Source organism: Stappia sp. BW2 (genome assembly GCF_008107695.1).
Classification (GTDB): domain Bacteria; phylum Pseudomonadota; class Alphaproteobacteria; order Rhizobiales; family Stappiaceae; genus Roseibium.
Genome location: NZ_VIRG01000049.1, coordinates 1 through 57,671 on the forward strand (window position 1 = coordinate 1; position 57,671 = coordinate 57,671).

Annotated in this window: 51 protein-coding genes and 1 pseudogene (1 of these 52 running past the window's edge); 21 read left to right on the plus strand and 31 right to left on the minus strand. The window is 57.9% G+C overall.

What is annotated here, in order from left to right; all coding sequences use genetic code 11:
* Positions 1-110 precede the first annotated feature (110 nt).
* From FMN63_RS03315 to FMN63_RS03325, 3 genes and pseudogenes are all read left to right on the plus strand, one after another.
* Positions 111-518: a recombinase family protein gene (locus tag FMN63_RS03315; RefSeq protein ID WP_286192538.1), complete on the plus strand. Its 408-nt coding sequence runs from the start codon at positions 111-113 to the stop codon at positions 516-518.
* A complete protein-coding gene (locus FMN63_RS03320) occupies positions 515-1,510 on the plus strand; it encodes a GNAT family N-acetyltransferase (RefSeq protein ID WP_148582535.1) in 996 nt (331 codons plus the stop codon). The genes FMN63_RS03315 and FMN63_RS03320 overlap by 4 nt, the downstream gene beginning before the upstream one ends.
* A gap of 33 nt (positions 1,511-1,543) precedes the next feature.
* Positions 1,544-1,798, plus strand: a pseudogene (locus FMN63_RS03325) (DDE-type integrase/transposase/recombinase); the annotation flags it as partial.
* Here the strand turns inward: FMN63_RS03325 and FMN63_RS03330 are convergent.
* Entirely contained in the window at positions 1,731-2,228 is a 498-nt protein-coding gene (locus tag FMN63_RS03330; RefSeq protein ID WP_148582536.1) for a transposase, read from the minus strand. The pseudogene FMN63_RS03325 and the gene FMN63_RS03330 sit on opposite strands and share 68 nt — an antisense overlap.
* A 434-nt stretch (positions 2,229-2,662) precedes the next feature.
* Here FMN63_RS03330 and dhaL (FMN63_RS03335) point away from each other — a divergent pair, with 434 nt between their 5' ends.
* The 8 genes from dhaL (FMN63_RS03335) (at position 2,663) to FMN63_RS03370 (ending at position 13,029) form a co-directional block, all read left to right on the plus strand.
* Positions 2,663-4,399 (plus strand): dihydroxyacetone kinase subunit DhaL, encoded by a 1,737-nt coding sequence (gene dhaL / locus FMN63_RS03335; protein WP_148582537.1) that lies wholly within the window; start codon positions 2,663-2,665, stop codon positions 4,397-4,399.
* A 19-nt stretch (positions 4,400-4,418) separates the two neighbouring features.
* Positions 4,419-5,081, plus strand: coding sequence for a dihydroxyacetone kinase subunit DhaL (gene dhaL, locus FMN63_RS03340; RefSeq protein ID WP_148582538.1), 663 nt, complete (start codon positions 4,419-4,421; stop codon positions 5,079-5,081).
* Complete coding sequence (locus tag FMN63_RS03345; RefSeq protein ID WP_148582539.1) at positions 5,081-7,168, plus strand: bifunctional sugar-binding transcriptional regulator/dihydroxyacetone kinase subunit DhaK; 2,088 nt, start codon at positions 5,081-5,083, stop codon at positions 7,166-7,168. Before dhaL (FMN63_RS03340) ends, FMN63_RS03345 begins: the two co-directional genes overlap by 1 nt.
* A gap of 131 nt (positions 7,169-7,299) precedes the next feature.
* Complete coding sequence (locus tag FMN63_RS03350) at positions 7,300-8,280, plus strand: ABC transporter permease (protein WP_162529973.1); 981 nt, start codon at positions 7,300-7,302, stop codon at positions 8,278-8,280.
* 80 nt (positions 8,281-8,360) lie between these two features.
* Positions 8,361-9,362: a substrate-binding domain-containing protein gene (locus FMN63_RS03355; RefSeq protein WP_023001443.1), complete on the plus strand. Its 1,002-nt coding sequence runs from the start codon at positions 8,361-8,363 to the stop codon at positions 9,360-9,362.
* Positions 9,363-9,440: 78 nt separating this feature from the next.
* The gene (locus tag FMN63_RS03360; protein ID WP_148582541.1) at positions 9,441-11,045 is read left to right on the plus strand and encodes a sugar ABC transporter ATP-binding protein; all 1,605 of its coding nucleotides are present in this window, start codon (positions 9,441-9,443) and stop codon (positions 11,043-11,045) included.
* A 5-nt stretch (positions 11,046-11,050) separates the two neighbouring features.
* A complete protein-coding gene (locus tag FMN63_RS03365; RefSeq protein WP_148582586.1) occupies positions 11,051-12,061 on the plus strand; it encodes an ABC transporter permease in 1,011 nt (336 codons plus the stop codon).
* Between the two features lie 23 nt (positions 12,062-12,084).
* A complete protein-coding gene (locus FMN63_RS03370; RefSeq protein ID WP_148582542.1) occupies positions 12,085-13,029 on the plus strand; it encodes a carbohydrate kinase family protein in 945 nt (314 codons plus the stop codon).
* A 19-nt stretch (positions 13,030-13,048) separates the two neighbouring features.
* On the opposite strand, the gene FMN63_RS03375 is transcribed toward FMN63_RS03370, so the two are convergent.
* From FMN63_RS03375 to FMN63_RS03400, 6 genes are all read right to left on the minus strand, one after another.
* Entirely contained in the window at positions 13,049-14,029 is a 981-nt protein-coding gene (locus FMN63_RS03375; RefSeq protein ID WP_148582543.1) for a sugar-binding transcriptional regulator, read from the minus strand.
* 173 nt (positions 14,030-14,202) lie between these two features.
* Positions 14,203-15,060, minus strand: coding sequence for a DeoR/GlpR family DNA-binding transcription regulator (locus FMN63_RS03380; RefSeq protein ID WP_148582544.1), 858 nt, complete (start codon positions 15,058-15,060; stop codon positions 14,203-14,205).
* A 100-nt stretch (positions 15,061-15,160) separates the two neighbouring features.
* Positions 15,161-16,108, minus strand: a complete 948-nt coding sequence (locus FMN63_RS03385) for a D-ribose ABC transporter substrate-binding protein (RefSeq protein ID WP_023001437.1) — start codon at positions 16,106-16,108, stop codon at positions 15,161-15,163.
* A 98-nt stretch (positions 16,109-16,206) separates the two neighbouring features.
* The gene (locus FMN63_RS03390; RefSeq protein ID WP_075281775.1) at positions 16,207-17,256 is read right to left on the minus strand and encodes an ABC transporter permease; all 1,050 of its coding nucleotides are present in this window, start codon (positions 17,254-17,256) and stop codon (positions 16,207-16,209) included.
* Between the two features lie 13 nt (positions 17,257-17,269).
* Positions 17,270-18,811 carry a sugar ABC transporter ATP-binding protein gene (locus FMN63_RS03395; RefSeq protein WP_148582545.1) on the minus strand — a complete coding sequence of 514 codons (1,542 nt, stop codon included), beginning with the start codon at positions 18,809-18,811 and terminating at the stop codon, positions 17,270-17,272.
* Positions 18,808-19,467 (minus strand): DUF2291 family protein, encoded by a 660-nt coding sequence (locus FMN63_RS03400; RefSeq protein ID WP_148582546.1) that lies wholly within the window; start codon positions 19,465-19,467, stop codon positions 18,808-18,810. The genes FMN63_RS03395 and FMN63_RS03400 overlap by 4 nt, the downstream gene beginning before the upstream one ends.
* 543 nt (positions 19,468-20,010) lie before the next feature.
* On the opposite strand from FMN63_RS03400, the gene FMN63_RS03405 reads away from it, so the two are divergent.
* The 4 genes from FMN63_RS03405 to FMN63_RS03420 all read left to right on the plus strand — a co-directional run bounded on the left by FMN63_RS03405 (position 20,011) and on the right by FMN63_RS03420 (position 25,194).
* The gene (locus FMN63_RS03405; RefSeq protein ID WP_162529977.1) at positions 20,011-21,615 is read left to right on the plus strand and encodes an FGGY-family carbohydrate kinase; all 1,605 of its coding nucleotides are present in this window, start codon (positions 20,011-20,013) and stop codon (positions 21,613-21,615) included.
* 1 nt (position 21,616) lies between these two features.
* Positions 21,617-23,134, plus strand: a complete 1,518-nt coding sequence (locus tag FMN63_RS03410; protein WP_148582548.1) for a glycerol-3-phosphate dehydrogenase — start codon at positions 21,617-21,619, stop codon at positions 23,132-23,134.
* A 45-nt stretch (positions 23,135-23,179) separates the two neighbouring features.
* On the plus strand, positions 23,180-24,112 hold the full coding sequence (locus FMN63_RS03415; RefSeq protein ID WP_148582549.1) for a TIM barrel protein: 933 nt from the start codon (positions 23,180-23,182) through the stop codon (positions 24,110-24,112).
* A 146-nt stretch (positions 24,113-24,258) separates the two neighbouring features.
* Complete coding sequence (locus FMN63_RS03420) at positions 24,259-25,194, plus strand: sugar-binding transcriptional regulator (protein ID WP_148582587.1); 936 nt, start codon at positions 24,259-24,261, stop codon at positions 25,192-25,194.
* A gap of 26 nt (positions 25,195-25,220) precedes the next feature.
* Here the strand turns inward: FMN63_RS03420 and tkt are convergent, their stop codons facing one another.
* A complete protein-coding gene (tkt, locus tag FMN63_RS03425; RefSeq protein WP_148582550.1) occupies positions 25,221-27,236 on the minus strand; it encodes a transketolase in 2,016 nt (671 codons plus the stop codon).
* A gap of 143 nt (positions 27,237-27,379) precedes the next feature.
* Here tkt and FMN63_RS03430 point away from each other — a divergent pair, with 143 nt between their 5' ends.
* The 5 genes from FMN63_RS03430 to fba are packed head-to-tail and all read left to right on the plus strand — an operon-like array spanning position 27,380 to position 31,452.
* Positions 27,380-28,144, plus strand: coding sequence for a DeoR/GlpR family DNA-binding transcription regulator (locus FMN63_RS03430; protein ID WP_148582551.1), 765 nt, complete (start codon positions 27,380-27,382; stop codon positions 28,142-28,144).
* Positions 28,145-28,148: 4 nt separating this feature from the next.
* Complete coding sequence (locus tag FMN63_RS03435) at positions 28,149-28,928, plus strand: triose-phosphate isomerase (protein ID WP_148582552.1); 780 nt, start codon at positions 28,149-28,151, stop codon at positions 28,926-28,928.
* Between the two features lies 1 nt (position 28,929).
* Positions 28,930-29,385 (plus strand): D-erythrulose-4-phosphate isomerase, encoded by a 456-nt coding sequence (gene derI / locus FMN63_RS03440; RefSeq protein WP_148582553.1) that lies wholly within the window; start codon positions 28,930-28,932, stop codon positions 29,383-29,385.
* Positions 29,386-29,417: 32 nt separating this feature from the next.
* Entirely contained in the window at positions 29,418-30,404 is a 987-nt protein-coding gene (locus FMN63_RS03445; protein WP_148582554.1) for a class 1 fructose-bisphosphatase, read from the plus strand.
* Positions 30,405-30,414: 10 nt separating this feature from the next.
* Positions 30,415-31,452 carry a class II fructose-bisphosphate aldolase gene (gene fba / locus FMN63_RS03450; protein WP_148582555.1) on the plus strand — a complete coding sequence of 346 codons (1,038 nt, stop codon included), beginning with the start codon at positions 30,415-30,417 and terminating at the stop codon, positions 31,450-31,452.
* A 121-nt stretch (positions 31,453-31,573) separates the two neighbouring features.
* Here fba and traI read toward each other — a convergent pair whose 3' ends face one another.
* The 22 genes from traI to FMN63_RS03555 form a co-directional block, all read right to left on the minus strand.
* Complete coding sequence (gene traI, locus FMN63_RS03455) at positions 31,574-32,641, minus strand: TraI/MobA(P) family conjugative relaxase (RefSeq protein WP_148582556.1); 1,068 nt, start codon at positions 32,639-32,641, stop codon at positions 31,574-31,576.
* A complete protein-coding gene (locus tag FMN63_RS03460; RefSeq protein ID WP_148582557.1) occupies positions 32,638-32,970 on the minus strand; it encodes a hypothetical protein in 333 nt (110 codons plus the stop codon). Before FMN63_RS03460 ends, traI begins: the two co-directional genes overlap by 4 nt.
* Positions 32,967-34,178, minus strand: coding sequence for a DUF5710 domain-containing protein (locus FMN63_RS03465; protein ID WP_148582558.1), 1,212 nt, complete (start codon positions 34,176-34,178; stop codon positions 32,967-32,969). Before FMN63_RS03465 ends, FMN63_RS03460 begins: the two co-directional genes overlap by 4 nt.
* A 53-nt stretch (positions 34,179-34,231) precedes the next feature.
* The gene (locus FMN63_RS03470) at positions 34,232-34,432 is read right to left on the minus strand and encodes a hypothetical protein (RefSeq protein WP_148582559.1); all 201 of its coding nucleotides are present in this window, start codon (positions 34,430-34,432) and stop codon (positions 34,232-34,234) included.
* Positions 34,429-36,282 (minus strand): type IV secretory system conjugative DNA transfer family protein, encoded by a 1,854-nt coding sequence (locus FMN63_RS03475; RefSeq protein ID WP_148582560.1) that lies wholly within the window; start codon positions 36,280-36,282, stop codon positions 34,429-34,431. The genes FMN63_RS03470 and FMN63_RS03475 overlap by 4 nt, the downstream gene beginning before the upstream one ends.
* Before the next feature lie 6 nt (positions 36,283-36,288).
* Positions 36,289-37,245: a CpaF/VirB11 family protein gene (locus FMN63_RS03480; RefSeq protein WP_148582561.1), complete on the minus strand. Its 957-nt coding sequence runs from the start codon at positions 37,243-37,245 to the stop codon at positions 36,289-36,291.
* A 111-nt stretch (positions 37,246-37,356) separates the two neighbouring features.
* On the minus strand, positions 37,357-39,825 hold the full coding sequence (locus FMN63_RS03485; protein ID WP_148582562.1) for a hypothetical protein: 2,469 nt from the start codon (positions 39,823-39,825) through the stop codon (positions 37,357-37,359).
* A 10-nt stretch (positions 39,826-39,835) separates the two neighbouring features.
* Complete coding sequence (locus FMN63_RS03490) at positions 39,836-40,936, minus strand: TraB/TrbI/VirB10 family type IV secretion system protein (protein WP_148582563.1); 1,101 nt, start codon at positions 40,934-40,936, stop codon at positions 39,836-39,838.
* Positions 40,937-40,938: 2 nt separating this feature from the next.
* Positions 40,939-41,922, minus strand: a complete 984-nt coding sequence (locus FMN63_RS03495) for a TrbG/VirB9 family P-type conjugative transfer protein (protein WP_148582564.1) — start codon at positions 41,920-41,922, stop codon at positions 40,939-40,941.
* A complete protein-coding gene (locus FMN63_RS03500; protein WP_162529974.1) occupies positions 41,919-42,638 on the minus strand; it encodes a VirB8/TrbF family protein in 720 nt (239 codons plus the stop codon). The genes FMN63_RS03495 and FMN63_RS03500 overlap by 4 nt, the downstream gene beginning before the upstream one ends.
* Positions 42,638-42,805 carry a hypothetical protein gene (locus FMN63_RS29360; protein ID WP_153297092.1) on the minus strand — a complete coding sequence of 56 codons (168 nt, stop codon included), beginning with the start codon at positions 42,803-42,805 and terminating at the stop codon, positions 42,638-42,640. The genes FMN63_RS03500 and FMN63_RS29360 overlap by 1 nt, the downstream gene beginning before the upstream one ends.
* A 44-nt stretch (positions 42,806-42,849) precedes the next feature.
* The gene (locus FMN63_RS03505) at positions 42,850-43,866 is read right to left on the minus strand and encodes a type IV secretion system protein (protein ID WP_148582566.1); all 1,017 of its coding nucleotides are present in this window, start codon (positions 43,864-43,866) and stop codon (positions 42,850-42,852) included.
* 3 nt (positions 43,867-43,869) lie between these two features.
* A complete protein-coding gene (locus tag FMN63_RS03510) occupies positions 43,870-44,691 on the minus strand; it encodes a TrbJ/VirB5 family protein (protein WP_148582567.1) in 822 nt (273 codons plus the stop codon).
* Complete coding sequence (locus FMN63_RS03515) at positions 44,673-47,024, minus strand: VirB4 family type IV secretion system protein (protein WP_148582568.1); 2,352 nt, start codon at positions 47,022-47,024, stop codon at positions 44,673-44,675. The genes FMN63_RS03510 and FMN63_RS03515 overlap by 19 nt, the downstream gene beginning before the upstream one ends.
* Positions 47,024-47,347: a hypothetical protein gene (locus FMN63_RS03520; RefSeq protein ID WP_148582569.1), complete on the minus strand. Its 324-nt coding sequence runs from the start codon at positions 47,345-47,347 to the stop codon at positions 47,024-47,026. Before FMN63_RS03520 ends, FMN63_RS03515 begins: the two co-directional genes overlap by 1 nt.
* A gap of 12 nt (positions 47,348-47,359) precedes the next feature.
* Positions 47,360-47,698: a TrbC/VirB2 family protein gene (locus FMN63_RS03525; RefSeq protein ID WP_148582570.1), complete on the minus strand. Its 339-nt coding sequence runs from the start codon at positions 47,696-47,698 to the stop codon at positions 47,360-47,362.
* A gap of 12 nt (positions 47,699-47,710) precedes the next feature.
* On the minus strand, positions 47,711-48,172 hold the full coding sequence (locus tag FMN63_RS03530; protein ID WP_148582571.1) for a hypothetical protein: 462 nt from the start codon (positions 48,170-48,172) through the stop codon (positions 47,711-47,713).
* Positions 48,169-48,927, minus strand: a complete 759-nt coding sequence (locus FMN63_RS03535; RefSeq protein WP_148582572.1) for a nucleotide-binding protein — start codon at positions 48,925-48,927, stop codon at positions 48,169-48,171. The genes FMN63_RS03530 and FMN63_RS03535 overlap by 4 nt, the downstream gene beginning before the upstream one ends.
* Positions 48,921-49,166 (minus strand): hypothetical protein, encoded by a 246-nt coding sequence (locus tag FMN63_RS03540; RefSeq protein WP_148582573.1) that lies wholly within the window; start codon positions 49,164-49,166, stop codon positions 48,921-48,923. The genes FMN63_RS03535 and FMN63_RS03540 overlap by 7 nt, the downstream gene beginning before the upstream one ends.
* Positions 49,167-50,829: 1,663 nt before the next feature.
* Positions 50,830-54,168, minus strand: coding sequence for a DEAD/DEAH box helicase (locus FMN63_RS03545; RefSeq protein ID WP_162529976.1), 3,339 nt, complete (start codon positions 54,166-54,168; stop codon positions 50,830-50,832).
* On the minus strand, positions 54,161-54,973 hold the full coding sequence (locus FMN63_RS03550) for a hypothetical protein (RefSeq protein WP_148582575.1): 813 nt from the start codon (positions 54,971-54,973) through the stop codon (positions 54,161-54,163). Before FMN63_RS03550 ends, FMN63_RS03545 begins: the two co-directional genes overlap by 8 nt.
* A gap of 391 nt (positions 54,974-55,364) precedes the next feature.
* Positions 55,365-55,865, minus strand: a complete 501-nt coding sequence (locus FMN63_RS03555; RefSeq protein ID WP_148582576.1) for a hypothetical protein — start codon at positions 55,863-55,865, stop codon at positions 55,365-55,367.
* A gap of 98 nt (positions 55,866-55,963) precedes the next feature.
* Between FMN63_RS03555 and FMN63_RS03560 the strand changes: the two genes are divergently transcribed.
* On the plus strand, positions 55,964-56,830 hold the full coding sequence (locus FMN63_RS03560; RefSeq protein ID WP_148582577.1) for a hypothetical protein: 867 nt from the start codon (positions 55,964-55,966) through the stop codon (positions 56,828-56,830).
* A 157-nt stretch (positions 56,831-56,987) separates the two neighbouring features.
* Here the strand turns inward: FMN63_RS03560 and FMN63_RS03565 are convergent, their stop codons facing one another.
* Positions 56,988-57,671, minus strand: the 3' end of a protein-coding gene (locus tag FMN63_RS03565) for a DUF6880 family protein (RefSeq protein ID WP_148582578.1). Its footprint extends 777 nt past the window's final position; the window shows 684 of its 1,461 coding nt (coding positions 778-1,461); its start codon lies beyond the right edge, outside the window; it ends in the stop codon at positions 56,988-56,990.

Consider the following 57,671-nt stretch of genomic DNA (forward strand, 5'->3'; position numbering starts at 1 on the left):
CTTCATCTTGCCGATGTGATGTCGGCGGGCACCGTTATATTTGTGCGGCATGCTGAACCAATAATGCTATTTTCGATCCCCGCCGCATAGATGCAAAACGTTGAAATCATATCCGTGCACCAACGCCTTCCAGGTGGGGACGATCGACGACAGACCTTCTGAATACGTTGCGTGAATTGGAAGGCTGGAAGGTCTCGGTCATTGCAATGAATGGCATGACCTTCGATTTGTCCTCGCCCCACGGCCGCATGCTCGCAACTTTCCTGTCCGGTATTGCAGAATTCGAAAGCGACCTAATCAGCGAACGGGTCAAGTCCGGGCTCGCCGCTGCGAAAGCGCGTGGAAAGAAACTTGGTCGGCAACCCGGTGAACGCCCCAAATCAGACCGGCTCGCTCCAAAAATTCTAGCGCTCGTTGCCGAAGGAAGGAGCTACCGCTGGATCGCTCGTGACCTTGGCATCAGCAAGAATACTGTCGCCGACGTTGTGCAACGGTCTCGACAACAGAGGGCCGTATGACCCGAGATCCGAAACAACCCGGATACAAAGCGATCCAGGTGCTAGACTACGATCCGGCTTGGCCAAATGAGTTTGATGAGGCCGCAGCCAAACTAGACCGTTTGCTAGATGGTCTGGTTGCGGACATCGAACATATCGGCAGCACTTCTATTCCTGGTATGTGTGCAAAGCCCAAAATCGATGTCGATATCGTCCTAAAATCGGAAGAGTTAATCCCACAAGGGATCGAGAGATTAAAGCAAGTTGGCTACACCTATCATGGCAACAAATATGATGACGGTATGTGGGCGTTCACGACAGGCCGAGGGTCGTTTGGAGAACGTGTCTATCTGTGTGCCCCGGGTACACCTACGCATCAGAAACGCCTGTTTTTCCGGAATCACTTGAGAGCGCACCCCGAAGACGCCACTTCATACGCCCTCTTGAAGCAGCAGCTGGCTTCTGAAACTGACAACGACTGGGACTACTACACCGGAAGGAAAGGGCCTTTCATTGCCTCAATCGTAAAAAAGGCTGCCAAAGATCAAATTCGAGCCGTGACCAAACACAAAGGGCAAATCGTTCAAGAGATCCTGAGCGATTTGCCGGAATGGTTCGGTATTCCAGCAGCCATTGCCGCTTACGTGCGTCGGGCAGAGGCTCTGCCCATGTTCGCTTGCCTCGCGCCCGATGGAACCGCTGTAGGGTTTTTGTCCCTTAATGTCACTTCTGAGTTTGCGGTCGAAGTTCACGTGATGGGCGTCAAAGGTGGTTGGCACCGGATGGGACTAGGCCGGGCCCTGATAAAAGCTGCAAAAGATCATGCGGTTAGCAAAAATGCTCGTTTCTTGACAACAAAGACGATTGCAGCAACGAAGTCCGATAAGAATTACGCTGCTACTCGCGCCTTCTACGAGACCGTCGGATTTCTACCTGTTGAGGTGTTCCCGACACATTGGGGCGACGGGAATCCCTGCCTCTTCATGATCCACCCACTCGGTCGTCGTGCTTAGGGTGTCATTTCGCCCTCAACCGGAACCGACCCCATTCCGGCAGTCGAGCATCGATCACATAAAGGCCTCAACAATCGCGCTGAGAACTCGCATTTGCCTTTGCGAAAACGAGAACGGGTGATGCAGGGATTTCGCTCGCCGGGCGGGTTGCAACGTTTCCTGCCCGTCTTCTCGGCGGTTCGGAATCTCTTCGTTCCACCTCGCTCGAAATCCTCAGCCCTCACCATCCATCTGCATCGGATCGGCGCCATCGCACATTGGAAAGCCGTTGCAGACGTGGCCGCTTGATCAACGAGTGCCTGCCCAATATCACCCCAACGGATTTAACCTGACAACACCAACCTGGCGCTTCGGATCTTGCGCGGGGCAAAGGCTCAAGCCCGCCATCTCGGCGCGAGAGCGTGGAAAAGTCGGGAATGACCAGTTCCATCCCCAACAGCTGGAATACTGAGCGAAGAAACCCTTGGGTTTGCCACAGGGCGAAATGGAAAACGGTCCAGACCTGCAAGCACACCGTGATGGCAAGATCAGAGTACCGGCCCGGCTGGCCCCGCTTGCCGGTGCGCGCCATGCCCCACCGATGCACCACGCTTTCGTCAATCCAAACCGTGATATCCGCCCGCCGGCGCAGGCTTTCGGAGTACTCGGACCAGTTCGTCACACGATGCTTGGACTTCGCAAACTTATGGCGACGGGAAGCGTGGTGTTTGAACGGCATTCACAAAACTTCATAAGCGACTGAACGCAGATCAGGTAAGCACGGAAAAGATTTAATGCAACAAGGCCTCTCTGATCTCCTTGTTCTCGAAGACCAGCAGACAACAAATCGTAGCTTACGTCGGTGTCCGAATTTCGGGAGGTAGCTCAAGTCGCTCGACGCCCGGTAGCGTCACTCGCAAGCAAAGCTCCAAAGCTTGGAGTGTCATTTTTGATATTATTCGACTCCTGCTTGACAAATGACAAAATACGGATGAAGCATAGAGCCCATCAAGATCGGACCTGCACGTTCAGGGCGGCTTAGGGAGGAGCTAATCAGCGTCACTCTTGTCTCGGAAACTTCGATTCGCCGAGCGCGGGCCTTTGTTCAAAGGCATCTCGCGCATGGCTTCCGGGGCTGAGCCCTTCTGTGACGTTTTTTCAAGCGGAAAGAGAATGCAGAGATTTATCAACGACCCAGACAACCTCGTGGACGAGACCGTTGCCGGCTTCGTGAGGGCGCATAGCGACCTTGTTCGGCTGGATCCGGAAAACGACCGTGTTGTCGTGTCCACCACAGCGCCGCGGCCAGGTCGTGTGGGTATCGTCACTGGCGGTGGATCGGGTCACGAGCCGGCCTTTATCGGTTACACCGGCCGGAACCTCGTCGACGCCACCGCTATTGGCGAGCTGTTCTCCTCACCGACCGCCAAGAGCTTTGCCGACGCGATCCGCGCCGCCGATGGCGGCAAGGGTGTCGCCGTCCTCTACGGCAATTATGCCGGAGACAACATGAACGTGAAATTGGCCAAGGAAATGGTGGCTCCCGACGGCATCGAGGTCGTTACGGTGGTTGCCAACGACGACGTCTGCTCTGCACCACTTGCCGAGCGGGAAAAGCGCCGGGGTGTCGCCGGAGAAATCTTCATGTGGAAGATCGGCGGAGCGAAGGCTGCGCTCGGCGGATCATTGACGGAAGTGCAGGTGGCCGCGCAAAAGGCAATCGATGCCTGCCGGTCCGTTGGTGTGGGTCTCGGGCCCTGCACCTTGCCCGCTGTGGGTCGTCCCAATTTTTCGATCGAAGCCGGTACGATGGAAGTCGGCATAGGTCACCACGGCGAACCCGGAGTTCGTGTCGAAAAGCTCGCTTCTGCCGATGCCGTGGCCGACGACATGCTGAAGATCGTTCTCGATGATCACGGACTTGAGGACGGTGCCGAAGTCGCCGTGCTTGTTTCGGGTCTCGGTGCCACGCCCGTGAACGAGCTTTATGTCCTCTACAACCGCATCGAGACACGTCTCCAGGCGCAGGGCATTCGTGTGCACAAGGCGTTTGTCGGCAACTACTTCACCTCGCTCGAAATGATCGGTGCGACCTTGACGGTTATGGCGCTCGACAGTGAGCTGAAGGAGCTGCTGGACATGGCCGCCGAGGCACCTGGCATGTCGACCGGGAAGGTCGAAGCGCCGGAAGTTGTCGAAGGCGCTCTGACCCAGAGGTCACGGGGAAGCCGAAAAGAAGCGCGGTCCACCGTCGCAAAGGATGTCACCATCGAGGGACCTTCTGTGCCTGTTGCAGGATCTCAGGAGATCGTGGCCGAAGTTGCCGAGGTGATCGTCGCGAACAAGGCCTATCTTTCCGAAATCGACGGTTTGATCGGGGACGGTGATCACGGGATCAACATGGCCAAGGGGTTTGGTCGTGCCGCGGAGCGTATTTCCGGCAAGTCCCTTTCACTCGATGAGGCGATGAGCGTTCTGTCCGATGTCCTGATGAGCGAGATCGGCGGATCCATGGGGCCATTGTACGGCTTCATGTTCCTGGAAATGGCGACGACCGTTCAGGGGCGCCCTGCCATCGATGCCGACGGGTTCTCGGCCGTTCTCAATGCCGCGCTTGAAGGCGTCCGCCGGACCGGTTCGGCAAAGGTCGGCGACAAGACGCTGATCGACACGCTTGTTCCGGCGGTCGAAGCCTTTGATGGTGCGAAATCGCAAGGGTTCGTTGCTGCCCTTGCTGCCATGCGCAAGGCCGCAGAACAGGGACGTGACAGCACGATCGATCTGATCGCGAAGATCGGACGTGCCAGCCGTCTGGGCGAACGATCGCGCGGTGTGCTGGACGCAGGCGCGACATCCTGCTGCCTTATCCTGTTGGCACTGGCCGACTCACTTGAAAAGAGGCTGGGCTAAACGGAGCAGCAGACGAACCATGACAAACCTCAACGCAACGCAAATGACCGAATTGCTCCGCATCATCTCGATGCGGATCGACGAAGCAAGTGCCGAACTTGGTGCCCTGGATGGCGCCATCGGTGACGCCGACCATGGGAACACCATGGCTCGCGGATTTGCTGCGGTCGTTACCGCATGCGTTGAGGCCGCAAACCAGGACATGAAGGCCGGTGCCCTGTTGCCGATTGCAGGACGCTCGTTCCTGAATGCCGTTGGTGCAACGACCGGCCCGCTCTATGCCAGTGCCTTTCTTCGGGCTGGTCAGGCCTTTGATGCGCAGGAGGATATTCCGGTCGATCGTCTCCCGGAGATGGTCGTCTGCTTCTGCGACGGAATAGCACAACGGGGCAAGGCTACCCCGGGCGACAAGACCATGCTGGATGCCTGGGGACCGGCCGCGCGTGCCGTAACAGAAGCACAGCAGAATGGAGCAGGTCCGGTTGCTTGCCTCGATGCCGCGCTGGAGGCGGCGAGCGAAGGGCGAGAAGCCACGCGCGCCATGGTCGCCTCCGTCGGCCGGGCCGCAAGACTGGGTGAAAGATCGCTCGGGCATGTCGACCCGGGAGCCGCTTCCGCAGTCATCATCATTGCCGCATTGCGCGAGGGTCTCGCGAACCTCCTGCAAGGGGAGGCAAGCTGATGGTGAAGCGTTCCGGCGGGAATTCCGACAAGGCCGTCCTGAGTGAAATGCCGATGCGGTTCGGTGACGATCCGCTGCTGTGGGCTGCCTGGCTTTATTACGAAGACGGCATGACCCAGGCGGACATCGCCAACCTCATGGGGCTTTCCCGGGCGTCGGTAAATACCTATCTGGCCGATGCGCGCACGCGTGGGCTGGTCAATATCGAGATCGAACCGGATCGTTTCCGTTCGGTCATGATCGCAAAGGCCATGAAGGACCACTTCAACCTGCAGGATTGCCTGGTCATCCCCAGCGAAGGGGGTGATCGCTCGCTGTTCGAACGGCTTGGCGCTGCGGGTGCGCAGGTGCTCAAGAGGTTGGTGCGTGCCGGCGACACGATTGCAGTGGCTTGGGGCCGGTCTGTTCTGTCTCTTGCCGAGGAATTGCACCATCCGGGCCTTGCCGACATTCGCGTCGTTCAGGCATCCGGCAGCACGACGGCCCGTATACGCTGGACTCCGGAGGCCTGCGCCGCTCGCCTTGCCGAAGCGCTGGGGGCTCGTTGGGTGCCCCTGTCGGCACCTGCCATCGTATCCTCGCCGGAAATGCGCGAACGACTGCTGGCCGAAACCGTCTTGTCCGAGCAGATGGTCGTTCTTTCGGAAGCCAATCGCATCGTGATGGGTATTTCGTCGATGCGCCCGGAAAGCACAATTCACTCAAGCGGCTTTCTCGACGGGGTCGACCAGCAAGCGCACTATCAGGACGCGGTCGGCAGCGTCAGCGGGCGCTTCATCTCGGCACGCGGGGAACCGGTCATCGGTCCGGTCAACGATCGGACGATCGGCCTTGATCTTGCAGCGTTGCGGGCAATCCCGCAGCGCATTGCCGTTGCCGGCGGCATTGAAAAGGTTTCGGCGATCCTTGCTGCGCTGCGCGGCGGATACGTCAATGTGCTGATCACCGATGCGGCCAGTGCAAGAGGTGTGCTCACGGCGGATGGCTGGCAGGAGCCGAAGCGGCGTTCGCAAGTCCCGCCCCCTGTTGTCGACGGGGCTGCACCGCGCGTCCATCACGGCGGCGACAAGAAACTGATCAACGAAGCACGGGACATTGTCGACGAGAGTATCGACGGTCTCTTGCTGGCGCATGAACCCTTGCTTGCCAAGGTGCCGGGGACCCATCGTGCCGTGATGGCGCGGAACGGGCCAAGGTCCGGCAAGGTCGGCATCGTCATTGGGGGCGGTTCGGGCCATGACCCCGGGTTCTGGGGTTATGTCGGCCAGGGCTGCGCTGATGCTGCCGTCATGGGCAACATCTTTGCCGCGCCGCCGCCTGACCCGATTCTGGCTGCGAGCCGTGCAGTTCATGGCGATGCTGGACTTCTTTATATCTACGGAAACTTCTCCGGTGACGTCATGAACTTCGACATGGCGGCCGAAATGGCAGCGGCGGAGGGAATTCGTGTTCGGCAGGTGGTGACGACAGACGACATCGCCTCGTCACCACCGGATGCCCGCGGGTCGCGCCGGGGTGTTGCCGGCAACGTCTTCGTTTTCAAGATCGCGGGGGCTGCGGCAGATCTCAATGCCTCGCTCGAGGCCTGCGAAATCGTTGCGCGGCGCGCGGCCGACTGTACCTACACGATGGGCCTGGCCCTGGAGCCGGTAAGGCTGCCCGATACCCGTCAGCCGAGCTACGAGGTCGGTCCTGACGAGATGGAGATCGGGGTCGGCATCCACGGTGAGCCCGGTGTGATGCGGCAGAAGATCGTCAAGGCGGATGATGCCGCGGATCTGCTTCTGGACCGCATTCTGAGCGAAATGGCACCGGTGCGCGGCGATCGCGTGGCGCTGCTCATCAACTCGCTCGGGGGCACCCAGACGATGGAACTCTACATTCTGGCACGCCGTGTCCGCCAGCGTCTGAAGGCGCATGGCATCGGCGTTCACCGCACCTTCGTCGGTCCGTATTTCACCTCGCTCGACATGAAGGGAGTGTCGCTCTCGATGATGAAGCTGGACGACGAGCTTATCACCCTTCTCGACCATCCCTGCCACACTCCTGCACTGACGGAACTCGGTGATCAGAAGGGTGTAAAATGACGAAAAAACAATGAGTTAAAGGTGAGTTGTCAAACCTTGAGTCAGAGTGATTGACATTTGTCAGATACCCTTGTCTAAATACAATTAACGATCCGGAGTGCAAACGCTCCGGCCCCTGGGAGGAAAGATTGTTGCCTAGAGCTGACCGACAGACGGTGTTTTTGGCGCTGATCAATGTGATCGTGCTGGTCACCGGTGCCCTGCTTGCAGGTGCCAATTTTATCGACAGCTATAACCTGCAGATCATGGCTGCCCAGGTACCAGAACTCGGCCTGTTGGCACTTGGCGTGACCCTGGCCATGATATCCGGGAACGGCGGCATCGATCTTTCCGGAATCGCCCTGGCCAATCTCTCCGGCATCGTTTCGTTTCTGGTCGTTCGTGCGCTTGTCGTGCCGGGTGACGATCCGCTGCTGTTCTCCTGGACGTTCGCCGGCGTTGCAATTGCGGTCGGCCTCGTTGGTGGACTTCTGAATGGAATAGTCATCGCCTTTGCCGGTCTGACGCCGCTGATCGCGACACTCGGCACCCAGCTGCTGTTCACCGGTGTCGCCGTCTGGCTGACCAACGGATCGGCACTCAGCCTCGGATATATTCCGCCGCTCGACAGCTTCGGAAACCTGCCCGTTCTCGGCGTTCCCCTGTGCTTCACGCTGTTTGTCGTGGTGGCCGCGCTGATTGCCTATATCCTCCGCTACACGCCCTTCGGCGTGAAGCTGATGCTGCTCGGATCGAATGCGAAGGCCGCTCACTATGGCGGTATTCCGGCCCGCCGCATGATCGTGATCACCTATACGATCTGCGGAATTCTGGCCTCTATCGCGGGTGTCGTCATCGCTTCACGCAATCTGTCCGTCAAATGGGATTACGGCAGCTCGTATGTCCTCATCGCGATCCTGATTGCAGTTTTGGGTGGCGTGAAGCCGGAAGGCGGATACGGCAAGGTGCTGTGTGTTCTTCTTGCGGCAACGGCGCTGCAGATCCTGTCGAGCCTGTTCAACTTTCTCGGAATCTCGAACTTCTTCCGCGACCTTGCCTGGGGTGTCCTTCTGCTCGCCCTGCTGGCCTCGGCTCGCGTAAACTTCAGCATCTGGTTGCCATCAAGGCAATGAACGGATGCGCCGCGGGCCTGAGGGCACCCCGGGCGGCGCAAGAATGAACAGCCCTTTTAATAAACCGTGGAGGAAAGACTATGAAATCAGTCAAGAAACTGGCTGGAAGCGCGCTCGTCTTGAGCACAATACTTGCCGGCCCGGCTTTGGCTGCAGACGAGCAGACCATCACGACGGTCGTGAAGGTTACTGGCGAAAACTGGTTCATTCGCATGAACGAAGGCGTCGATGCCTTCAATGCGGACAAGGAGGCTATCGACGCCACCCAGATCGGCCCGGCACAGGCCGATGCCGCCCAGCAGGCACGCATCATCGAGGATCTGGTTGCCAAGGGCGTATCCGCGATCGCCGTGGTTCCGATGGATCCGTCCGCACTGGAAGGCGTGCTGCGCCGTGCACAGGGCCGTGGCATCAAGGTCATCGCCCATGAAGGTGACAGCATCGTCAACGCGGATGCCGACATCGAAGCTTTCGACAACGCGGCGTTCGGCACCAAGATCAACGAAGGACTGGCTGAATGCATGGGCGGTGAAGGCAAGTGGACGACCTTCGTCGGCTCGCTCGGCAGCCTGACGCACAACCAGTGGGTTGATGCCGGTGCGGCCAACGCGGAAGCCAAGTATCCGGGCATGGAACTGGTTGCTGCGAAAAACGAATCCTTCAACGACGCCAACAAGGCGTATGAGAAGGCCAAGGAAATCCTGCGCGCCTATCCGGACATCAAGGGTTTCCAGGGCTCGTCCGCAATCGACGTCATCGGCATTGGCCGTGCGATCGAGGAAGCTGGCCGGTCTGATCAGACCTGCGTCTTCGGCCTGGGCCTGCCCAAGGACACCGGACCTTACCTGGAGACCGGCGCTGTCGACCGGATCTACTTCTGGGATCCGAAGGATGCCGGCTACGTGATGAACGTCGTTTCGGAAAAGATCCTCAACGGCGAAGAAATCACCGATGGCGCCGACCTCGGCGTGCAGGGCTACAACTCGGTCAAGGTGAGCCAGGGTCCGGGCAAGGGCATCATCATTCAGGGCCAGGCCTGGGTTGATGTCGGCAAGGAAAACTACGGCGAATACCCGTTCTGATCCTCTGACACCCGACAGCAAAACAGGGGGCGCGGGAACACCGCGACCCCGAACCTATCGAATTCACAGGACGTCACCATGCAGCCCCAGCCCGCTCAGTCTCAAAAGACAGGCACGGCACCTTTTCTCGAGATCCGCAATGTGCGCAAGTCGTTCGGCGGCGTGCAGGCGCTGAAGGATGTCAGCGTCACGCTTCAAGCCGGACAGATCTATCATCTCATGGGTGAAAACGGCTGCGGCAAGTCCACGTTGATCAAGATCATCTCTGGCGCCCAACCGGCGACATCGGGACAGATCTTCATCGATGGCGTGCAGACCGAAGGCGAGGTTGCAGGCGATCTCGGTGCCATCGGTGCCCTGCGTGCGGGCATCGAGACTGTCTATCAGGACCTTTCCCTGCTCCCCAATCTGTCGGTTGCCGAGAATGTCGCCCTGACAGGTCAGCTCGTGGAAGCAGATGGTAGTCTCGCCCGGAGGCTGAAGCTAGGGGCGCTTTACGAAACTGCGGCCAAGGCTCTTGAGCAAGTTCATCTGCCGACGGACCGTGCCTTCCTGACGCGCAGAATTGACACGCTTCCTCTTGCAACCCGGCAGCTGGTCGCGATTGCCCGCGCCATTGCCGCAGAGGCACGGCTCGTCATCATGGATGAGCCGACCACTTCGCTCACCCGGCAGGAAGTGAACTACCTGCTTTCCGTGGTCCGGGAGCTTTTGGACAAGGGCGTGACGGTACTGTTCGTGACGCACAAGCTCGACGAAGTGAAGTCGCTTGGTGGACACGCCATCATCATGCGTGACGGCCAGAAGGTTGCCGAGCGCGATGTAACCACCACCAACAAGGCCGAAATCGGTCATCTGATGACCGGTCGCGAGATTTCCGAGGCCCGGTATCGCACCGAGCCGAAAATCGGCGACACGCTACTTCAGGTCGAGGGACTGAGCCAGGCACGTGCCTTCACGAACCTCTCGTTCACGGTACGCAAGGGTGAAATTCTGGGTGTGACCGGCCTTCTGGATTCCGGCCGCAACGAGCTGGCCCTCGCGCTTTCCGGTGTCGTCCCGGCAGAGCGCGGCACGATCCGTTTGGGCGGCCGGTCGGTTGCCCTGCGCTCGCCGGCCGAGGCCATCAGGGAAGGTGTCGGCTATGTTCCCGAAGACCGCCTGACCGAAGGCCTCTTCCTGGAGAAATCCATTCAGGACAACGTCACGCTGCCGGTGTTGAACAGGCTGCGCAACTTCTTCGGAATGATCAGCCAGCGCAAGGCGCGCAAGCTCTCTGAAGACCAGATCACTGATCTTCAGGTGGTCGCGCCCGATGTCACGGTGCCGGTGCAATCGCTTTCGGGCGGTAACCAGCAACGGGTTCTGATCGGACGCTGGCTCACCATCGAACCACGCCTTCTGGTGCTGCACGGCCCGACTGTTGGCGTCGATGTCGGCTCGAAGGACACGATCTTCCGCATCATTCAGCGTCTGGCGGACGACGGCATGGCTGTCGTGATCATTTCCGATGACCTTCCCGAGCTGCTGCAGAACTGCGACCGCATTCTCGTCATGCGACAGGGCGGGATCGTCGCCGACTATGCGGCCGAAGAGGTCGATGAAGACGGGATCTACCAGACAATGGCTGCAGGCCCGGCGACGGAAGCGCCGGCGAACATGGACGAGGAAGCCGCACAGTGACCGACATGACCCTTACCAACAGCGGACCCGGCGTGTTCAGGCGCATCTGGGATCTGATGGGCCGCAGACCGGAGCTGTTCACTCTTGCACTCGTCATCCTGACGGTGATCGGCGTTGCAATTGCCAATCCGGACTTTCTTGCGGTCAACAATCTCTTCGACATTCTACGAGCCTCGGTGGTCCGCGGCATCTTTGCGATGGGCGTACTTGCCGTTCTTGCCGCCGGCGGGATCGATGTATCGTTTACCGCGATTGCAGCCTTCGTCATGTACGCGCTGACCATGCTGGTCACGAATGTGTTTCCGGGCATGCCGATCTGGGTGATCCTGCCGCTGGCGGCCGCAGGAGGAGCTGCTTTCGGCGTGGTCAACGGGCTTCTGGTCCATGCGCTGCGCACGCCTTCGCTGATCGTCACCATTGGCACCCAGTACTTCATTCGCAGTTTCCTGCTGACGTTCATCGGAACGGCCCTGTTCATGAATATTCCGGCCGCAATGGATGGCTTCGGGAAAGCCTCGCTGATCACGTGGCATGGCACCAATGGTGTGATCTCGACCCTGCCGGCAACAGTGCTGGTGCTTGTGGCCACGGCCTTTGCGACCTGGTTCATCCTCGAAAGAACGCTCATGGGACGGGCGATCTTCGCGGCTGGCGGCACTCCGGGCATTGCCGAGCGCCTAGGTTTCAATCTGTTCTATGTCCGGTTGTTCGTCTTCGGCTGGGCCGGCCTTCTGGCTGGTGTCGCTGGTATCGTGCATGTCGCTTCGAACCGGCTTGCCAACCCGTTCGACCTTGCGGGCATGGAACTGGAAATCATCGCGGCAGTGGTGCTCGGCGGCGCCAAGATCACCGGCGGTTCGGGAACCGTGGTCGGCACACTGCTCGGCGTTGTCCTGATCACGCTGGTCAGCAACGTTCTTGTCTTCATCGGTATCCCCAGCACGCTTCAACTCGCGATCATCGGCGCCTTCATCCTGCTGGCGGGCACGATCTTCGCATTGCGCAACCGCGCCTGAAACATAATTTCCCGGGAGGAAAAATGAGCCACGATGCTGCTGTCATAGGCCTTTACATTCTTGACGTTCTCGGTCGTCCGGTCGATGGGATCCCCGAGGGCGGCAACGTCGAGTTCATCGACGAAATTAGATTGACCGTTGCCGGTACTGCAGGCGGTACGGTGATCGATCTGGCGAAACTCGGACTGAACTGTCTGGCCGTCGGAGCCGTCGGCGACGATGAAAAGGCCGACTTCGTGCTGTCGACGCTCAGCCGGTTCAAGGTCGACACCAGCTTGATGCAGCGGCTCGAGGGCGTACCGACGTCGGCAACCATCCTGAACGTGCGCCGTAACGGCGACCGTCCGGCCCTGCACCAGCGCGGCGCGTCCGATCATTTTGATATCCCAGCAGACATGCTTGATGCCGTGCTGGCGCCGTCAATCATTCACCTGGGTGGAACCGGACTCCTGGCCAGACTGGACGGCGAGCCGAGCGCGAGACTTTTGGCGGAAGCCAAGAAACGTGGCCGCACGGTCACCTTCGATCTGCTGGGAGCCAACGAAAACACAATCGACCTGCTCCTGCCGCTGCTTCCGCATGTCGATTATTTCATGCCGTCGATCGAAGAAGCCCGTCTGATTTCCGGTGCAGGCAACATCCAGGAAGCAGGACGTTTTTTCCTGGATCGCGGCGTCAAGCAGTGTGTCTTCACGCTCGGCGGTGACGGCGTCTGCTTCATGGATCACAAGGGCGAGTTTGTCCGCCAGCCAGCGTTCGAAATTTCCGTTGTGGATACGACCGGCTGCGGCGACGCCTTCGATGCCGGGTTCATCACGGCCCTTCACCACAAGATGGATCTGAAGACTGCGCTGAACTTTGCGCAGGCCTCGGCGGCGCTTGTGGCGACGGGGCTCGGGTCTGACGCGGGCATCAAGAGCTTCGAAGGCACCGTCAACTTCATGAATTCGGCAAAGGTTCTTGCCTGACCGACAGAACGCGCGGGCCTCAGCCCTTGAGGAGGGCCCGCGCCGTTTCCAGGTCGGTGACAAAGTGGGTTGCATAGCCCCCCTTCAGCGTCGCACGGATTGCCTCGAGCTTTGACAAGCCGCCTGCCACGCAAAGCCGGCGTGGAATGGCGCGCAGCTCGTCGAGTTCGATCCCCATCATGCGCTTGTCGAATTCCCGGGTGATCTGATTGCCTTCCTTATCGAGGAACCGGCAGATCAGAACGGCTTTCGCACCGTCTTCACCGTAGGCGTCGATTTCCTCGTCCGTCGCGATGTCGGCAAAGCGAATGGTGCTTTCCGGACCAAGGCCACCGAGCCCGAAAACGATCGTACGGGCTTGCCGGATCATGTCGAACTGGCGTTCGAGGGCAGGTTCCCGTCGCAGCGCCTGGCACAGGTCTGCGCTGGAAAGGACAGCCGGTGCATTTAGGTTCATGCTGATCGCACCAAGCTTACGGGCCATGATTGCGGTGCAGAGTTCGGCGGAAAAGTCGCGCTTGCTGGTAGCGGCTCCTGTCACCTGAACCACCGTAACCCCGTCGACGTCGCTCATGGGTTTCAACGCGTCGGCAATCGCAAGAACAGTCTTGCCCCAGGAAACACAGAGGATCTCACCGGGGTCGATCATCCGCTCCAGCTGGCGCGCACCGGCTGCACCAAGGGTCAATAGCCGTGTCTGGGCATCCGCGCCGGGTTGATGCTGCACCACCAGCGTTTCGCTGAGGCCAAAGCGTTCGCATATCTCCCGTGAGAGATCGGAACGTGCCATGACGCCCGCATCCATGGCGATGCGAACGACACCCCGCTCTCGTGCTTCTTGAAGATAGTTCACGATGGTTGCGCGCGAGACACCGATGATGCCGGCAATGTCGCTCTGGTTGAGCGATTCTTCGTAATAGAGCCAGGCTGCCCAGACGACGACATCGTCAAACTCCGCAGGTACGCGGCGATTGACCTCTCGAGACGGTTCCATTGTCATGACCGCTCCCCCCCCCCTTTGTTGCCGATCTGAATTGCACGATTTTGGCCGATAGTCCAATACGCCGATTAATGATTCTGACTTTTGGCAGCATTAAGTAACATTTGTCATTTCGTTGCAACAAAAGACGACAATGTTACGATTGTCTGGAGACAAGAATTGTCGAGAGGATCTCAGGCAAGCCGGACGTCGATTTTTCTGGACAGCATTCGGTCGACAAGCAGCGGGGGAACGGCGGAATTCACGACAACCGCGTCGTAGTCACGAAGATCGTTGCCACCGTAAAAGGCCTTCTTGTCGAACATCCCATGGCTGGCAACCAGGATGTTCCGTCTAGCCTTTTCCTGCATCGCTTTCCGAACGGCCAGGTCTTCTTCGGTCTCGTAGAAGGCCTTTTCCTCGAAGATCGCATCCGCAGAGACAATCGCCGCATCCGCATCGATGTCATTGACTTCCCGGATCGTTTGCGGACCGTGGAAACAGCCAGACCAGGATTTGAACGTCCCGCCTAGCCCGATGAGAGAAATATCGGGAAACTCGCGGAAATCGTTCATCAGATCGAGGCAGTTGGTCACAATGGTAAGTGGCACCTTGCTGGCGAGGTGCCTGGCTGCGTGCCTGAGAATCGGGGAGCCTGCGAGAAAAACGGTCTGGCCGGGCTGGATCAGATCCGCAGCGGCCGCTGCGATCGCCTGATAGTCGCCGGCGTCAGTTGCCGCGGTATCAGCCGGTTCAGCTAAACCAGCAGCACTGGTTCTGGAGGTGATCACACCGCGGGACTTCGAGACAAGCCCGTCCTCGACCAGCGTGTCGATATCGCGATGGACCGTCATCAGGCTGATGCCGAAGCGTTTCGAAATCTCGTCGATGCGCGCACTCTGGCGGCTGTTGACGTAGTCGGCGATCAAACGCCTGCGCGCAATCTGGCGCGCCTGTCGGCTGTCGGTGGGAAGGTGGGGCCGGTTTCCGGGGGAACTGGTGTTGTCCGATGCCACGCTGTGTCGCTTCTGCTGCTGCTCGATCAGCTTCACTTAACGTCAAAGTCTGAATTTGGCAAAGTGGCAGCGTTGCGGTCTGGTTGCCCGGAAAAAGCGGAGGCACCTTGCGATGCCTCCGTCAGGTGGGGAGGTATTATTGGGTCAGGGTGAAGGCTGCCGTGACCTTGTCGACGTTGTCGGCCGTGATCAGCACGCAATCGAAGAGCTGCTTTTCGCTTTCAGCGCCGGTGGAACCGGTCTTGATGTACTTGTCGGCCTGGCGGATTGCTTCAGCGGAGAAGACTGCAACTGGCTGCAGCACGGTGTACTGAAGTTCGCCAGCACGGATGGCAGCAACAGCGTCCGGCGAACCGTCAAAGCCGCCGACCTTCACTTGGTCAAGTTTGCCGGCTTCCTTCAAGGCGGCGATGGCACCGAGAGCCATTTCATCGTTGCCGGAGATGACCCCGATGATGTCCGGATTGGCCTGAAGCATGGACTGCATCTTCTGATAGCCCTGGGTACGGTCCCAGTTGGCAACTTCCTGCGCTGCCTTTTCCAGATCCGGGTACTGGGTCAACACGGTTTCGAAACCGTTGGAACGGGTCGCCGCGTTGTTGTCGGACGGCGCACCGAAGAGCTCGACATATTTACCCTCTTCACCAACGGCTTCCACCCACTGCTGCGCACCGATTGCAGCCCCTTGGGCGTTGTTGGAAACGAGCTGTGCCTGGGCAAGGCCTTCCTGATTGATTTCAGCGTTGATGAGGAACACCGGAATGCCGGCGGCCACGGCCTTCTTCACCGCGCCGACGGAACCGTCTGCATTGGCCGGGTCGAGAATGATTGCCTTGGACTGGTTGGTGATCGCGGTATCGATCAGGGTGCTTTCGGTGTTGGTGTCGCCTTTATGGGCGCTGACCTGGGCCTCGTAACCGAGCTCTTCCGCAGTAGCCTTTGCAACATGGCCTTCGGTGTACCAGTAGGGGTTGGCCGGATCGTTGACGATGATCGAGATCAGGCCGTCGGCAAGAGCCGGGCTTGCAATCATCGGCAGGACGGCGGCAGCAGCAAGCAGGGTCCGTCTGGTAAATTTCAACATCGAGTATTCCTCCCTTAGCGTGAATGGGGGTCGCCAATTGGCGGGTATTCCCGCTCCCTAAGTCCTCCGGGAGCGGCGAAATCTGATCGAGGCAGTGGCTATTTCTTCCGCGCGCTGCCGTATTGGATGGAGTTCATCAGGACGGCGAGCACGATCACGGCACCTGTGAAGACGGTCTGCCAGTAGGACGAGACGCCGATGATCACGAGGCCGTCGGACAGGAAGCCGATGACGAAGGCACCCAGCATGGTGCCTCTGACGGTGCCTCGGCCACCGGTCAGGGCCGCACCGCCGATCACCACAGCAGCAATTGCGGTCAGCTCGTAGGTCGTTCCCGCGGTCGGGCCAGCGGATGTCAGCTGGGACGAGAGAACTAGACCTGCAATGGCCGCAAGAATGCCGGAGAGCGTATAGACCGCAACTTGCACCTTCTTGACCGGAACGCCGGAAAGATCGGCCGCGTGGGCATTGCCGCCGGAAGCGTAAAGCCAGCGACCGAAGGCGGAACGGCTGAGCATCAGGCCGGCAACGATCGCAAGTGCCGCCAGCACCAGAACACTGATCGGCACGCCGAACAGACGGTTGAAACCAAGCCAGTCGAAACCGGTGTTTCCAAGCGAAGGATCGCCGGACAGGTTGTTGTAGGTGAGGCCGTTGGTCATCAACAGGGCGATGCCGCGTGCGACATACATGACGCCGAGCGTTGCCACGAAAGCCGGAACACGGAACCAGGCAATCAGGATCCCGTTGACCGCGCCAACCAGCGCTCCGACGACACAGGTGATTACGACCACCGCCCAGACCGGCGGATAGACGATGACGCCGAAGGCATCCAGAACGATGCCCTGCATCTGAAAGCCGGCAATGACACCGGACAGGGCCAGAATGGAGCCGACCGAAAGGTCAATGCCGCCGTTCAGGATCACCAGCAGCATGCCGATGGCCAGAATGCCGTAGATCGCCACATGCGAGGACATGATCAGGAAGTTCCCGACCGTGAAATAGTGCGGCGACAGGAATGAGAAAACGGCAATGATCGCGATAAGGGCGAAGAAAGCACGGCCTTCGAGAAGGAGCCGTCCTATATTGTGCTCGCGGGACTGGCGGTTCTTGGCGACCGGTTGCGTGTTGGCGCTCGTAACGCTCATGATCTGATCTCCGTCAGGCAACCACGGCTTCGCCGGAGGCGGCCATGATCTTTTCCTTGCTGATGGTTGAATCGAATTCCGCCGAGATCCGGCCCCGGTGCATGACGATGATGCGGTGGGCGATGGACAGGCATTCGCCGACTTCCGAGGTCGAGTAAATGACTGCCAGACCTTCACGGGCACGTTCGGCCAAGAGCCGGAACACTTCCGCCTTGGCGCCGATATCGATGCCGCGGCTTGGCTCGTCGAGCATGATCACCTTTGGGTCGGTGGCCAGGATCTTGCCGATCACGACCTTCTGCTGGTTGCCGCCAGACAGCGAGCCAATCGCCGCGTCCGGTCCCGAGGTCTTGACGGTGACCTTGCGGATGCTGGTTTCGATGAGATCGGATTCCAGCTTTCTGGATGTAAAGATGCCGCGCGTGAAATCCATGATGGAGGCAAGCGACAGGTTCTGGCCGACCGTCATTGTCTGGACAAGGCCGTCCTTCTGCCGATCCTCGGGAACAAGCGCGAGACCGTTGGCAATTCTCTGGCCGATCGAGAGTGGCGAGACATTGCCGCCGTTCAGGAGGATGTCTCCCGTCTCCTGCTTCAACCGCCCGGCGATGGTTTCCAGAAGTTCGGTGCGTCCGGCGCCCATCAATCCGTAGATGCAGACGATCTCGCCAGCTTTCACGTCAAGCGACAGGTCGTCGACCACGTTGTAATCCGCACCTGACGGGTCGGCGACGGTCAGATTGCGAATGGAAAGGGCGGTTTCGCCAAACTCGTAACCGGTCGGTGGGGAGCCGAGATCATAGTTCTCGCCCACCATGTTGCGGACGATCCATTCTAGGTCGATGTCGCTGCGTGGCGCATAGGCGGTCATTACGCCGTCCCGCAGGACAACCGCGTGATCGGTGATCTGGAGCGCTTCTTCCAGGTGATGGGAAATATAGACGATGGAAACGCCGCGGCTCGTCAGATCGCGAATGACCTTGAACAGCACTTCCACTTCCGAGGCAGACAGGGCAGAGGTTGGCTCGTCCATGATCAGGATGCGGCTGTCATATGAAAGCGCACGGGCAATTTCGACGATTTGCTGCTGGCCGAGGCGCAGATCTTCAACCGGCGTCAGCGGGTCGATATCCTCTTCCAGCTCCACCATCAGCGCTCGCGTCTGGCGTTCTTCCTCCGCGAAGTCGACCCCCATCGGTCCGCGAATTTCACGGCCCATGAAGATGTTGTCCCGCACGGAAAGGTTCGGCGCCAGGCTCAGCTCCTGGTGGATGATGGAGATGCCGCTGTCCCGGGCTTCGGTGGCCGAGGCAAAGGTAATAGGTGCGCCATCCAGGATGATTTCACCCGTCGTAGGCGTCGTGATGCCGGACAGGATGCGCATCAAGGTCGACTTGCCGGCGCCGTTTTCGCCGAAAAGGGTGGTGACCTGGCCACGGTGAATGTCGAAGTTGACGCCCTTCAGAGCTTGGATCGCACCGTAGGACTTGGCGACATTACGCGCGGCGAGCACGACTTCGTCTTCAACTGCGGCAACGGGATGGATCGCGTTCATCGAACGGTGACCTCCGTCGGTGTTACCAGCCAGTTCTTGGGATTGATCAGGCGGAACGCGCCGGTGACCTGAATGGTCTTGCCGGTGAGGGCACTCGTGTCGAGGCCTTCAAGCACCACCTGCTTCATTGCCCGGTTGATGGCGGAAGCGGCGTTCTGATACTCGATCTGGTTCTTGAAATCGCCGAACGCGATATCCCCCGGGACATCGCGAAGATCCGTGCCGTTGATGGCAGGACCCGTCTGGACGCGAACCCGGATTTCCGACGGCACACCGTCAATCGTGACGTTGTAAAGTCCCGACTTTCCTTCGCCGACGACACCTTCGAACTTCACCGGAATGATCGAACCGGTAGACGAAGCCGTGCCGTAGGTTTCGGCCAGCTTTGCTTTGTCGGCAAGCGCCAGGGCTCCGATCTCGCTAGCTTCGACCGCCTTTTGTGCAACGAAGTCGCGAATACGCGGGAAAGTATCCACACCATAGACGTCAGGTGAAAAAGCCTGTTGCCGAATGTCGCTCTCGGAGCCGACGCGCACGACCTTGGTATCCAGGACTATGGCACCGGCCACCACAGCGGCGATCGCGACCGCGATCCACTTTCCATAGCTGGGCTTCACGAATGACGCGCCGCCGACTGCTGTTTCGACCTTGGCCATATCTTCCTCCGGCATGCAATTATCGTTCGGCCGCGACAAGGCTTGCGGCCGGCATGTTCTTTTCGTGTCAGGAGCTGGATGTTTAGGACGCCTGTTAACCGCGCCCGTTCAGCACGTCCTTAGCGGCTATGCGCAACTGCCCGGCGCTGCGTGCGGCATTGATCCGCGAAGCGCTTCTGGGCGACCGTCATTACTAACGTGAAAACCATTGTTCTCCTCCCAGTCCGCGCTTGCGCGGCTTTTTCGTTTGAGGGTCCCGTCCCTGCGAACGCTGCTCCCACCCTCGAGCCGGGAGAAATGTCTGCTGCATGCCTCCCAATGACAATCACTCTAGATGAAATAAATTACGATGTCAGTAAAAAAATACATGCATATGAGATAATAATGTTATATATAGACTGCAGAAGCTTCGTCTCGCGCGGCGCATGCAGGGCTGTGCAAGCAGTCAGGATCTGCGAGAGTCTGGTCAGTTGAAGCTTTCTGGGAGGAAGGAAATGCAAGCCGAAATAGCGGCTCTTGAGCATGGCTTGGGCGGTGGACGCCATCATGCATAGGGGTGACATTCTTATCGGAATCGACTCCGGCACGTCCGTGGTGAAAGCGGTGGCGTTCGACCTTTCAGGCACCCAGATTGCGGTAGCTTCGGTCACGAATGCCTATGACACCGGCGCCGGAGGTGCCGCGACCCAGTGCATGAGCCGAACCTGGCAGGACTGTGTCACGGCCCTGAAACAGCTTGGTAATTTGGTCGAAGGCCTGAGCGGGCGCACTGTCGCGATCGGCGTGACCGCGCAGGGAGACGGAACCTGGCTGGTGGGGCGGGACAATGTTCCGGTCGGTGACGCCTGGCTTTGGCTTGATGCCCGTGCCGCACCTACTGTCAGCCGGCTGGAAGGAAATGCGCTGAACCGGGCCCGGTTCGAGGCAACGGGAACAGGGCTGAATACCTGTCAGCAAGGCGCCCAGCTTGCGCATATGGACCGGTTTGATCCGGCAAGCCTGGACCGCGCGGAAGTCGCGCTTCATTGCAAGGACTGGCTCTACCTGAACCTCACGGGCGTCCGGGCAACGGACCCGTCCGAGGCTAGTTTCACCTTTGGCAACTTCCGGACCCGGCAATATGATGATGTGGCCATCGAAGCACTCGGCCTCAGGCACCGGCGGCATCTGCTGCCGGACATCGTTGAGGGAACGGAATCGACCCACGGGTTGAGCGATGCAGCCGCGCAGGCGACGGGCCTTCGGGCTGGGACACCGGTTTCGCTCGGCTATGTCGACATGGTGATGACGGCACTTGGCGCCGGTGTCTACACGGGCGAAGCGGATGCCGCCTGTTCGACGATTGGCTCCACCGGTGTGCACATGCATGCCAAGCCAGCCGAAGAAGTCCACCTCAATGCTGAAGGCACAGGCTATGTGATTGCGCTGCCGGTGCCGGGCATCGTTACCCAGGTGCAGACCAACATGGCGGCCACGCTCAATCTTGACTGGGTTCTCAACATTGCCGCGGACGTGATGCGCGGCATGGGACAGGATGTCTCTCACCGCGATCTGGTGTCCCACATCGAGGGCTGGCTTGCCGCCGGCAAGCCGGGCGCCATCCTCTATCACCCCTACATCTCCGAAGCCGGCGAACGCGGCCCCTTCGTCAATGCCAATGCCCGCGCCGGATTTACTGGGCTTTCCGCCGCAAATGGGTACGCGGATCTGGTGCGTGCGGTGGCGGAAGGTCTCGGTATGGCCGCCCGTGATTGCTACGCCGCAATGGGAGCACTTCCTTCCGAACTTCGGTTGACCGGAGGCGCGGCACGCTCCCCGGCACTGCGCCAGATACTGGCAGCCGCGGTGAACGCACCGGTTCGCGTCTCGGCCCGGGACGAGGCCGGAGCTGCAGGTGCCGCAATGATGGCGGCGGTTGCCACCGGCGTTTATCCGGACATGCGCAGCTGCATCAGCGAGTGGGTCACGCCCTTGCTTGGACAGGCGGAAGCACCCGATCCCGGCCTTGTCCGGTCCTACGAGACTATTTTCCCGGTCTTTGCAGGTCTTCGCAGGGATCTTGCAGGCACATGGGACCTGCTCGCGAAACTGCGCACTGAAAGCCGCGACGAGACGGAACCTGCCAGCAGTGTCACCACAGGAGCATGAAATGACGAGCGAAACGCAGACGATCGATCTTTTGGTGATTGGTGGCGGCATCAATGGCGCCGGCATTGCGCGCGACGCTGCCGGCCGGGGACTGTCCGTCTGGCTCTGCGAAAAGGATGACCTTGCGCAAGGAACGTCATCCCGGTCGGGCAAGCTGGTTCACGGTGGTCTGCGCTATCTGGAATATTATGAGTTTCGTCTGGTGCGCGAAGCTCTTATCGAGCGGGAAGTGCTCATGAATTCCGCCAGCCATATCATCTGGCCCATGCGCTTTGTGCTGCCTCACAGCCCGGCAGACCGCCCGGCCTGGCTCGTGCGTCTCGGCTTGTTTCTCTACGATCACCTGGGAGGCCGCAAGAAGCTGCCGGGCACCCGGACGCTCGATCTGCACAGGGACCCGGAAGGTGCGCCGATCCTCGACAATTACAAACGCGGTTTCGAATATTCCGACTGCTGGGTCGACGATGCCCGCCTTGTTGTCATCAACGCATTGGACGCCTTCGAGAAAGGGGCCCGGGTTCTCACGCGTACGGCTGTTGCCAGCGCGCGCCGCGACAACGGCGTCTGGCTGGCAACATTGCGCAACAGCGAGACCGGCGAAACGTCAACAGTTCGGGCCAGATGCATCGTCAATGCGGCAGGTCCCTGGGTATCCGATGTCATCTTGAACGTAGCCGGATCGAACTCCAGCCGGAACGTGCGTCTGGTCAAGGGAAGCCACATCGTTGTGCCGAAGTTCTGGCAGGGACAACAGGCATATCTGGTCCAGAACGACGACAAACGGGTGATCTTCATCAACCCCTATGAGGGCGACAAGGCTCTGATCGGAACCACGGATATCGCTTATGAAGGCCGGGCCGAGGACGTGCAGGCCGAGGAATTCGAGATCGAATATCTGATCAAGGCCGTGAACAGGTACTTCAAGGCAAAGCTGCGCCGGTCGGATGTCCTGACTTCCTTCTCGGGTGTGCGTCCGTTGTTCGACGACGGCAAGGGCAATCCGTCCGCCGTAACGCGCGACTATGTGTTCGATCTCGACATGGCGGACAATGTCCCGCTTCTGAATGTCTTCGGCGGCAAGATCACGACCTTCCGCGAGCTTGCAGAGCGTGCGATGCACAAGCTGGACCGGATCTTCCCGCAGATGGGCGGCGACTGGACGGAAACCGCCAGGTTGCCTGGCGGCGAAATTCCGAATGCCGATTTCGAGAGCTTTTCGGAAACGATGCGGGAGGCCTATCCGTGGATGCCGCGCGCCCTTTTGAAACACTACGGGCGCTGCTACGGGGCAAGAACCAGCCGGATAGTCGGCTCGGCCACCGCACTGGACGGGCTTGGCAGACACTTCGGCGCGCAACTCTATGAGGCCGAGGTGCGCCATCTCGTCAACGAGGAATGGGCGCAGACCGCCGATGACATCCTGACCCGGCGGACCAAACACGGCTTGCACCTGAACGCGGATGAAAAAGCGGCCTTTTCAAGCTGGTTCAACGCCGAATACGCGGCACGCGCCGCCTGATATCCGGCTCGGACGCCTGCCATTTCCCCGACGACTGGACACTTCATGCCCCTGACGCTTTCGCTCAACACAAACCCGCTTGTCAATCGCTACGCGGATCCCGCGGATCTGATCGAGACGGTCGCACGCGACCTGAAGATCCGTGATCTGCAGTTGACGCACGAGTTCATCAATCCCAGCTGGCCGGCGCCCCTTATCCGGCGGTTGACGCGCGAGATGTCGGCGTCACTTGCGAGGACAGGGGTGCGGGTGACCAGCGGCATGACGGGGCCCTATGGCCGCCTCAATCATTTTGGCCATCCCGATGCCGATGTGCGGCGTTATTATGTAGACTGGTTCAAGACCTTCACCGACATCATCGGCGATCTCGGAGGCGTTTCCGTCGGCACCCAGTTCGCGATTTTCACCTACAAGGATTACGACGATCCGGTCCGGCGGGACGATCTGATCAGGATCGCCATCGAGTGCTGGGCGGAGGTTGCCGAACATGCGAAGGGGGCGGGCCTGGAATATGTTTTCTGGGAGCCGATGAGCATTGGTCGGGAATTCGGCGAGACAATAGCAGCCTGCCTTACCCTTCAGGAGCGAATTTCAGCCACGCCGATGGCCATTCCGATGTGGATGATGGCCGATATCGACCACGGTGACGTGACCAGCTCAAATCCGGACGATTTCAACCCCTTTGCCTGGGCCGAAGCCGTTCCACGGGTGTCGCCGATCATTCACATCAAGCAGAGCCTTCTGGACAAGAGCGGCCATCGGCCTTTCACGGCGGAATTCAACGCCCGTGGCCAGATCCATCCTGAGCCGCTCCTGGAAGCTTTGGCGAAAGGCGGCGCCGAGGACAATGAGATCTGCCTGGAGCTCAGCTTCAAGGAGCGCGAGCCAAATGACCGGCAGGTCATTCCGCAGATCGCCGAGAGTGTTGCCTTCTGGGCACCTCATATCGATACGGGCCAGCAGGATCTCAACATCTAGCTGATCGCGTCTTCGGCTATTTGCCAACGGGCTTGCGGTAGCAAGGCCCCGATATCTAAGCTATTGAAATCAGGTAACCGTCGCGGTTCGGCTGGCGGCGGCAAGCGGCATTGCGAAATATTGGGAAGGTACGCAAGGTGAGGGATATCGACCCGGAGGAATCGCTCGCGACGCGGGCTGCCTGGCTGCATTACGCCGGTGGATTGACACAGGCGGCCGTGGCAAAGCGGCTCGGGGTTGCCTCGGTCAAGGCGCACCGGCTGATCGCAAAGGCGGCTGCCGAAGGGGTGGTGAAGGTCTCCATTGATGGCGCGATCATCGAATGCGTCGAGTTGGAGGACAGCCTCTGCGACCGTTTTGGCCTCGAATTCTGCGATGTCGCACCGGATCTGGGCGAGCCCGGCATACCGCTGCGGGCTCTGGGCCAGGCCGGTGCGGATTTCATCCGCCGGGAAATCGAGCGCAAGGAGCACAAGGTCATTGGCCTTGGCCATGGCAGGACGCTTTCCAACGCTGTTCGTCTGATGAGCCGCATGGATGCAGGCGGTGTCCAGTTCGTGTCCCTGCTCGGTGGATTGACCCGTAACTTTTCCGCCAATCCATATGACGTCATGCATCACCTGGCCGAAAAGACGGCGGCGAGCGCCTTTGTCATGCCGGTGCCCTTCTTTGCCAATTCGTCGGAAGACCGGGAGGTGCTGCTCGCACAGCGCGGGGTTCAGGACGTGTTCGACATGGCGAACGCAGCCGATATCAAGCTCGTCGGGATTGGCACCGTCGAGCCGCAGGCGCAGCTGGTCTCGTCCGGCATGATCGAACTCAGTGAGATCCAGGAAATCAAGGCTGGTGGCGGTGTCGGTGAAATGCTCGGCCATTTCTTCGATGCCAGTGGACGGACACTGGAAACGACCCTGACCGCCCGCACGCTTGCGGCCACGCTGGACGAACGGGCCGATAGTCAGATCATCGCGATTGCAGGTGGTCCTGAAAAGATCGAGGCCATTCGCGCAATTTTGCGCAGCGGACGCCTGCGTGGCCTTATCACCGACGAGACTACCGCGCATGCCCTGACCGGAGCGTGACCGGTCAGGACACGAAGACGGCTTGATCAGCCGGCCAGACACTTGGCCTTGCGGGCAATCTCTTCTGTCGTGATGCCGAACTCCTCGTAGAGGCGTTCGGCCGGGGCTGAAGCTCCGAAACCACTCAAGCCGATGACATTGTCTTCACTGCCGACATAACGGGCCCAGCCAAGTTTTCCCGCGGCCTCGATGGCAATGCGCGGGGCGGTACCGAGAACGTCGGCGCGGTAGGCGTCCGGCTGTGCGTCGAACAGTTCCCACGACGGCATCGATACGACCGCAACGGCCAGTCCATCGGCTGCCAGGCCCTCGGCTGCCTCAACCGCCAGTGCGACTTCGGTTCCGGTCGCGATCAGCGTGATGTCGCGGCCTTCTCCGAACTGGCGGATGACATAGGCACCGCGTGCAGTCAGGTTTTCCTCTGTTCGCTCCAGGCGCAATTGCGGGACAGCCTGACGGGAAAGGGCCAGAAGGCTCGGCGCATTCATGGAGCGAATGGCACAGTCCCAGGCTTCCAGCGTTTCAACAGTGTCTGCCGGTCGGAACACTGTCAGGTTGGGGATTGCCCTCAGCGAGAGGAGATGCTCGACCGGCTGATGGGTTGGGCCGTCTTCGCCAAGACCGATGGAATCATGTGTCATGACATAGATGGAGCGCAGCCCCATCAGGGCCGAGAGGCGAATGGCGTTCCTTGCATAGTCGGAAAAGACAAGGAAAGTGCCGCCGTAGGGCAGAAAGCCGCCATGCAGCGCGAGACCGTTCATGGCTGCCGCCATGGCAAATTCACGAACTCCGTAACCGATATAACGGCCGGACGCTTCGCGCGAAAACTGGCTGTTGACCGCAGGAACGCGGGTCAGGTTCGACCCGGTCAGATCGGCTGATCCCCCGATCATTTCCGGCAGGGCCGGGGTGACGGCCTCCAGGGCCATCTGGCTTGCCTTGCGGGTGGCGGCGGACCTGGGCTCTGAAAAGAGGCTGTCACGCGCACTGGAGACTGCTGCCTCATAGCCTGCTGGCAAGGTGCCGCTCACGCGTCGTTCGAACTCGCGGCGTTTGTCTTCAGGCGCAGCTGCTAGCCGGTCTTCCCAGGCCTTTCGGCTGTCCTGGCCAACTGTCCCGATCTTCTTCCAGCTTTCGGCGAGTTCATCCGGAATGGTGAAAGCAGGGGCCGTCCATCCGAGAGCCTTCTTGGTCGCGTGCGCTTCGTCCTTGCCAAGCGCCGCGCCATGTACACCGGCGGTGCCTGCCTTGTTGGGGGAGCCAAAGCCGATCACCGTTTTCAGGGCGATCATCGAGGGTGTGTCGGTGGCTGCCTTGGCTGCGGTCAGTGCGGCGTCGACTGCAGATCCGTCGTGTCCGTCGCACGTTTGCACATGCCAGCCACAGGCTGCGAAGCGGGCCGGAACATCCTCGGAAAAGGAAACGCTGGTTCGGCCGTCGATGGTGATGGAATTGTCGTCGTAGAGAACGATCAGTTTGCCAAGGCCCAGATGACCGGCAAGGCTGATCGCTTCCTGACCAATGCCTTCCTGAAGGCAGCCGTCACCGACGATCACATAAGTGTTGTGATCTACGAGTTCATCACCGAACTCATCTGCAAGACGCCGTTCGGCCAAAGCCATGCCGACGGCGGTCGCAATGCCCTGGCCAAGAGGGCCAGTGGTGGTTTCGACGCCTTTGGCGTGACCATGCTCGGGATGACCTGCGGTTATCGAGCCCCACTGCCGGAAGTTTCGGATCTCCTCGATCGTCATGTCTTCATAGCCGCACAGGTGCAGCAGGCTGTAGAGGAGCATGGAGGCATGACCGTTTGACAGCACAAAACGGTCCCTGTCCGGCCAGTCCGGTGTTTTCGCATCAAACTTCAGGTGTTTGCGAAACAGCACGGTCGCTGCATCCGCGAGACCCATGGGCGCGCCCGGATGTCCGGAAGCGGCTGCCTCGACGGCATCTATGGACAACGCCCGAATACAGTTGGCGAGTTTGAAATTTTCCGGGTCCAGGGCTGCTTTCGACGATAGAAATGTGTCTGTAGTCATGAGGTCCTCCTCTGCGCTTACGGCATAGGCGTAGCGGAGGATGTCACAAAAATAAATCACAAAATCACAAAATAACTTTGATTTTGTGATTTTGTGATGTTAAGTATCAAGCATCCGGTGAACACCGGACGAGGAGGATTTGCGTGAAACGCGAAGAACGAAGACAGGCGATCATGGATCTGCTCGTGGAACACAGGGAAGTCGATCTCGACGACCTTGCGGAGCGATTTTCCGTCTCGAAAATGACAATTCACCGGGATCTGGACGAGCTCGAACAGGCCGGCGTGCTGCGCAAGGTGCGCGGGGGTGCCACTGCGGATTCAGGAACGCAGTTCGAAAGCGACTTCCGCATCCGGGCCCGCCAGGACGCGGCCGCGAAGGAGCGGATGGCCCGTGCGGCGCTCGAGCTGATCGAACCCGGCATGACCGTGATGATCAACGACGGTTCGATGGCCGCAGTGCTCGGCTCAATGCTGCCGGAAAAGCGGCCGCTGACGGTCATCACCAACAACGCCGCCATTCTCGATGGTTTGCGGGATGAGCCCGGCATCACCCTTTTGGGCCTCGGCGGCGTCTATTCGGCCAAGTTCAACGGCTTTTTCGGCGTCGTTACCGAAGCGGCGCTGTCGCAGTTGCGCGCGGATATCGCTTTCGTGTCGACCCCGGCCGTAGCGGACCTGAAGGCCTTTCACATGGACGACAACGTCGTTCGTTCCAAGCAAAAGATGATGGGTGCTGTGTCTCGGTGCTGCCTGCTCGTCAATCACACACGTTTCGGACGCACCGCACTTCATACCCTCGCCGATCTGGATCGGTTCGACTGGATCATCACGGATGACCAGCCGGCCGGAGATGCTGCGAAGGAAATCGAGGCTGCGGGGCTCAAGCTGATGATCGCAAAGGACTGAGCGAATGACTGCCCTCACCGGAAAATGGGTCGGTACGAGCTGGAAAATGAACAAGCTGCTGGCGGATGCCAGACGGTTTGCGGACGGGCTTGTCACGTCCGACGCGGATCGGGATCCCCGGATCCAGCGGTTTGTCATCCCTCCCTTCACCGCGGTGCGCGAAGTGAAGGCGATGCTCGCAGGCACATCGGTGAAGGTCGGCGCGCAGAATATGCACTGGGAAGATGCAGGCGCGTGGACGGGAGAAGTCTCGCCGCTCATGCTGACCGATTGTGGTCTCGACATTGTCGAACTTGGACATTCCGAACGGCGCAGTTTTTTCGGTGAAACCGATGAGACCGTCGGCCTGAAGACAGAAGCGGCCGTGCGTCACGGGCTCGTTCCGTTGATCTGCATCGGCGAAACGCTGGTGGAAAAAGAGGCCGGACAGGCACAGGCGGTGCTTGAGGCGCAGGTTCGCGCGGCTCTTGGCAATCTGTCCGATGGGCAGAAACAGGCCGAGATCCTGCTTGCCTATGAACCGGTCTGGGCAATCGGCGTCAATGGTGTGCCGGCAACGTCGGACTATGCCGACGCTCGCCAGGCGGAGATCATTGCCGTTGCCGAGGACGTACTCAACCGGCGTATCCCCTGCCTCTATGGCGGGTCGGTCAATCCCGGAAACTGCGAAGAGCTCATTTCCTGTCCTCATGTGGACGGGCTGTTCATCGGGCGATCCGCCTGGGAAGTCGAGGGTTATCTCGACATTCTCGCCAGGTGCTCGTCGAAACTCGGAGAGGTTTGACATGAAACTTGCAATTGCGGGCGACAGTGCAGGCGAGGGCCTTGCAAAACTGCTGGCGGACTACCTGAAGGATCGTTTCGAGGTTGAGGAGATCTCCAGAACGCCCGAAGGGCCGGATGCGTTTTACGCCAATCTGTCCGAGCGTGTTGCCAGCCAGGTTATCTCTGGTGCCTACGACCGGGCGATCCTGGTTTGCGGAACCGGTATCGGTGTGTGCATTGCCGCCAACAAGGTGCCGGGCGTTCGCGCCGCACTGACCCACGACACCTACTCCGCCGAACGGGCAGCCCTTTCCAACAATGCCCAGATCATCACCATGGGTGCGCGCGTCGTGGGACCCGAACTCGCCAAATCCATCGCCGACGCCTTCCTGAAGGAAACATTCGACGTCAATGGCCGCTCTGCTAGCAATGTTGAAGCGATCAATGCCGTCGATTCGAAGTATCACGCGGTTTGATCGAAATTGCTGACCTGAGGGACGATGGGACCATGCTGAGACTGCCGAACGATACGGACGTAAAGGCCGAGACGCTGAAGGCGTATCTGGCAAGACAGCATGGGTCGAGAGATACCGCAGCAGTCCTTCAAGCCATTGCGGATGCGACCGGCGTGCTGGCAGACAGGCTCGCCGCGGGTCGTTTGCCGGGTGACCCGGGCGAGGTCGTTGGCACAAATGAAAGCGGCGACAAGCAGAAGGCCCTCGATGTCGGTGCCCATCTTCACATGGTCGAGGTACTTCGGGCAGCAGGCGTCCGCCAGCTTCTTTCCGAAGAAGCCGAAGAAATCATTCTTCTAAATCCGGAAGGCACGCTCGACGTTGCCATCGACCCCATCGACGGGTCCGGCAGCATCGGCACGGGCGCACCGCTCGGGACGCTGTTCTCGATCCTGCCGGCGTCAGACCAGGGTTTCCTGTGCAAGGGCAGGACCGTCGTCGCGGCAGGATATGTCTCCTTCGGTCATTCCACTGACCTGGGATTCAGTTTGGGCAACGGTCTTCACCTGGCTGTTTTCGACCGCGGCACGGGCGAATTCCGGATGCTGCGCGAGAACCATAAGGTACCGGCAAAATCGCGAACATTGGCCTTCAACGCCTCCAACGCGCGGCACTGGCCGGATGCGGTCCGGCGGTTTTCCGATGACGTTTTGAAAGGCAAAGAGGGACGCCTGGGCGAAAACTACAACATGCGCTGGCTGGCGTCCGCTGTGGGGGAATTCCACCGGATCCTGCTTCAGGGCGGGTTGTTCTTCTATCCCGGCGACAGCCGACCCGGGTATGAAAACGGTCGCCTGCGTCTGATTTATGAAGCCGTGCCGATCGCGTTTCTGATTGAGCAGGGCGGCGGCAAGGCGACAGACGGGCAATCCCCTATCTTGGACCTTCTGCCCAAGAGCCTGCACCAGAACATTCCGTTGATCTTCGGTTCACCCGAAAACGTCGACATGTTCATTACCTATTGCACGGACAACACCTAAGGAGCTTTTGATGGCCCGCATCACTTCGCGTCAGCTGCTGGATCATGCAGCTGACAACGGCTACGCTGTGCCTGCTTTCAACATTTCCAACATGGAACAGGGCATGGCTGTCATGCGCGCCGCGGCAGAATGCGACGCGCCGGTCATCCTTCAGGCAAGCAGGGGGGCACGGACGTACGCCGGCGACAGGGTGCTTGCCCGTCTGATTGACGGTTTCGCCGAAACCTATCCCGATATTCCTGTCTGCATGCATCTGGACCACGGCAACAACCTGGCAACCTGCGTGACGGCTATCCAGCATGGTTTTACCTCCGTGATGATGGACGGGTCGCTGGAAGTGGATGGCAAGACGCCTGCGAACTATGCCTATAACGCGGGTATCACACGGCAGGTGGTGGACATGGCTCATGCAGCCGGTGTCTCGGTAGAAGGCGAACTTGGCGTGCTTGGGTCACTCGAAACCGGAATGGGCGATCAGGAAGACGGACATGGCGCGACCGAAAAGTTGAGCGAAGACCAACTCCTGACCGACCCGGCAGAAGCTGAGCGCTTCGTCGCCGATACGGGAGTCGATGCGCTTGCCGTTGCCATGGGCACCAGCCACGGCGCCTACAAGTTCACGCGCAAGCCGGATGGCAGCGTTCTGGCAATGAACGTGATCGAGGCCATTCACGCCCGTCTGCCGAACACGCACCTTGTCATGCACGGGTCGTCTTCGGTGCCGGAAGATCTCCAGGAAATCATCAATTCCTACGGAGGCGATATTCGCCGGACCTGGGGCGTTCCGGTCGAGGAAATCCAACGCGGCATCAAGAGCGGCGTGCGCAAGGTGAACATCGATACCGACAACCGCCTGGCAATGACGGCAGCCGTGCGCAAGGCCCTGTCGAACGATCCGTCCGAATTCGATCCACGCAAATACCTGAAGCCTGCCATAGAGTTAATGGCGCAAGTGTGTCGCGACCGTTTCGAGGCCTTTGGAACTGCCGGACATGCCAGCCGAATCCGACCGCTACCGCTTGAAGCGATGGCGCGGCGCTACACCTAACAGGGTCGTGCGCTAAGGGGAGCAGTTTGATTGAGTGCCTGGCGGGAGCGCGCGAAGCGGTCCCGCCAGGCAAGCGGCCGCACTAGGTGGGGGTTGCGGTCGTAATGGGAAAGGATTGCGTTCACCGCGACATCCTTTTCGATTTCCGGGACCTGATTTGACGGGTGCGGATTTTTTGCGGGGTCTGTCCGCTGATGATCTGCAGATATGATTTCTGCAACTCGAGCGCTTCGCGGGCTTCGGCATCGACACCGGCCTGTTGCTCCAGAAACCGGCGCCAGGACACCCGCTTGCCGGCCAGACCTCCGGTCATGCGTTTCCAGGCGGGATGTCGTTCGAGGCGTGGATCGAGCGGACGGCGGCGGTATTTGGTTTTAGGCTTTGTCCGATCAAATAGCCGGTCCTGTTTGCAATAAGGGCCGTACTTGTCTTCAAGGTTCTTTTTCGAAAACAGCCGATCAACGGCGCTGGCTTTTTCCATGGTGCCGGTGCCGATGTCGCGGAACACGAACCCGGCTCCGCGCCTGCGAAGTTCGACGCCGTAGAGGGCAAAGCCCTCATGCAATTCTTCCCAGGATCCCGCATCACGATGGATCGTGAGCAGCTCGCTCTTGTGGTCTTTGAGAAATCCGGAAAAGGATTGCTCCCACGAGTTTGCTTCCTTGTCCCGGGCCTTCCGGTTTTCACGCTCATTATCCTGTCCGCGGCCCTGGACCACTTCCAGTCCGTGTTTCTTTTCCAGCTCGGCCGCGGTCTTCTGCAAGATCTGGAAATCGCGAAACGGGGTATGCATCCGGAAGGTTTCCGGATGCACAAGATTGAACTGGATATGCATGTGGAAGTTTTCAGTATTGATGTGGGTGCCGACCACGCGCTGATGATCTTCCAGTCCGAGCGCTTTGGCGAACTCAGTCTCAATGTCCTTCAGAACATCGATGTCGGGCTTTTCGCCTTCGGCAAATGACACCACCAGGTGGTAATTCGGATCTGACTTGCTGCGAGAATTCAAGGCCTGCGTCGCGCGGATCTCCGCGATGGCCGTGTCTAGGTCATCGATGCCGTCGCCGGCCTTGCAGTTGGAAAGCCAGAACTGATCGAGCTTTTCGCCCTTCTCCTTTGCTCCGGCTATGTATTTCGCGAGGGCTTTGGCGCTGGAACATTTCTTGAGAGACGTCTTCTTGGCAATCACGGCTTTAGATCCGCAATCCGAGCCTTGATCTGGCTCTGTGTCTGACGAACGTCGCGCAGAAGCGACTGCATCTGTCGAACCATATGGCCGTCCGCAGTCTCATTCATGCCCTTCAGCAACAGGTTGCCCAAGCGCGCCTGGTCTGCGTTGATTTCCAGGAGACGCAAGATCGCCTGATCCAGCGACTTATCCGGAAACTTCCCGCTTTCCAGAACACGTTCGACAACGCGCGAAGCAGAAAGCTTCGTGCGTTTCGCATGGGTCATGATGCTCTCGTGGAGATCCGGGTTGAGGTAAGTAATGAGCTGGATTCGCCGGGGCTTTTTCACCGGCTCATCTCCAGCTCACGGCCCAAACCTTGGTCCTTGACTAAACTGCGGGCATGCTCCCTCTGCATTTGCACAAAGGAATCTCGCAGCGCCGTAAGCAGGCCTTTTTCACCGCGGATCTGTTTCAGGTCGTTCCAGTCAGTTGCCCCGCGCTCCCTTTCGGCTGGCGTAAAACTCGGAGCCAGCACCTTGCCGCCAACCGCCTCGGCGGCGCGCTGCGCGCACTTCAGGCCCTTGTTGGGCAGGGGCGGATTTCTGTTCGGCAAATGATGATCGTCATCGGCTGAGATCAGAAGATTTGCTTTCGGGAACTTCTCTCGAACGGCCTTCGCGGTGGCAACAAGGTTGTCACCATCAAAGGCAACGGCGGTCGGCAGATTGGTCGCCTTATGAACATCCGCACCGGTTGCGTAGCCCTCGCCGATTATGATGGTCAGTTTGTCGCCTTTGTCTCGGCCGTTTTCCAGATCCTTGCTCGGGTCAATCGTGTGAAAGAGCCCTTCTTTTCGGCCATGCTTCAGGTAGATTTTTTCATCGCCGACAAACTGCAGGGACCAGATGCGGCCGTTTTCGTCGCGCAGCGGCACGACCATGCGACCATCGTCGGCCACCTTCACGCCATAGCCGCGAACGTTCTTCCGGGCGAGGTAAGGGCAATTTTCGGGGGTGGCCCAGGACTTCAGGTTCGTCCAGATTCCAAAGGCCCGTTTGGCTGTTGCTTCCTGTTCGGTGACCCTCACGCGCTCGCGGTTCTCGCGGTTCTGCGCGGCTTCGGCGACAAGGCGTTGCTTTTCTTGCTGTGTCAGGCCGTCCCCTTTGGAGATCCACTGCAAGGGTACATCGTCGCCCTTGAAGTTCTTGAACTGGCCGTTCGGAACACCATCCAGAAAACCGCGATAGCTGGCGTTGGTTTCCTTGCCATCGCCGGTGAGCGCAATGCGGTGCCATTTCCCGTCCATTTCCGGAAGACCCTGCAACTCCGCGCCGTTTTCGCGCAGGAACTTGCCGAAGGCAGTGCGCGGATCCTCGCGGGGGTGCTCCTGCTGGTTTTCCGGAAGGAACTGTTTCAGCCCCTCCGGAACCTCTGTGCCTTTTGCGAACCAGGCCTTGGCCTTCTTGTCCCAGATAGCACCGGCTTCATCTGCGACCGTGCGCTGCTCATAGGGAACGGCCAGGTAGGTTTTTTGAATGGGTTGTTTGTCAGCCATGGCGAAAAACTCCTTGAACGAAAGCGGGGAAGAAACTTGATGTGCTGTGGCGGTCAGTCGAGGAACACGCCATCGACCTCGGTAGGGCCGGCATAGGCGCTGGTGTCTTTCGGCCAGAGCTCAACGCCATCGGTATTGATGACCGTGATGTTGCGAAGCGGGGAATTGTCGGTGAGGTAGCCACCGACGATGTCGATATCGCCAAACTCCTCGTGGATCTTGAGAAGGATCTGGACTGCTCTGCTGATCTTCATGAGGAAGCCTTTCCGCTGGACGACGGGAGAGAAGGAATTGAAGTGGGGGAAGCGAGCGGGATTTTTGCCCGGGCCTGAAGGTCTTCGTTCTGAAAGTAGAGAACCTGGCGGCCATAGATGGCCGGACGCCCGGCCACAAAAATCAGCATGTCGCCGGCGCGGGTGACCTTGCCGCCGGCCCCTGTCTGGATCCCCGGCAACGACATGCATTCGTCCGGGGTGAGAAGCGGCCGGGCCACCTCCATCAAGGTTTCGGAATAGTTCGTCCCGATTTTCCCGGTGGTGTGGCTGGCTGATGTCTTTTTCTGAACGAGCGTGGTCTTACCGGCCATGTCCGACAGAACCCGTGCTGTTTCCATCGTGTTCGGCGCGTAGGCAATCCGGACATGGCAGTTGGAAACAATCGACTGTTCGCGGCCGTAAGTTTTCTGGAGCTGCGTGAGATCCTGAACAATGACAAAGGCTTTCAGTCCGTAGCCCGCCATGAAGGCAATCGCCTTCTCGAAAATCTCCAGCTTGCCGACTGACGTAAACTCGTCGAGCATCAAGAGCATGCGGTGTTTGTAATGCTTGACGGAACGGCCGCCCTCGAACGCCATATGAGAGGTAAGGCGGGTGAGGAACTGGTTGAGTAGAATCCGCACCAAGGGCCGCAGCCGGGCGATGTCAGACGGCGGGATGACGATGTAAAGGGTTGCCGGCTTGTCGCCGTTCATCAGGTCGGTGATGCGGAAATCGGATTCCGATATGTTGCGGGCCACAATCGGGTCGCTGTAAAGCGCAAGCTGAGACGTGCCGGTGGAGTGAACGCCGGATCGCTCGTTGCTGGACCGTTTGCGCATACGGGCAGCGCCCAAGCGCACCTCGTCATTGACGACTTCGCGGCCATGCTCATAGCGCTCCATATCTTTCAAGAGCCGGTCAAAACTGTCGTCTTCCTCGCCATCCTTTTGGCCGAACGCGGCTTTTGCCGCCGCTGCCACGGCCTGTTCGCTGATGGACTTCGGATCCTCGTCGTCACCGATCGACATGAACGCGCGTACGTCTGCGAGCGTCGCAGTGCGGTTTTCGGATTTCTTGATCCGGTAAAGGACATGCAAGATTGCGGTGCAGAGCCAGCCGTAACCTTCCTGCATCCAGAAGTCCTTCAGGCCGGTGCCGTCCGGATCGATAATCATGATTGCGATGTTCTGGCAGTCAGCTATTTCGTGGTCCGTGCCGATCCGGATTTCTGCGAGTGGATTGTATTTGACGGAGCCCCTGTCTGCCGCCGGGTCAAAGCGAAAAATTCTCTGCCCTTGGGAAGCACGCCAGCCGGCGGTCAGAGCGTAGTTCTCACCCTTGATATCGAGGACCAACGCAGACTCTTCCCAGGAGAGCAGGGTGGGCAAAACCAGGCCGACACCCTTACCTGAGCGGGTAGGGGCGAAAGCCAAAACATGCTCCGGGCCATCGTGGCGAAGCATCTTGACGCCTCGCCGCATCGGCCAGCCGCCAACGACGACGCCGGTTTCCGACAGAAGGCCGCTTTCTTTCACGTCCCGGGTTTCAGCCCAACGGGCCGTGCCGTGTATGTCCTTCTGCTTCCGGCCGCCAAAGATCGTTTCTGACCTGGCTCCAGACGAGACGATTGCCCCGGTCAGGATCAGAACGAGAAAGGTGCCAAACCCGGCATAGGCCGGTTGAAGAACTTCGGTCGGAAATCCGCGGGCCTGCTGCCAGAAATCCAGAAGCCATTGCCACCAAGCGGGCTGAAGGGGATTGAAACCAAGGGTGTAGTGCCAGCCGGTCAGCGTCACGCCGACAAGAGCACCAAATGCCAGCACGGCAAACAAGCGCATCAAATGCATGACTGATCACGCAGCCTCGGCACTTACCGGCTCGCGGTCGCGCAGCACATAGCGACCCATCTTCATCTCATAAATATCCGATACAAAACGCCCACCCCGTGGGTCGCGCTTGATGTGGATCACCAGATCGACAAGACGGCGCATGAACGTCTCTGCGTCGGGCAAGGTCTGACCGGCCGCGTTTATGTTCTCCTGGAATCGTGCGGGAACCAGTTCGGCGCTTTCGGCATGGACCGTGCACATCCAACCACGCGCGCCGGTGTTGAGGACATTGAGCGCGGCGAAGGCATTCTGCGTGGAGATTTCCCCGAACAGGATATTGTCCGGCGAGATGCGCATCTTGTGATCGTAGAGCTGCTGCCATGTCCGCAGGCCTGCGCCTTGCGCAGTGTCACGCGCCGCCAGCAAAGATACGCCATTGTAGAAGCGGCTGACTTCCAGCTCGGGAGTATCTTCCGCACTGACAACGCGCCTGTCATCTGGGAGATACGACAGGAGATTGTTGAGCAGCGTGGTCTTGCCGGTATTGGTCGATCCGGAAATTGCAATGTTGCGCTGCTGATCGAGGGCCGATTTGAGATAGTCGATCATGCCGGCGGACAGACCCATGTCTTCCAGCGTGATCTTGTGAGGATGTTTGCAGCGGATTGCCAGCGACAGGCCGGAGACAACCGAATTGCCGATCAGGCATTCGAAGCGGTGACCGCCCGGCAGAACGGTTGAAAGCTGGGGTTTGGATGTGGGGTCAAATTCCAGACCCTTCATATTTGCCAAGGCGCGGCAGATGGTCTTGATCCTGTGCAGGGTCAAAGCCGGTTCATCGACTTCGGCAATGCGGTTTTCCAGATCGCGGCGTTCCACGATCAGCTTGCCCGGCGCCTTGGTCCGGACTTCGACAACATCGCTCGCTGCATAGTGCCTGGACAGCGGCTCAAGGATTTTTTGCAACAGAACCTGAGACATGGGTATTCACTCCAATGCCAGCCCAGTGCTTGGGCGTTGCTATAAATTTTGAGAATGGGGAAAGGGCAGGGACCCGGGCCAGGCCAGGTCCCTGCAAGTTTCAGAAAACCGTCAGGTTTCCCAGCGGACCGTTTTCCAGGACGAATAGGTCACCTTGCCGGTCGGATAGACCACCTTGGAGCGCTCATCGATCCGGTTGTAATAGGTCAGCTTGTATTCCGGATAGCGGCAGGTGCTTACCGGTCCATTCGCCCGCACGAGGCTGTAGCCGGGATTGCCGGTCAGGGTCTTTGAAGACCCGCCACAATTGCCGGAAACGGTGGTGTAGTTGCCGCTGCCGTCCCGGACGACAAGGGAGTAACCCTTCGCCTCGACATTGACGCGGTAACCGTTCAGCTTGCGCGTTTCCGTGCTTCGCTGACACTTGTCACCGTTGTTCAGTGTGGTGCCGTCCCCGGATGCCTTTGAATAGCTGGACCCGTCCGGACGCGTGTAGATCTTGGTCCGTTTCGTTGGAACCATCTCGGTGCAACCGTTGTAATATTTACGGGAATGATCCGGGCTGTCCTGATTGCGGACAAACGCATATGCGATTTCGGATGTACCCGGTTGCAGGTAGGACGTTGCGATCTTGTAGGCTTTGCCGTTCACATTGATGGAAACGTCCACGAGCTGCTGCGCACGCAGATTGGCATCGTTGTATTTCCAGCCGTTCGTGGTGACGGAGTGCGTGAATTTCTGATCATTCCGCTGGCATGCGGTCACATAGGTTCTTCCGCGGCCGGGAACGTCGTAGTAGTAGCGCTCCAAACCGTAGGAGAGACCAGCGGCAAGATCATGATCGAACGATGCGGGATCGTCGCAACCGTTCACGGTCGAAAAGATGCCAAGCATGTTCGCTTCGTCCGGCTGACAGCCCGCAATCACTTCCGAAGTGCCATTCACGATAATTTCGGTGCGGTACTGCCGGACGGCCTTGCCGCTCGCCAGATCGACAATCGGCGTGCAGACGTCGATGCCGTTTTTGTCGAACACGCGACTATGCGTGTAAGTGGTTTCGGTGGTGATGCACGGGGACGCCTGGAAAAGCTGACCTTCGTACTCATAGGTCCACATCGCCATTTCCGTGGAAACGCCTGTTCCAAAATCGTGCTGCATGGAACAACCGTTCGGCTCAGCCGTCATCTTGATCGGAGCGATGGTTTCGGATGGCGCGCATTCGCGCACGCTGACTTCCACCTTGTCATCTTTCGTATAGACAAGCGACGTGTTGACGATGGCCTTGCCGTTCTCGAGGTCGAAGTCGAACGTGCAGTTCTGTTTTTCCTCGATCTTGAACGCCTGTTCCTCGTCGGGCATGCACTCGCTGACCTTCAGCCGGCTTGCCTTCTCGTCTGTATAGGAGAGCGTGTATTGCGCATTGGCGATACCGGCCTCCAGATCGACCACATCCGAACAGGAGCCGTATTCCCGTTCCATTTCGTACACCGTCTCTGAGGGCGCACACTCGCTGACTGCAACGTCCTTGCCTGTCCGGTCCCGATAGGTCAGGCGTGATAAAAGCGTGACATGCTCTCCCTCAATATCGACATCGGGTTTGCAATCGTCGCTGGATTCCGAAATGGCAAAGGAGATTGACTGATCCGGCTGACAGGCGGCCAGGTCGAAGCGTGCACCGCGATCATCGTTGTAGAAAGACGTGTATTGCGGGCGGGCAAGGAGTGCGGCCTCGTCAACCAGATCCTCACAGGCCTCGTAATTGCGCTGGATGTTCCAGACAATGCCGTTTGGCGAGCAGGCATCCGTCTCGGTGACAATTCCGTCCTCAAGCGTTTCCGTCTTGGCGGTCTGGCGCACGATACCGCTTCCAAGATCGATCTGCGGCTCGCAACCATCCGTCGAGACGTTGATCGTCATGTTCGGATCGCGTTCTTCTTCCGGCTCTTCGTCCTCCTGGGCCAGCCGTTCGGGCGTCTGGTAACCTTCTGCAATCGGGTTCTCACTGCCGCCACCTTCATCAACGCTCGTATCGTCCTCGACAGTGTTTTCCTTGTCTTCAAGCTCCTCTTCGGGCTCTGCGGTTTCCTCAGTACCGGACAGGCGGGCAACCGCCTGAACGAACTCGGCTTCATCGCCATTGACGGAAATCGCTGTCGTCGGGAGAAGGCGGTTGCTTTCAACACCGAACTGGCTTGTGAATTTATCGGCTTCCAGATCGACAAAGTCGGCGTCTTTCTTGAGCCGGGTGACAACCACTTGTGCGATTTCTTCACCGTTGACGCTGACTTTGCGAGTGAAGCCCTCGGCAGTGATCCCACTGATATCAACGGCCTCGGTCGTGTTCGGCTGAGCATTGAATTGCAGTTGGACCGGCACGGCGCTGTCGGCAGACAACTCCGTTTCCAGAGAAGGCGACACGGTAAAGAGGTTCTCCTTAATCAGAACCTCTCCCGCTGCGGCACCCGATGTCTGGACCGAGGAGGGGCTAACCACTGGCACCGTCTGTGCCTGCGTGAGTGCGGTAGATGACGCCAGGACGAGCGCCATAAGGCCGCAAGACACTATTCTAGTGTATCGCATTCCAGTCTCCTTAATTTTGGGGAGGGTCGGCGAGGTACCAGTCAAACTTCGGGCGCACCTGTACGCGGGTGCCCTGGGCTATCCGGATGACTGGTTTAAGATCCACTGTGTCCTCAAGGAGGGCCGCAGTGATGGTTCCAATGTTCTCGCTGGCACCGGACAGGCCATTGGCGACAATATTGGAATTCGAACTGTCGATTTGTTGGGAGCCGGACACGGCAGCCTCGACGGCTGTCCCGATGCCCGTGGTCAAAATGGCGGAGCCGTATTTCTCCCAGAAGCGATTGTTCACTTCACCGGAAAGACCGGCATAGCCCTGTGCATCGCCGATATGGGCATTGAGCTGATAAATCTCAGCGCGGCTCTCTCCCAGAAGAATGCGGCTGCAAGAGAACCCGACACGGGTCTGCCCGACCTTATCGACCGAGGAATACTCGCAGATCATCCGCGACCCCTTCGGCACGAGCTTGGTCCGGCCGTGATACCCGTAGACGTCCCGGCTCACCTGAACGACAACAGAGCCGTTGTCGGCAAGCTGGCTGTTGATGCCGCTTTCCAAAATGCCCGTAATGTAGCGGTCAGCCGTCAGAATGCGGGTGTTGTCGACTGCGCCGGTCGAATAGCGCGACGGCGCTGAATAGCGGTCGTTCTCCGGATCGATCCCCTCTGGCGGTGGAAACCCGGGCAGGTTCGCATTCATCGGGGCAGGGCGGTTACCGGCGTCGGAAAAGTCCCCGGTAATGTCGGCGCCAGCAAGCTCCGACTGCATGGCGGCCCGCTCTCTGAGAGCGGTTTGCAGCATCAGCTCGTATTCGGTTGGCTGACGCGGTACCGCCTTAGGAGGTTCGATGTACTTGGTGACCGTCTGTGTTCGGATGACTTCTTTCGTCTCGACAACAGGTTTTTCGACTTCCCGAATGATCTCCTTCTCGATGATCACCGGTGGCATGGTGATAATCTTCGCTTCCACAGGCGGTTTCGGCGGCTCGGGCTTTTCGTAAGAGAAGACTGCCGGATCACTGGCGGGCAAACCGCGTGGATGAACAGGCTCCGGCCCACATGCACCGCCGAAGGTCAGGCCGAGCGCCAGCAGGATCTCGCAGACGGCCATGCTCACTTGCCTCCCGTGTACTGGATGCACATGAAGGACTGGCCGGACTTGAGGGTGATCAGGCGGTGAGTGGACTCGACAATGAAGGTGGTGCCTTGGACGCGGGTATTGACCAGCTCGTCAATGCCATCGACCACGACATAGGCGGTCGGCAATTCCACGTCGTTCCACTTGTCGCCGAACTGAATGTACGTGAAATGATCGTCCCGGAAGACCTGCTCGGGCCGCAGTTTCTTGTCGCCCCAAAGCTTGTATTGGTTCCAACCGCGCAGCGCGCCCGGATCGAATTTTTCTGTCTGGAGAAAGTCCTTGGAGCCGTGGGTGGCAACAGCGGCGTTGCCATTTGGCAAGGGGTTCCCCTTGGCATCGAACTCCACGAAGGACATGCCGGCGCTTTGCGGACCGACAATTCGGAAAGAGACATCTGGAACAGTCTTGGAATTGATGCCTTCGGCACGCAGATAGAAGGAATAGACATCACCGTCGTCGGTGTAGACCAGCATGGAGCTGTCGACACCGGCTCCCGTTGGTTTGACGGCTAGCGTGTTGTCCGACCGCTTTTTGACTTCAAAACGGGAGCTGTCGCCAAGATCTGCCGACTTGATTCTGACCCCTTTCGGCAACTGGATTGCGCTGACCATGTATTGCCGTAGACGCACTTTGTAGACGCAATCGCCACAGAAATTCTGGACGTGGATGCCCTGCTTTTTGCCGGGGCGCGACCAAGCCTCCTGAATCTGGCCGCCGATGCTTTCAGGGCGGGCGAGGGGACCGAAGTTTCCGGCCGCCTGGGCTTGCGCCTGCGGCACGGAACCGACAGGAAGCGTTGAGTTGACAACCAAGTTGGCCGCAGCAACCCGCTGCGTCGGTGTCGTGTTCGTAGAGACGCTGCCGGGCCTTGCCGGACCTTGCCCAAGCGGCGTTTGCGCGTGAGCTGAGCTCGCAACGGCGACGACGAGGAAAAGAACAGAAAATCGAAAAGTCATTTGGAAGCTTGCTCCTTGATGGACATGCCGAGGACGCGGATTCCAAGCGGGTTCTCGAACCGCTCGGCTGCAAGGACGTCATGGGGACGGGGGGTCATTTCCAGGAAGGCGCGCAGATGGCGGCGCTTCGGCTTTTCGCGGCCGATCCTGTCTGTCTGAAGAAACTCGACGACATAGAGGTAGACGCCATCGTAGGCATCGACCTGATAGGCACCCTTGATCGTGATCGAGCGGTTGAGGCCGTCTTTGATCGCTTCTTCGATGACCGTTTTGTTGGTCTTCACATAGTCATTGAAGAAGTCCGGATCGGAGTACGTGCGAACTTCCTTGAAACGGGTGTTCTGGGTGGTGTCGTCAATGGTGAGGATCTGGTGCACATAGCGCCGGGCAAGCTTTTCGAGCATCAGCTCGAAGCCATCGACTTCCATGGAAATCGGTTCGACACGATAGATCCGGTCATCGCTCGGATCGGCACGCAGAAGCGCGATTTCGGTCTCCTTGAGCGGTACGAGCGACACAAGGGCCTGGATGCTCGCCACCACACAGATTGCCAGCGCGACATTCGTTCCAACCGACAGGCGCAACAGCCAGGCCATGCGCCGGTGCGCGGTTTTGTAGGCAAACGGATCCGCTTGCAGGATGTTGGCGTGCTTCGGCTCCGGCTTGACCTCCGGAACCGTCGCCGCATGGGACTTGGACCGAGAAATGAAAGCCATCAGGCGGCCTCCACCCATTCAAAGGAACTCGGCTCAAATTCGATTTCCGCGCAGGCGCAGGGTGATTTGCGCATCTTGTCGATGCCGTCCGGTTCAATCGGCATTTCCACCTGTGCGCAGCCGGAAACCAGCCAACCAAGGCACACGACGAGTCTGAGGTGTTTCATGAAAGAAGACCCTTTGAGAGAGGAAGGAAGGGGGAGCTTGGCGACTACGAACCGCTGGAATCGATGATCCCGCCCGGAGCCGAACGCGAGGATTCCCAGGTTTTTCTATGCATGAATCCACCGACACGACCGGCAGCACCCGCCGCTGTTCCACCGGCAGAGACACCAACTGCAGCGCCGCGAATGGCCCCGGCAGACATGATCCCGGCCGACACGGTTCCAAGCATCGAACTGGATACGTGACCGGCGATGTTGACGGCCTCGGAAATCAGGGCAGCACCAAGCCAGCCCATAATCATGGCGAGTAGAAATTTGCCGCTGGTCAGGTCGATGTAGGCTTCTGGGTCAATCTCCGCGTCACCTGTGACGCCGAGGCCTTCGACACTGGCAATCACCAGAGAGAAGACAATGGACACACACAGCATTGTCGCGATGGAGCCGACGATTGTTCGCACCCCGGCCGCAATCAGATTGCGACCGAACGGGAAGGCGGCAAGGCCGACCAGAAAAGGCGAAATGCCGAGAACAACGGTGAGACGGAACAGGGAAACCGCCGTGTGCACCAGAAACAAAACCAGCAGGATGACGTAAGGCAGAAGCAGCGCGACACCGTATAGGATGTATTTTGGGGCTTCAGTGAACCCGCCTGCTCCCATGATCGTGGTGGCAATGTTGAAGACACCGCCGATGCCGTCTTCAACTCCCCGCAGCAAGGCGCTCAAGCCAGACAGGCCGTCTCCACCTTGGCCCATGATCTCACTGGCGAGCCCGCCCATAATGTTGACGGAAACGTTGAAAGTCTGACCGATGAACCCGCCGTCGATACCTTTGTAGACGCCAAAGCCAAGGACCATGAAGATGGCTTGTTTGAGCGCACCCGCGAAGTCGAGCGTCCCAAGAAAAACCTGGATGCCGATCCAAAGAACCCAACTACCGACGATGCCCACAAGAATGACCATCAACGGCCCGTGGATGGTTGAAACAAGAGTGTCGAGTGTTGATTCAGCATGGCTTTGGTATGCGGTGAAAATCGCGCAAATATTGCAAGCAGCGTCAGCCATGACTTAATCCTCACCTTCGCCGCTGTAGTTACGTTCCTCGGCGACCTCGCTCATGATCGGGACCCCGTTGTTGAGGGCCTGGGACGCGTTGATCTTCAACATCTGTGCGAGGATTTGATTGGTCTGCGCGGTTGCGACGAGTTGAGCGACTTGGAGCTCAATCAACACCTGCAGGCGGGCATTGACCGTCTCGGCGCTCGCGCCTGCGTTCTTGTATTCCTGGGCCGTCTCAAGGGTTTTGACAGCCGTCTCATGGGCTTCGTCCGACTGTGCAAGACCTTTGACCGTCGCATCCGTAATGGTCGCGATCCGGTTCTGACTGACTGACTTCTGGATCTTGGCTTTTTCTTCCCAGGTTCCCGCAGTGAGCGATTCCGGAGTGGCGACCAGGCCGGACTTGTAGGCGTTGCCCCGCTCGCAGATCGAGCCGAAGTCCACCTCGTCAAATTTGATGGACGGCATGAGCTGCTTGTAGTCAGGAATGAGACAGGCCATGTCCCCGGACACACTGGACGCAAGCGACTGGAAGTTCAGGGACGGAATGGAGAGATTTCCAAGTTCGCCGATGGATGAGAGCGTATCGCCCGCAATGCCCTGAACTTGCCTAAGCGTGTCGAGCTGGTCTGTGACAATCGAAAGGCTTTCCTTCGCGGTCGCAAGCTGGTCCTTGACGGTGCTGAGCTGTTCTTTGAGCGTCGTGAGCTGCTTTTGCGCTTCGGCGATGTTCTTCACATCGATGACAGCCATAGCGGCATGCGCCGGCGCATTGATCAATGTAGCCAGCATCAGACCGGCAACGAGCCTCATCAGAGTTTTGCAAGCCATTGGTCACCCCATTCCTGTTTGGTTTTTTCCAGTTCCTTGACCGCGGAAGGCCCTGACCGGTAGAAGCGCAAGGCGTCGCCCAGGCCCGACAGGTCCACGTCCAAAATCGTGCTTTCGTTGAAATTCGCGGCCTCGAAGCGCTTCACCACGAGCACCTGACGCCCGCCCTTCATGTCGCCTTCGCCTTTGATGAAGGCGATTTGCTCATTCGACAGATTGAAGGGTTCAAGGTTCTGGACCTTGGTCTGCGAGTTCGGCAGAAAGAACAGGGTTTGCGCGTTCTCGATCATCGCCGACGCACCATCGAATTCGAGCAGAGAACCCGGTTCCTGGAACGCAAGCCCAACAAGGCCGTTCAGCTTCCGGTACTCCCGGAACATCTCCTGAACGACGTCCCGGAAACCGTTGTTGCGTAGGAGGTTCGCCGCCTCATCGATGAAGATGGAAAAACCGCCTTCGCCGTGTTTCGCGGCTGCGGAAATCGCAGCAGAAATATGCGCCACCACTGGCGGACCCAGAACCGGATCCATCAGGGCTTCGTTCATGTTGATGCCAACAAGAAACGACTTTTGCAGAAACCCGGTGATCTGATCGCGCGGGGCGTTGAAGACGTGGCTGAACTGGCCTTCTGCTCCGTCCTCGCCGTTCACCCACTTGGCAAAAGCGCGGCGGATCTCCGACTGAGCCGGGAAGGCCGCACCATAGATGTTATCCAGCGTGCGCAAGCCCGGTTCCAGCTCGGCGGCCATGTCGAGCGCGGCATGAAGATAGTCGTCCATATCCTCATCGAACGCTTCGCCAAGCATGGCTTGCAGGATCAACCGCACCCGGTGCCGGGCGGATTTGTCGGTGAGATCGATATCGAGAGGATTGAGAGCTAAGTCCTGATAGCCCTGATAGATCCCGCCGAACGCCTCAATCATGAAGCGCGCGCCGTCCTTGGAATCGAAGACGTAGTTCCGCACACCGTGGAACTTTGCAAGTCCGCCAAGAAGGTGAAGGATCAAGGTAGACTTACCGCCACCGGTCGGGGCGAACATGAGGTAGTTGCCCGGCGATTGCGGCTTGTCAGAAACATGGAACTGGAAGGCGTAGTTCTGGCCCGTGGGCGTCTTGAACAGACGCACCGGCCGGTCGCCGAACGGGCTTGACCACAGACCGATTGGCGAAAACTGGAACGGCCACAGAGCCGCGACATTGCTCTCGGTGATCTTGAGTGGCCGCAGCAGCTTGTCCCGGCCGGGCATGCGGTTGAACCATGCGGTTGCCGCGCCGACTGTCTCGCAGCAATACCGGATCCGCGCATTATCGAGGAGGGACGTAACCTGATCGATGAGGGAGGTCAGCTCGGCCTCGTTGCGAGCCCGCACGGTGATCTGGAATTGCGTTTCCTGAAGCTGCCCGGAGTTGTTCAAGAGGTCTTCGTTGACCGCTTCCAGCTCGGCCAGAACAGCACCCGTCCCGAAATAGTTGTGCTTCTGCTCGGTGATTTGACGCGTGAAGAGGGCGATTTGCTTGGTGCTGTCGAGCGGCTTGACGATCTGGCAGACTTCCAGCTCACCGCTGAGTGCCAGCAGACGGGACACCAGCATTCCGGACACTGTTTCCGGCCAGCCGCGAACGGCAATCACGCGGTTGAGCGTCTGATGCGGCGTAAACGTATCAATCGCGCCGTCTGTCGATACGTGAATGTCAGAGGCGGGCAGGTTGGCGCTGATCCCGGCGCTAAGACGCGCAATCTCGGGTTTCAGCTCACCGCAAACCAGATAATTCAGAACACGTGTCAGCTCGCACGGTTGATTGTGCTCCTGGGCGGCAGGGACCGGCCGGATGTTATAATCCGTGAACCCGCTCAACAGGCCACGAGACGTTTTTTCCAGTTCCGCGGAGGTCTTCGTTGTGAGAACCAGGTACCAGACAAGCGAATAGGCGTTCTGGTAAAGCCGCTGTTCGGCTTCGCCGACTTGCTTCAAGGTCACGGACGGCCAGTCAGCCTGGAAGCTCACATCGCGGCGGCGCTTGATGCCAAACACACGCAGCGATGAACCGGCACTCAAGAACTGATGGAACGTGCTGGCGCGGCCCCTTGCAAGCGCCTCTTGCTCGGTGATGTTGCGTGTCTCATAGGAGAGACCGGACAGGGAAAAGACGCGGACGAAAGACCCGTCTTTGAGAGAGACGGTCTGGTTGTCGGCAAGCAACTGGTCAAATTCCAGTTCGTTCGCAAGCCAGTCCTGCTCGACTTCGCCAAGCAGGTACTTGCGGCCTCTGGAACTCACCAGAGCGGCAGCGCCAACGGCGGCGGCGCCTGTCAAAAAGGTGCCAAGCAGCATTATCGTGCAGCCTTCTTTTTGGAGGTTTTGAGCGGAAAACCGGCGATCAGGCGGCGGACCTTCTTCGCCTGGAAGAACGTGGCCGGATGCAGCAGCAGAGATTCACAGTGCGGCTCTCGCCGGCGAAGCAGAATGATCCACGCGATGGCTGGCGGTGTCGTCAGCACGACAAGCGCAAAGCCCGCCGCATTCCCGGCCAGGAACCCGCCAGTGGTTGCGAGTAAGAGTTCACCGATCATCACCAGGGCAGCATGGAGCGGGGGCATGCCGAGGATTTTCATCGGCTCCTGAATGTGGAGTGCGATAGGGCTTTGCGCTTTCATGGCTGCCCCTCCTCAAGCTGCCGAGAGAAGGGCGCGAAGCGCGGTCGGGCCGAAGATCACCAGCGCTCCGGCACCGACGAGCTGAGCAAGCCGCATGATGTCGATGCGGCCGGTGACCATGGCCCAGATGCCATAGATGATGACGCCCACACCGATGAGGGGCGCGGCAACACTGACCAACCCGCCTTCCAGGGATTGCAGCATGCTGGTCGCGGGTGCGGACCAGTCCTGTGCCATCGCCTGCGCCGGAAACAGCATCGAGGCGGATGCAATCGCTTTGATTGCAATTTTCTCAAAATCTACCTTAACGGGAGTATGCGGACAGAGTCCGAGTCTCTTCAGGATGTTCATTTTCAAAAACCCTTATTTCAGGATGAGATAGAAGGTGGCGACTGCCAGCCAGTTGAAGGTGGCCAGCGCTGCGCAGGCCATGAAGTTCCAGCGGATCGAGCGGCGTATCTTGTCGCTCTCCACGGCGTGTTGTGCGACGGCGGAAATCACCGTCTGGATGCTCTCGTTGCCGAGAGAACCGGCAAGTTTCTGGATGGTCGAGGCAACGTCATCGACCTTGTGGTCGATAGCTTCATTCACCCCGGACACGTCGTTCTTGAATTGGAGCGACACGCGATTGCGCTCATCTTCCATGAGGGCCTTGAGACGTTCGCCGAAGGCGTTCAGGATCGCGACCACGGCAAGCACCGGATCGTCCTTCTGGAAGGAAATCCCGGTTTCCCGATGGGCTGCCTCAATGGCCTCATCGAGCGTCATCTGTTTCCACTGCTCGACGGAAACAGCGTCAACCTTCTGAGCCGCTGCGGCGCTCATTCGGCGGCCTCCTGCGGTGCTGCTTCAAGGAAGCTCGCGCTGTCCAGGCGCTCAATCGCCTTGGTCCAGTAGATCTTGAGCCGCTGGCGGGACATCACATTGAAATCGCTCGACTGCATCGCCTCTTCGAAGGTCAGCTTTGCGCCCATCATGGCCCGGATATCTTCGCCGAACGTTCCCGGCTGGACCTTGGGGTGGCACATGACTGCCGCAATGCGGTCGGCGTTTTCCTGATAGAGCTTGCTGTCTTCGAAGGCTCGGCCAGCGCTGGCAACCGGCCCAAAAAACTCGTTAAGCCAGACAACTACCGGCACGCCCGGGAAATGACCGAGAATGGCAAGCAGGCTATTGAATGTATCATCCAGGGCCGCACCGCCGCAGATTGGGCAATGAATGAAGACACGAACATCAAACCCTTGCAGCAACTCAAACGCATTGTTCTCCGCAAGGTACGAACAGGTGGCGATGAAAGAAGAGGTGCCGGTGTCAATGACAGTGTGCGTTTCGCTCTCGCTTTCAAAAATCCGCGTCATCAGATGATCGAAAAGGCGCGGGTTAATGTCATCGCCGTCCATAATCGGGATCGGCACTGCTTTCAGCCCCTTGATGGCGGAAAGCGTGGGCGTGGTCGGGTCGAGGTCGATGGCCTGGACGTTGTGATCTGCGTAACGCAGATATTGCACCAGCATTGAAGACGTGAGGCTTTTGCCTGCGCCGCCCTTGCCCTGCATGACGATATGAACGGTCTTCACCACTGGTCCCTCACTGCATCAGAGCCGGTCGGAACGGTAAACTTGCTGATCTCCGGGAGAGGCTTGCGGGCCTTGGTCTGTGGCTGTGGCTTTACCTGCGCGGGCGCTGCCGTCTCGTCCTGCTTGCGAGCTGACCGCATGGCCGCGTATTCCTCGGGAAAAGCCTCGCGATAGACGTTGCAGAAGGTGGAATAGCCGATGGTAACGACACCTTCCGCCTTTAGCCGCGTCCACAACTGCAAAAGGTTCGGGCATTCCTTCGCGGTTGCGGCAATTTTTTCTTTCTGGGACCTGAACTCAAGGCGCGATTGACCCCTTGGCGCCCGTCGTGGTTTCACAGACGACATGCGATTACTACGCCCCGCGAAGCAGAGCGCCCTTCTGATATTGACTATTGAATGTGGATAAGATGCTGTATTGGTCGCACTGCTAAGCGCGATTCACGTACGGCTACGCCGCATAGACGGCGCAAGAAATGCGACCAATACGAACAGTATGGTGAGTGTTGGTACCCCCTATGCGAGCATCAAAGGACAGTTTTGGTGTTCGCTAGGCTCGGGCGATCTTTATTGGCGTTTAGATCGTCCGAGCCGCTAACAGGTCCATTTCTACAGCCTATGATTGGGCTTGTATATCCTTTTAAATACTGCTCACCGCGCCTTTTCCACACATCGTATTTTTGCGGTCAACAAACCCTTAATGCCGCTGCGTATCAGCGGAAACGTTGAGCACTTGTGCGAATAGGCCAAAGATTCGAATGAGTTCCGAAGGATCGACATGCGAAGCGTTCGTTTAGAAAGTGCCTCACTTTCTCTATCTTGCCCTCATTCTCTTACGTTCGTTAAACCGCATAAACACGCAATAAAAGGCGTTATTGGTCTTTGCTGTATTTAGCTGGAATTTGAAAGCCGGTACGGGAGAATAATAGATTTTAAGAGAAACCTTCCCTCAAGGTGACAAAAAATCACCCTTCAATGTGTGCGAGCGGAAAACGAAGGATCATCATCCATCTGTTTTTATTATATTTTTCAGCCTCACCAGCCGTTAAAAGGCTGTAAACGGGGATAACAGTAGAAAAGGCGCATAAATACTAGAAACGCAAACGCTCAAGACACTCTGTGTTAGGATATTGACAAACACACGAATCTTGAATCCTGAACTTGCCGCGAGTTCAGCAAGGGCCGACGCGCCGCAATTCGAAAAACTGGACATGAACCCTTGGTTGAATCGACGGCGGGGAAAGGGAGGGTTTTGGAGCGCCACGTTTAGTCCGGCCAACGACGATAATCAGCGATCACTGCCAGGTGTCCGGTGATTGTTCATCGTGTCACGGTCGAGCGACAAACTTTCAAGCTGTTTGCTGTGGCACCGGGAGCATCGGAAATAGGCCGCTGCCAGGCTGACCGGCAGATCCGTAACCAGCTTGGATGGAAAACACGCCGGCGGAAATTGTATCGCGCGTCCGCAAGAACGGCACTGCACAACGAGCCACCGTCCGCTTTGTTTTATGTCTGCGATGGTTTCCATGTCGATAGGGGCCATTGTGCGGCAGGACTTTTGTTCTTGTTATGTTCTATCTCTAAAAGCCGTTTCTGAAAACCATCCATCAACGCCAGCGCTATTATTTAGCTGCTCCGGCGTGCACGGACCTTTGAAACGCCGCAACTTCAGGCGACTCGGTTCCGGGTTGAGCAGCCGGTCGGTCAGGCCCGCGCAGTCAGGCATTCGACAAACTGAGACCACATCCCAAAAAGCCGGCACTCATTCGAAATGCCGCAAATTCAACGGATGGGCGGAGAGCAGAAGTTCGCGGCATGCGCGAAAAGAAACCGCCATCAGCGCGAAAGCGGACATCCCCTAGAACCAATCAGAACTGCTCAAGATTTGTTATCGCTTGGTAGAAGCTCACATGTCCTTGATTGCGATTGCCACTTCGACCCTTCCAATTGTTGACCTCAAAGAATCCGTAGGCGTCATTGGCGCAACAAACTCTTGGATTTCCATGAACTCGCGGTGAATTGTTCTGCGAATAGTCTGACCGTCACGTTTTATCTCGAGGGCTAGTTTTTCAACCATATCGTACCCCTGACGAACGCATATCCCCAACGTTTCCATGCCAATAGGGGAGCTGGTGTCGCCTCCTTGGGCAACCTTCATTGCTTTGAAGACAAGGTTTGGAAGCCCGTAAATGTACGCCAGCTCGGGGACAATTCGCAGCACGAACTCGCGAGCTTTTTCACAGGTTTTAACAAGGTGAGGTGGAGTTCCGTATTTGATTTCAAGCTCTGACAGTGGGGCTCCCTTAACCCACAAAGAGAGAAGTGGCCGTAGTTTTTGAACTGCTAACTCCGCCCTCCTGTCCAATGACGAGGTTCGTTTGAATTGCGTGCCCATGAAGTTTTCGAGCGTCTCCGATCTAACAAGATTAAGGAGATGCTGTGGATTGTCAGTCAACCAGTCGGAAATCCATTCGAACCAATCGGACGTCGATGCTTCAAATCTCAAATCTACGTTCAGTTTTTCTGCAAGTTGGCTGACGATTCCAACGGGGATGCCGGCAGAAGCGGCGAGCTGTTCTTTCCAATTTTCTTCCCGCTCTCTATCCTCTCTTGCGGATCGTAGAGAGTTTATTCGCTCAGAAGTCCATTGATCCTCATCACGCTTTCTAGCTTGAAACGCTGCAAGTGATCTGTTCAGCAAGACTCCAACGCCTTCTGTCTCTTCAAACGCGGGGTTAACGCTGAATTGAAGCCTACCCAAAAGGTATTCAGACATTGGCGTGTCCGCCGCAGAATGAGCATGAATGTGATCAAGGATTGGCATAAGTGGGTCTTCAATGACTACGCATTGGTCACTCTGCGAGAAGATCCCCTGAAGTTCAGTCCAATATTGGTGAATAGTGCTGGTTTCGTTGTTAAAGTGCACGACTTTGCTAGGCACCACCAGCACAAATCCATGCGAACGATCACCCGCACGGCCCGCGCGACCCGCTGCATTGAGTAGCTCGTGAGCTTCAAGCTGTTCCATTTTTTCCGCTTCAAGATCGAACCTGCTATCACCGCCAATCAACACAATATCACTAGGCAGGTTCATTCCTTGAGACAAAGTCGATGTCGCTATCATAACGTTGACGCCATCCGGGCGTTTGAAAATAGATTCGTGTAAACGTCGCTCTAGTGGGAGGAGGTGGCCGTGGTGGCAAACGCTCGAATTGGCGGGATGGTCATCGTCTTTAGTAATGTGCAGATATGTATGGACAGCTCCGCCAACCTCCTCCTCCACAAGCGATAGCAGTTGTTGCTCGTCTTTAGTTAAGCTCAAGGTGTCGGCCTTGAGACGTTTACTAACCGATTTGTCCGTCGAGATAGAGTTAGGGATGGTTTGTACAAAAACAATTGTTTTTAGGCCTTTTTTTGCGCTCGCCTCAGCCAAATCCGCAGAGACTTGAAGACCGTTTGGTGTGAGATACCACCGGTAGTCTTTGTTTTCCGCTAGGTCAGGATTATCCACAAACTCATCGGGAAGAATTTTTCCCGTCCCGAGCGTGATAGTTTCTTCGAGTATAGGTATGAGTGAATAGTCACCCCTGTTTGTCGATTGCCAGGTTTGGTGTAGGCAAAAGAAGCCGAATGGCTCCGCTACCATCTGCCTTTGGATGGCTGCCGGTACCCCCTTTGTTTCTGAGCCTGCTCTTGCAACCTTGAGAGTGGCTCTAAGTGAAGTGATCTCGTTTTGACCGTAAACAACACAGCCCCTCACTTGTCTCGTTGGCTTCCACAGGAGGTCCAGCGGGATGCACTTTCGCCCAGTTAGGTCACCCAGCCAGGCGGCTATTTCCGACGTATTTTGCATCATCGCCGATAAAAAAAGAAAATCAGTTTCTGGCGCTAGATTCCTGAGGTTGAGAATACACAACATTGCGTCAACCGAGCGCCGACTCTTGTCTTTCTCTCTGGGATGAAGCAGATGGCATTCGTCGAATACGACCAAGCCAACCTCGGAGAAAAGCTCGGGCCGGAAGTTTAGAAGGGCTAGGCAGCGCTCTGGCGTTAGAACTGAAATTGGTTCAAGCGATTGCAGGTCAGCATCAAATGAAAAATCCAGTGCCTGCTCGCGGAAAATTTCCTGATCTGGGAATGATGCCTCAAGCGCCCGCGAAGTTTGATCAACTAATGCAAGCGTAGGGGCGAGAAAAATAACCTGTTTGTTGCGTATCAAAGCTGTAGCTATTTTAAGCTCTGACAAAGTGGATTTTCCTGCTCCAGTCGGAAAGCTAATCGCAGACGACACACCTGCCTCCAAATAACCTTCGTCTACCGCCTTTCTATGGTTAGGCCAAAGGAACGGTCGATCTTTGGCTATCCTGCTCAGCAGTTCGTTCCATTTGTTTGGTTCGATACCCCCCGGCGCGTTGACGTTGAGTAGTGCTGAACTAACGAGGTCCCTATGCGCACAAGAAAGAAGAGACGCTAAATGTAGGGGGCCCGAAAGAACCGAGCTTTGTCTTCGCAAAGGGGCTTCAAGACCGATGTCGATTTGCTCGGAGCATAGGTCAATAACTCGTTCAATTTGAATCGCAGGAGATTCTTCAATTGAGCCCGAAGTATCGACTTGCAGAATCTGAGTTGCAATGGCGCGCACGCATTCGAACAGGTTGAAATAAAGAACTCGAGCGGCTGCGTTCTCAGAGAAATCAAGTTCAGCTAGCGCTCTATATGGAGGGGTAATCTCCAACACGGCGCTCAAATCCCCTAAACACAGGCTGGAGATTGACTGAAGCAAAGCGATCTCGATTTGCCCTTCTTGCGGCATTATAAACCGTTTGGTCATTTCTGCAGCATCTGCAGTTGCCTCAGCAGCTAAAAACAATAGTGCTGCTGACACTTCGGGTGAGATAAGATGGCTGGTGAGGTTAGTTGGGCTCGATTTCCCCTCAATAGCCTGCCGATAGAGAACACGGGCGTGGTGAGCTGACCCCGCAACAAACGCAGCAGATTTTCTATTTTCGCGACCGCGAACGGTGGCAACGAGCGCTTCCTGTGTTGCAGCTAGCCGACCAAGGTAGTCAATGTTCGACTGAAGCTCCTTGAGATCAGGCTCTGCGTCACCGATTTCATTCAAGCGAATTCTAGCAGCCACGATTTGTGCATAGGTTTCAGTCAGGCGCTTTGGAACATCCGCTTTATCTAGTCCCTCCAATTCCGGCGCGTCGGACATCAATTGGATCGTAACTGGATCAAACATTTGCTCTAACCTTTTCGATCTCATCTTTTGCCAATTCAGCGAGATCATCGAGCCACTTGCGTAAGTCTTTGATGTGAATTGTCTCGGCTCGTCGGCGATCAAAGCTTCCCTTGACCGCATCATCGTAACCCTTGAACAAGCGCTTCCTACCGGCTTCAGTCGAGTGAGTATCTCCGACAGTGATGCTCACTCGGTAGCCACGTGTTTCATGCCAGATGATGTTTTCAATAGCTTCATCAACATCAATGTCGGCTACTGTTTGTAGAAGCGAAGCCACTTTGTCAGTTAGAAGAGGTTGTCTGTTACCCATCTCGATGTCGCGAAACTCATCCCAAACCGCTACGCCTTTCCCTTTTGAATCTTTTTTTGTGGCGATGAATGTTCTAGGATCTTGTGTCGCCTTGTCTTCGAAAATCACGACGGATTGTACTGCTCCATGATCGTGATCGACCACGAGCTTTAGGCCATCAAACCCCTTTGCAGCATGTTGCATGTGAGGTGAGTCATAGATGCCATGAGGGTCTTGTTTTAATGCGGCAATGTACGAGATGGTTTGGAAAAGCCACCCGTCTCGGTGGCTAGGATCGGCACCCTCAATAGTCAACAGGTCAATCGCTCCATCGACGCTGCTGATAGCTGAAGTAGGTAGAGGAACAGGTGCGTTTTCCAGAATCTTCTTTATGTGTCGCGAGTAACCTAAAGCCACTCGGGCCACTTGTTCAGCTAAAACCTGCTTGTCCTCAATCGTCCAAGTTGCGCCACTGCACAAGCTGCCGATGGTAAATGGCGTTACTGAAATGGTCATTTGATATGTTTTTCAACTGACTGGCGACATGTAAAGGTAAAATTGAGGGCTCGACTGCACAACTCGAAAAACAACTTTTTGTTGTGAGGGTGCTAAGGGCCAAGGTCGGAAAGGTCCGCTGAGCCGATACTCGCCGCATTGGAAATGCTGCACGGGGCATGAATGTCCGCTTCGACGGCCCCCAACCCAGCCTCCCGAATTACTGACGAACGGCAGCGCCGGGCCGAAAGCGTCGACCAGGCATCCGACAACACCTGGATTAAGACGCCGCGCCGCCGAATGACCGCTTCGAGCCCAGAATCACGAATGCTGCACTGTGCGTGAAAGTCCGCATTTGAGCATCCAATTTCATGCCAAGCCAACCAACGAATTTCTCGGCAATTTTTGGCAACTAAAACCGTTTCTTATCAATTATCTCAGATTCTATTTCGTCTTCGCTACGAAAATAGAGGCGAAAAGCCTCCGGATGTGGCTTTGATGGCTCCGGCTCCGGAGCGTTGTCGATTACATATTGGATCACGAGGCCAATATCATTGGATAGTATAGGTATTGCCTCTTTGAATGATGGATATGAGGCTACTAGCCCGTAGCTTGTTATTACCGCAGCACCGATCATCTTGAATCGGGCAACAATGCTACCTTCGAAAACGCCCTCTAATTCGAGCGTCAGTGTTTCAAGCGAAACTTCGTATCCCGATGTCGCGAAGCCGGTATCGCTGCCGATAACTGTAGTGAGGCGCTCGTTGACCAGTGCCGCTACTTCCATTGCGACAAGCTCGGCAAAGTATTCGCCGATTTCTTCCAGTGAGACACCTTTGAAGACAATCTCGGCGCGCCCCAGAGTGATAACCTCCGGCTCAGGTTGCGGCTCGTACATTTCAACCATTGCCATGTAGTGCACCTCTCACTTTACAGCCTCAAACAACACGTTCACACAACATGTACCATTTTGAAAGCTGCCGTTGGTGCAGACGCCGCGAAAGCTGACTTTTGTCCCGCATTGCCGGCGTCTGGCGGCCACCCGTCATCGCAGATGCAACAAATGGCGGCTTCGACGGGTTGCATCGCAGCGCCATTTCGGCAGGTGGATGTCGGCTCCGGGCCGGAAGCGACGCCAGCGAAATCGATCGGATACGGCATGCCTGCCGCATGGCCGCTTCGAGCCCAAACTGCGTGATGCTGCATGGCGGACGAACGTCCGCTAACAGCGATAGTCCGATGGCTGCACCTTGCGGCAGCGTCAGTCACGACCCACCTACTATCCAAGTTTTCGTGGGCCGGAGAATTAATTTGTTAAAGAAGTTCGCTTTGTTATTCGGGTTGCTCGCCCTTGCTGTCATTGTCGGCGCTATAGCCCTCTATAAACCGGTCAGGATCTTCGCGCCTCAATTCTTCGGTCTCACCTGCGTCTCGGAGAAGCTTTGTATTGATGATGTTGGTCGCCTGGAGGAGGCAACGGAATTGCTGGAAGATGCTCGAAGGTTTGTTTCAGATGAGCTAGGTTCGTTGAAAGCCGAACTAAAGGTCTTGTTTTGTGGCACACGCCAGTGCTTCGCAAATTTTGCCGACCCTGCTGTTGCTGCCCAGTATTATTGGGGCGCACGCACGTTATTGATCGGCGACCGCGCGACCCCCTATATCATTCGCCATGAATTGATCCATCATTGGCAAAACGAGAATTTTGGAGGCCCCAACGAGGCGCTACGCTTACCCATGTGGTTTTTGGAGGGGATGGCTTATTCGCTAAGCAATGATCCTCGTGAAGTGATCCCAAATGCCGAGGCGAATGGGCAGCGAACGCGTTTTTTGGAATGGCAACGCACAGGAGGCGACTGGCGGACCCCACCGAGGCAGTAAGTTGTCATTCATACCTAGGCATGAAAGGTTGCTTTGCCCGCATTGCCGGCATCTGGCGGCCACCCGTCTTCGCAGATGCAATGAATGGCGGCTTCGGCGGATTGCACTGCAGCAGCATAACAGCGGGTGAATGTCGGTTCAGGGCCGTTCTCACTCGTCACCACTGACCCAAACGGGGCCTCGATTGCGATGTAGGTGGTTTGTTGTCCCCGACCCGCGTCCAGAACCCTGATTTGCGCGGGTGGGCTTTCTTGAGCCCGGCGAGATAATTCGCGTGGTCGATCATTCCGCTGGGGCGAGCACTATCTGCGTCTTCGGCCAGAAGGGCTAGTTTTTCCAGATACTTCGCACCATGCGAATAAGCCTTGGAGCGCGCGCGGCCCAGGATATCATCTAGGAGTGCGCGGTATAGGATCGTCGCGGCCAGCGGGTAGTCGTGCTCCAGAATTGCTGCGACTTTCGGCAGGATGTGCCAATCTCGGCCGTCCCAGCGGTGAGGATGCGTCACAATGAGTTTTGCGGCCAGGTCTATTCGGGGCCAGTCGAGAAAGAATTGCAGCGCAATCTCGGGGAGCGCCTTTTCAAATGCCAGAGCATGGGCGCGTTCCTCGGCCTCGATATCCTCGAAATCAGGCAGGTGTTTGAGGTAGTCACGCAGGATGTCGGCGGACAGCACCGCCTCGAAACAGCGCCAGCGCAAGGCCTGAGCGGCAGGCTTGTCGTCAAGAGTTTCAAGGATTCGCGCCTCCAGACTGACCCGCCCTGGCGACATGTCGCCGTCAGCCTCGCTGTGTCCGCGCTGACCCGGTTTGCGCGCCCAGTCAAGCGCCTCAGCGGCACG

Coding starts and splice junctions, on each gene's coding strand:
- FMN63_RS03320 (WP_148582535.1), top strand. CDS start 515: ATGACCCGAGATCCGAAACAACCCGGATACAAAGCGATCCAGGTGCTA.
- FMN63_RS03330 (WP_148582536.1), bottom strand. CDS start 2,228: ATGCCGTTCAAACACCACGCTTCCCGTCGCCATAAGTTTGCGAAGTCC.
- dhaL (WP_148582537.1), top strand. CDS start 2,663: ATGCAGAGATTTATCAACGACCCAGACAACCTCGTGGACGAGACCGTT.
- dhaL (WP_148582538.1), top strand. CDS start 4,419: ATGACAAACCTCAACGCAACGCAAATGACCGAATTGCTCCGCATCATC.
- FMN63_RS03345 (WP_148582539.1), top strand. CDS start 5,081: ATGGTGAAGCGTTCCGGCGGGAATTCCGACAAGGCCGTCCTGAGTGAA.
- FMN63_RS03355 (WP_023001443.1), top strand. CDS start 8,361: ATGAAATCAGTCAAGAAACTGGCTGGAAGCGCGCTCGTCTTGAGCACA.
- FMN63_RS03360 (WP_148582541.1), top strand. CDS start 9,441: ATGCAGCCCCAGCCCGCTCAGTCTCAAAAGACAGGCACGGCACCTTTT.
- FMN63_RS03365 (WP_148582586.1), top strand. CDS start 11,051: ATGACCCTTACCAACAGCGGACCCGGCGTGTTCAGGCGCATCTGGGAT.
- FMN63_RS03370 (WP_148582542.1), top strand. CDS start 12,085: ATGAGCCACGATGCTGCTGTCATAGGCCTTTACATTCTTGACGTTCTC.
- FMN63_RS03375 (WP_148582543.1), bottom strand. CDS start 14,029: ATGACAATGGAACCGTCTCGAGAGGTCAATCGCCGCGTACCTGCGGAG.
- FMN63_RS03385 (WP_023001437.1), bottom strand. CDS start 16,108: ATGTTGAAATTTACCAGACGGACCCTGCTTGCTGCTGCCGCCGTCCTG.
- FMN63_RS03390 (WP_075281775.1), bottom strand. CDS start 17,256: ATGAGCGTTACGAGCGCCAACACGCAACCGGTCGCCAAGAACCGCCAG.
- FMN63_RS03395 (WP_148582545.1), bottom strand. CDS start 18,811: ATGAACGCGATCCATCCCGTTGCCGCAGTTGAAGACGAAGTCGTGCTC.
- FMN63_RS03400 (WP_148582546.1), bottom strand. CDS start 19,467: ATGGCCAAGGTCGAAACAGCAGTCGGCGGCGCGTCATTCGTGAAGCCC.
- FMN63_RS03410 (WP_148582548.1), top strand. CDS start 21,617: ATGACGAGCGAAACGCAGACGATCGATCTTTTGGTGATTGGTGGCGGC.
- FMN63_RS03415 (WP_148582549.1), top strand. CDS start 23,180: ATGCCCCTGACGCTTTCGCTCAACACAAACCCGCTTGTCAATCGCTAC.
- tkt (WP_148582550.1), bottom strand. CDS start 27,236: ATGACTACAGACACATTTCTATCGTCGAAAGCAGCCCTGGACCCGGAA.
- FMN63_RS03435 (WP_148582552.1), top strand. CDS start 28,149: ATGACTGCCCTCACCGGAAAATGGGTCGGTACGAGCTGGAAAATGAAC.
- derI (WP_148582553.1), top strand. CDS start 28,930: ATGAAACTTGCAATTGCGGGCGACAGTGCAGGCGAGGGCCTTGCAAAA.
- FMN63_RS03445 (WP_148582554.1), top strand. CDS start 29,418: ATGCTGAGACTGCCGAACGATACGGACGTAAAGGCCGAGACGCTGAAG.
- fba (WP_148582555.1), top strand. CDS start 30,415: ATGGCCCGCATCACTTCGCGTCAGCTGCTGGATCATGCAGCTGACAAC.
- FMN63_RS03465 (WP_148582558.1), bottom strand. CDS start 34,178: ATGGCTGACAAACAACCCATTCAAAAAACCTACCTGGCCGTTCCCTAT.
- FMN63_RS03470 (WP_148582559.1), bottom strand. CDS start 34,432: ATGAAGATCAGCAGAGCAGTCCAGATCCTTCTCAAGATCCACGAGGAG.
- FMN63_RS03475 (WP_148582560.1), bottom strand. CDS start 36,282: ATGCATTTGATGCGCTTGTTTGCCGTGCTGGCATTTGGTGCTCTTGTC.
- FMN63_RS03480 (WP_148582561.1), bottom strand. CDS start 37,245: ATGTCTCAGGTTCTGTTGCAAAAAATCCTTGAGCCGCTGTCCAGGCAC.
- FMN63_RS03485 (WP_148582562.1), bottom strand. CDS start 39,825: ATGCGATACACTAGAATAGTGTCTTGCGGCCTTATGGCGCTCGTCCTG.
- FMN63_RS03490 (WP_148582563.1), bottom strand. CDS start 40,936: ATGGCCGTCTGCGAGATCCTGCTGGCGCTCGGCCTGACCTTCGGCGGT.
- FMN63_RS03495 (WP_148582564.1), bottom strand. CDS start 41,922: ATGACTTTTCGATTTTCTGTTCTTTTCCTCGTCGTCGCCGTTGCGAGC.
- FMN63_RS03500 (WP_162529974.1), bottom strand. CDS start 42,638: ATGGCTTTCATTTCTCGGTCCAAGTCCCATGCGGCGACGGTTCCGGAG.
- FMN63_RS29360 (WP_153297092.1), bottom strand. CDS start 42,805: ATGAAACACCTCAGACTCGTCGTGTGCCTTGGTTGGCTGGTTTCCGGC.
- FMN63_RS03505 (WP_148582566.1), bottom strand. CDS start 43,866: ATGGCTGACGCTGCTTGCAATATTTGCGCGATTTTCACCGCATACCAA.
- FMN63_RS03510 (WP_148582567.1), bottom strand. CDS start 44,691: ATGGCTTGCAAAACTCTGATGAGGCTCGTTGCCGGTCTGATGCTGGCT.
- FMN63_RS03515 (WP_148582568.1), bottom strand. CDS start 47,024: ATGCTGCTTGGCACCTTTTTGACAGGCGCCGCCGCCGTTGGCGCTGCC.
- FMN63_RS03520 (WP_148582569.1), bottom strand. CDS start 47,347: ATGAAAGCGCAAAGCCCTATCGCACTCCACATTCAGGAGCCGATGAAA.
- FMN63_RS03525 (WP_148582570.1), bottom strand. CDS start 47,698: ATGAACATCCTGAAGAGACTCGGACTCTGTCCGCATACTCCCGTTAAG.
- FMN63_RS03530 (WP_148582571.1), bottom strand. CDS start 48,172: ATGAGCGCCGCAGCGGCTCAGAAGGTTGACGCTGTTTCCGTCGAGCAG.
- FMN63_RS03545 (WP_162529976.1), bottom strand. CDS start 54,168: ATGTTTGATCCAGTTACGATCCAATTGATGTCCGACGCGCCGGAATTG.
- FMN63_RS03550 (WP_148582575.1), bottom strand. CDS start 54,973: ATGACCATTTCAGTAACGCCATTTACCATCGGCAGCTTGTGCAGTGGC.
- FMN63_RS03555 (WP_148582576.1), bottom strand. CDS start 55,865: ATGGCAATGGTTGAAATGTACGAGCCGCAACCTGAGCCGGAGGTTATC.